The sequence below is a fragment of the Calditrichota bacterium genome, from assembly GCA_013112635.1.
GTDB lineage: Bacteria > Calditrichota > Calditrichia > Calditrichales > J004 > JABFGF01.
Genome location: JABFGF010000001.1, coordinates 980,413 through 1,038,083, shown reverse-complemented (window position 1 = coordinate 1,038,083; position 57,671 = coordinate 980,413). Strand labels below are relative to the sequence as shown.

The 57,671-nt window shown below is 35.1% G+C and carries 60 protein-coding genes (2 of these 60 only partly in view); 26 read left to right on the top strand and 34 right to left on the bottom strand.

Annotated features, from left to right (window positions below; all coding sequences use genetic code 11):
- The 5 genes from HND50_04295 to HND50_04275 all read left to right on the top strand — a co-directional run.
- Nucleotides 1-464: the end of a hypothetical protein gene (locus HND50_04295; protein ID NOG44424.1), read on the top strand. The gene continues 643 nt to the left of window position 1, outside the view; 464 of the gene's 1,107 nt are visible here — the last part of the coding sequence; the start codon falls outside the window, past its left edge; its stop codon occupies nt 462-464.
- A gap of 9 nt (nt 465-473) precedes the next feature.
- Complete coding sequence (locus tag HND50_04290; protein ID NOG44423.1) at nt 474-1,232, top strand: WecB/TagA/CpsF family glycosyltransferase; 759 nt, start codon at nt 474-476, stop codon at nt 1,230-1,232.
- A gap of 13 nt (nt 1,233-1,245) precedes the next feature.
- The gene (gene gmd / locus HND50_04285) at nt 1,246-2,328 is read left to right on the top strand and encodes a GDP-mannose 4,6-dehydratase (protein NOG44422.1); all 1,083 of its coding nucleotides are present in this window, start codon (nt 1,246-1,248) and stop codon (nt 2,326-2,328) included.
- 199 nt (nt 2,329-2,527) lie between these two features.
- The gene (locus tag HND50_04280) at nt 2,528-3,451 is read left to right on the top strand and encodes a GDP-L-fucose synthase (GenBank protein ID NOG44421.1); all 924 of its coding nucleotides are present in this window, start codon (nt 2,528-2,530) and stop codon (nt 3,449-3,451) included.
- Between the two features lie 73 nt (nt 3,452-3,524).
- On the top strand, nt 3,525-4,964 hold the full coding sequence (locus HND50_04275) for a sugar transferase (protein NOG44420.1): 1,440 nt from the start codon (nt 3,525-3,527) through the stop codon (nt 4,962-4,964).
- Between the two features lie 2 nt (nt 4,965-4,966).
- Here HND50_04275 and HND50_04270 read toward each other — a convergent pair whose 3' ends face one another.
- Nucleotides 4,967-5,620, bottom strand: coding sequence for a phosphatase PAP2 family protein (locus tag HND50_04270; GenBank protein ID NOG44419.1), 654 nt, complete (start codon nt 5,618-5,620; stop codon nt 4,967-4,969).
- Between the two features lie 91 nt (nt 5,621-5,711).
- Entirely contained in the window at nt 5,712-7,007 is a 1,296-nt protein-coding gene (locus HND50_04265) for an MATE family efflux transporter (protein ID NOG44418.1), read from the bottom strand.
- A 235-nt stretch (nt 7,008-7,242) separates the two neighbouring features.
- Between HND50_04265 and HND50_04260 the strand changes: the two genes are divergently transcribed.
- Both HND50_04260 and HND50_04255 read left to right on the top strand, forming a co-directional pair.
- Entirely contained in the window at nt 7,243-9,399 is a 2,157-nt protein-coding gene (locus HND50_04260) for a DUF255 domain-containing protein (GenBank protein ID NOG44417.1), read from the top strand.
- Between the two features lie 39 nt (nt 9,400-9,438).
- Nucleotides 9,439-10,050 (top strand): thioredoxin family protein, encoded by a 612-nt coding sequence (locus HND50_04255; GenBank protein ID NOG44416.1) that lies wholly within the window; start codon nt 9,439-9,441, stop codon nt 10,048-10,050.
- Nucleotides 10,051-10,142: 92 nt separating this feature from the next.
- Here the strand turns inward: HND50_04255 and HND50_04250 are convergent, their stop codons facing one another.
- Together HND50_04250 and HND50_04245 are read right to left on the bottom strand one after the other, a co-directional pair.
- Complete coding sequence (locus tag HND50_04250; GenBank protein NOG44415.1) at nt 10,143-10,691, bottom strand: outer membrane beta-barrel protein; 549 nt, start codon at nt 10,689-10,691, stop codon at nt 10,143-10,145.
- 229 nt (nt 10,692-10,920) lie between these two features.
- Nucleotides 10,921-12,423, bottom strand: a complete 1,503-nt coding sequence (locus tag HND50_04245; protein ID NOG44414.1) for an aldo/keto reductase — start codon at nt 12,421-12,423, stop codon at nt 10,921-10,923.
- Nucleotides 12,424-12,576: 153 nt separating this feature from the next.
- Between HND50_04245 and HND50_04240 the strand changes: the two genes are divergently transcribed.
- The 5 genes from HND50_04240 to HND50_04220 all read left to right on the top strand — a co-directional run bounded on the left by HND50_04240 (nt 12,577) and on the right by HND50_04220 (nt 16,810).
- On the top strand, nt 12,577-13,338 hold the full coding sequence (locus HND50_04240) for a DUF481 domain-containing protein (protein NOG44413.1): 762 nt from the start codon (nt 12,577-12,579) through the stop codon (nt 13,336-13,338).
- Nucleotides 13,339-13,344: 6 nt separating this feature from the next.
- Nucleotides 13,345-13,719: a DUF814 domain-containing protein gene (locus HND50_04235; GenBank protein ID NOG44412.1), complete on the top strand. Its 375-nt coding sequence runs from the start codon at nt 13,345-13,347 to the stop codon at nt 13,717-13,719.
- Between the two features lie 93 nt (nt 13,720-13,812).
- Nucleotides 13,813-15,657, top strand: coding sequence for a hypothetical protein (locus tag HND50_04230; protein ID NOG44411.1), 1,845 nt, complete (start codon nt 13,813-13,815; stop codon nt 15,655-15,657).
- Nucleotides 15,654-16,256, top strand: coding sequence for an HAD family phosphatase (locus tag HND50_04225; protein ID NOG44410.1), 603 nt, complete (start codon nt 15,654-15,656; stop codon nt 16,254-16,256). The genes HND50_04230 and HND50_04225 overlap by 4 nt, the downstream gene beginning before the upstream one ends.
- A 119-nt stretch (nt 16,257-16,375) precedes the next feature.
- Nucleotides 16,376-16,810 (top strand): CBS domain-containing protein, encoded by a 435-nt coding sequence (locus HND50_04220; protein NOG44409.1) that lies wholly within the window; start codon nt 16,376-16,378, stop codon nt 16,808-16,810.
- Nucleotides 16,811-16,889: 79 nt separating this feature from the next.
- Here the strand turns inward: HND50_04220 and HND50_04215 are convergent, their stop codons facing one another.
- Nucleotides 16,890-18,131 carry an arginine deiminase gene (locus tag HND50_04215; GenBank protein ID NOG44408.1) on the bottom strand — a complete coding sequence of 414 codons (1,242 nt, stop codon included), beginning with the start codon at nt 18,129-18,131 and terminating at the stop codon, nt 16,890-16,892.
- Between the two features lie 158 nt (nt 18,132-18,289).
- Between HND50_04215 and ccsA the strand changes: the two genes are divergently transcribed.
- From ccsA to HND50_04175, 8 genes are all read left to right on the top strand, one after another.
- The gene (gene ccsA / locus HND50_04210) at nt 18,290-19,102 is read left to right on the top strand and encodes a cytochrome c biogenesis protein CcsA (GenBank protein NOG44407.1); all 813 of its coding nucleotides are present in this window, start codon (nt 18,290-18,292) and stop codon (nt 19,100-19,102) included.
- 21 nt (nt 19,103-19,123) lie between these two features.
- Nucleotides 19,124-21,067: a sigma 54-interacting transcriptional regulator gene (locus tag HND50_04205; protein ID NOG44406.1), complete on the top strand. Its 1,944-nt coding sequence runs from the start codon at nt 19,124-19,126 to the stop codon at nt 21,065-21,067.
- Between the two features lie 304 nt (nt 21,068-21,371).
- The gene (locus tag HND50_04200; protein ID NOG44405.1) at nt 21,372-23,519 is read left to right on the top strand and encodes a TonB-dependent receptor; all 2,148 of its coding nucleotides are present in this window, start codon (nt 21,372-21,374) and stop codon (nt 23,517-23,519) included.
- A gap of 83 nt (nt 23,520-23,602) precedes the next feature.
- Nucleotides 23,603-24,568 carry a hypothetical protein gene (locus HND50_04195; GenBank protein NOG44404.1) on the top strand — a complete coding sequence of 322 codons (966 nt, stop codon included), beginning with the start codon at nt 23,603-23,605 and terminating at the stop codon, nt 24,566-24,568.
- Between the two features lie 79 nt (nt 24,569-24,647).
- Nucleotides 24,648-25,361 (top strand): hypothetical protein, encoded by a 714-nt coding sequence (locus tag HND50_04190; GenBank protein ID NOG44403.1) that lies wholly within the window; start codon nt 24,648-24,650, stop codon nt 25,359-25,361.
- A gap of 21 nt (nt 25,362-25,382) precedes the next feature.
- On the top strand, nt 25,383-25,574 hold the full coding sequence (locus HND50_04185) for a hypothetical protein (protein ID NOG44402.1): 192 nt from the start codon (nt 25,383-25,385) through the stop codon (nt 25,572-25,574).
- 70 nt (nt 25,575-25,644) lie between these two features.
- Nucleotides 25,645-27,222, top strand: a complete 1,578-nt coding sequence (locus HND50_04180) for a PepSY domain-containing protein (protein NOG44401.1) — start codon at nt 25,645-25,647, stop codon at nt 27,220-27,222.
- A gap of 10 nt (nt 27,223-27,232) precedes the next feature.
- A complete protein-coding gene (locus HND50_04175) occupies nt 27,233-28,039 on the top strand; it encodes a hypothetical protein (protein ID NOG44400.1) in 807 nt (268 codons plus the stop codon).
- Between the two features lie 123 nt (nt 28,040-28,162).
- On the opposite strand, the gene HND50_04170 is transcribed toward HND50_04175, so the two are convergent.
- From HND50_04170 to HND50_04125, 10 genes are read right to left on the bottom strand one after another with little or no spacing between them, the layout of a single operon-like run.
- A complete protein-coding gene (locus HND50_04170; protein NOG44399.1) occupies nt 28,163-28,849 on the bottom strand; it encodes a YIP1 family protein in 687 nt (228 codons plus the stop codon).
- Between the two features lie 24 nt (nt 28,850-28,873).
- Nucleotides 28,874-29,170 carry a hypothetical protein gene (locus HND50_04165; GenBank protein ID NOG44398.1) on the bottom strand — a complete coding sequence of 99 codons (297 nt, stop codon included), beginning with the start codon at nt 29,168-29,170 and terminating at the stop codon, nt 28,874-28,876.
- A gap of 18 nt (nt 29,171-29,188) precedes the next feature.
- The gene (locus HND50_04160) at nt 29,189-29,866 is read right to left on the bottom strand and encodes a hypothetical protein (protein NOG44397.1); all 678 of its coding nucleotides are present in this window, start codon (nt 29,864-29,866) and stop codon (nt 29,189-29,191) included.
- 7 nt (nt 29,867-29,873) lie between these two features.
- Nucleotides 29,874-30,560 (bottom strand): hypothetical protein, encoded by a 687-nt coding sequence (locus tag HND50_04155; GenBank protein ID NOG44396.1) that lies wholly within the window; start codon nt 30,558-30,560, stop codon nt 29,874-29,876.
- Nucleotides 30,561-30,565: 5 nt separating this feature from the next.
- Nucleotides 30,566-31,189, bottom strand: coding sequence for a hypothetical protein (locus tag HND50_04150; GenBank protein ID NOG44395.1), 624 nt, complete (start codon nt 31,187-31,189; stop codon nt 30,566-30,568).
- A 16-nt stretch (nt 31,190-31,205) separates the two neighbouring features.
- Nucleotides 31,206-31,877, bottom strand: coding sequence for a hypothetical protein (locus tag HND50_04145; GenBank protein ID NOG44394.1), 672 nt, complete (start codon nt 31,875-31,877; stop codon nt 31,206-31,208).
- A 9-nt stretch (nt 31,878-31,886) separates the two neighbouring features.
- Entirely contained in the window at nt 31,887-32,576 is a 690-nt protein-coding gene (locus tag HND50_04140; protein NOG44393.1) for a hypothetical protein, read from the bottom strand.
- The gene (locus HND50_04135) at nt 32,554-33,441 is read right to left on the bottom strand and encodes an ABC transporter ATP-binding protein (protein ID NOG44392.1); all 888 of its coding nucleotides are present in this window, start codon (nt 33,439-33,441) and stop codon (nt 32,554-32,556) included. The genes HND50_04140 and HND50_04135 overlap by 23 nt, the downstream gene beginning before the upstream one ends.
- A gap of 26 nt (nt 33,442-33,467) precedes the next feature.
- Nucleotides 33,468-33,659, bottom strand: coding sequence for a hypothetical protein (locus HND50_04130; protein ID NOG44391.1), 192 nt, complete (start codon nt 33,657-33,659; stop codon nt 33,468-33,470).
- Nucleotides 33,649-34,035, bottom strand: coding sequence for a GntR family transcriptional regulator (locus HND50_04125; protein ID NOG44390.1), 387 nt, complete (start codon nt 34,033-34,035; stop codon nt 33,649-33,651). Before HND50_04125 ends, HND50_04130 begins: the two co-directional genes overlap by 11 nt.
- 180 nt (nt 34,036-34,215) lie before the next feature.
- Between HND50_04125 and HND50_04120 the strand changes: the two genes are divergently transcribed.
- Complete coding sequence (locus HND50_04120) at nt 34,216-34,356, top strand: hypothetical protein (GenBank protein ID NOG44389.1); 141 nt, start codon at nt 34,216-34,218, stop codon at nt 34,354-34,356.
- 742 nt (nt 34,357-35,098) lie between these two features.
- Here HND50_04120 and HND50_04115 read toward each other — a convergent pair.
- The 7 genes from HND50_04115 to HND50_04085 form a co-directional block, all read right to left on the bottom strand.
- Nucleotides 35,099-35,254, bottom strand: coding sequence for a type II toxin-antitoxin system RelE/ParE family toxin (locus tag HND50_04115; protein NOG44388.1), 156 nt, complete (start codon nt 35,252-35,254; stop codon nt 35,099-35,101).
- Entirely contained in the window at nt 35,242-35,427 is a 186-nt protein-coding gene (locus tag HND50_04110; protein NOG44387.1) for a hypothetical protein, read from the bottom strand. The genes HND50_04115 and HND50_04110 overlap by 13 nt, the downstream gene beginning before the upstream one ends.
- A 222-nt stretch (nt 35,428-35,649) precedes the next feature.
- Nucleotides 35,650-36,042, bottom strand: coding sequence for a DNA-binding protein (locus HND50_04105; GenBank protein ID NOG44386.1), 393 nt, complete (start codon nt 36,040-36,042; stop codon nt 35,650-35,652).
- A 218-nt stretch (nt 36,043-36,260) separates the two neighbouring features.
- Nucleotides 36,261-38,768: a T9SS type A sorting domain-containing protein gene (locus HND50_04100; GenBank protein ID NOG44385.1), complete on the bottom strand. Its 2,508-nt coding sequence runs from the start codon at nt 38,766-38,768 to the stop codon at nt 36,261-36,263.
- Nucleotides 38,769-38,846: 78 nt separating this feature from the next.
- A complete protein-coding gene (locus HND50_04095; GenBank protein NOG44384.1) occupies nt 38,847-39,842 on the bottom strand; it encodes a hypothetical protein in 996 nt (331 codons plus the stop codon).
- 25 nt (nt 39,843-39,867) lie between these two features.
- The gene (locus tag HND50_04090) at nt 39,868-40,683 is read right to left on the bottom strand and encodes a hypothetical protein (protein NOG44383.1); all 816 of its coding nucleotides are present in this window, start codon (nt 40,681-40,683) and stop codon (nt 39,868-39,870) included.
- Between the two features lie 238 nt (nt 40,684-40,921).
- Nucleotides 40,922-41,746: a hypothetical protein gene (locus HND50_04085; GenBank protein ID NOG44382.1), complete on the bottom strand. Its 825-nt coding sequence runs from the start codon at nt 41,744-41,746 to the stop codon at nt 40,922-40,924.
- 176 nt (nt 41,747-41,922) lie between these two features.
- Between HND50_04085 and HND50_04080 the strand changes: the two genes are divergently transcribed.
- Nucleotides 41,923-43,086, top strand: coding sequence for a hypothetical protein (locus HND50_04080; protein ID NOG44381.1), 1,164 nt, complete (start codon nt 41,923-41,925; stop codon nt 43,084-43,086).
- A 118-nt stretch (nt 43,087-43,204) separates the two neighbouring features.
- Here the strand turns inward: HND50_04080 and HND50_04075 are convergent, their stop codons facing one another.
- The 6 genes from HND50_04075 to HND50_04050 form a co-directional block, all read right to left on the bottom strand.
- Nucleotides 43,205-43,810: a hypothetical protein gene (locus HND50_04075; GenBank protein NOG44380.1), complete on the bottom strand. Its 606-nt coding sequence runs from the start codon at nt 43,808-43,810 to the stop codon at nt 43,205-43,207.
- A 191-nt stretch (nt 43,811-44,001) separates the two neighbouring features.
- Entirely contained in the window at nt 44,002-44,217 is a 216-nt protein-coding gene (locus HND50_04070; GenBank protein NOG44379.1) for a hypothetical protein, read from the bottom strand.
- A 276-nt stretch (nt 44,218-44,493) separates the two neighbouring features.
- Nucleotides 44,494-45,210 carry a hypothetical protein gene (locus HND50_04065; protein ID NOG44378.1) on the bottom strand — a complete coding sequence of 239 codons (717 nt, stop codon included), beginning with the start codon at nt 45,208-45,210 and terminating at the stop codon, nt 44,494-44,496.
- 134 nt (nt 45,211-45,344) lie between these two features.
- On the bottom strand, nt 45,345-46,043 hold the full coding sequence (locus HND50_04060) for a hypothetical protein (protein ID NOG44377.1): 699 nt from the start codon (nt 46,041-46,043) through the stop codon (nt 45,345-45,347).
- Between the two features lie 694 nt (nt 46,044-46,737).
- The gene (locus HND50_04055; protein ID NOG44376.1) at nt 46,738-46,917 is read right to left on the bottom strand and encodes a hypothetical protein; all 180 of its coding nucleotides are present in this window, start codon (nt 46,915-46,917) and stop codon (nt 46,738-46,740) included.
- 99 nt (nt 46,918-47,016) lie between these two features.
- On the bottom strand, nt 47,017-48,366 hold the full coding sequence (locus HND50_04050; GenBank protein ID NOG44375.1) for a YihY family inner membrane protein: 1,350 nt from the start codon (nt 48,364-48,366) through the stop codon (nt 47,017-47,019).
- A gap of 155 nt (nt 48,367-48,521) precedes the next feature.
- On the opposite strand from HND50_04050, the gene HND50_04045 reads away from it, so the two are divergent.
- The 3 genes from HND50_04045 (at nt 48,522) to typA (ending at nt 51,226) form a co-directional block, all read left to right on the top strand.
- The gene (locus HND50_04045) at nt 48,522-48,749 is read left to right on the top strand and encodes a hypothetical protein (GenBank protein NOG44374.1); all 228 of its coding nucleotides are present in this window, start codon (nt 48,522-48,524) and stop codon (nt 48,747-48,749) included.
- Nucleotides 48,746-49,153: a PIN domain-containing protein gene (locus HND50_04040; protein ID NOG44373.1), complete on the top strand. Its 408-nt coding sequence runs from the start codon at nt 48,746-48,748 to the stop codon at nt 49,151-49,153. The genes HND50_04045 and HND50_04040 overlap by 4 nt, the downstream gene beginning before the upstream one ends.
- A gap of 258 nt (nt 49,154-49,411) precedes the next feature.
- Nucleotides 49,412-51,226, top strand: coding sequence for a translational GTPase TypA (gene typA / locus HND50_04035; protein NOG44372.1), 1,815 nt, complete (start codon nt 49,412-49,414; stop codon nt 51,224-51,226).
- A 54-nt stretch (nt 51,227-51,280) separates the two neighbouring features.
- On the opposite strand, the gene HND50_04030 is transcribed toward typA, so the two are convergent.
- From HND50_04030 to HND50_04005, 6 genes are all read right to left on the bottom strand, one after another.
- On the bottom strand, nt 51,281-51,988 hold the full coding sequence (locus HND50_04030) for a T9SS type A sorting domain-containing protein (protein ID NOG44371.1): 708 nt from the start codon (nt 51,986-51,988) through the stop codon (nt 51,281-51,283).
- A 39-nt stretch (nt 51,989-52,027) separates the two neighbouring features.
- The gene (locus HND50_04025; protein ID NOG44370.1) at nt 52,028-53,419 is read right to left on the bottom strand and encodes a T9SS type A sorting domain-containing protein; all 1,392 of its coding nucleotides are present in this window, start codon (nt 53,417-53,419) and stop codon (nt 52,028-52,030) included.
- Between the two features lie 245 nt (nt 53,420-53,664).
- On the bottom strand, nt 53,665-55,113 hold the full coding sequence (locus HND50_04020) for a TrkH family potassium uptake protein (protein ID NOG44369.1): 1,449 nt from the start codon (nt 55,111-55,113) through the stop codon (nt 53,665-53,667).
- A 155-nt stretch (nt 55,114-55,268) separates the two neighbouring features.
- Nucleotides 55,269-56,609 (bottom strand): Trk system potassium transporter TrkA, encoded by a 1,341-nt coding sequence (trkA, locus tag HND50_04015; GenBank protein NOG44368.1) that lies wholly within the window; start codon nt 56,607-56,609, stop codon nt 55,269-55,271.
- Between the two features lie 72 nt (nt 56,610-56,681).
- Complete coding sequence (locus HND50_04010; GenBank protein NOG44367.1) at nt 56,682-56,975, bottom strand: type II toxin-antitoxin system RelE/ParE family toxin; 294 nt, start codon at nt 56,973-56,975, stop codon at nt 56,682-56,684.
- On the bottom strand, nt 56,972-57,184 hold the full coding sequence (locus tag HND50_04005) for an addiction module protein (protein NOG44366.1): 213 nt from the start codon (nt 57,182-57,184) through the stop codon (nt 56,972-56,974). Before HND50_04005 ends, HND50_04010 begins: the two co-directional genes overlap by 4 nt.
- A 226-nt stretch (nt 57,185-57,410) precedes the next feature.
- Here HND50_04005 and HND50_04000 point away from each other — a divergent pair, with 226 nt between their 5' ends.
- On the top strand, nt 57,411-57,671 hold the start of the coding sequence (locus HND50_04000; protein ID NOG44365.1) for a hypothetical protein. Its footprint extends 1,440 nt past the window's final position; 261 of the gene's 1,701 nt are visible here — the first part of the coding sequence; the start codon lies at nt 57,411-57,413; its stop codon lies beyond the right edge, outside the window.

Sequence of the window (57,671 nt, the reverse complement as noted above, 5' to 3'; positions counted from 1 at the left end):
TAATTTCAAAAAAATGCGAAGAAAATAAAGAGCTTATTAACTATAAGACTTTAATACTTAGCGCATTTAATAAAACAAGTACATCGGCCGGACAAGCAGTTTGTCAGCATGGGGATTTTGTACCCTATAATTTAAAGATTGGTCAGGATGGTAAACTTTGTGCATTTGATTGGGAATATGGCAATGAGAACCTTTTTCCACTTTATGATATAATTCATTTTATTTTTCAGGGTGAAGCACAAATCAATAGTAAAAATCCAACTCAAATAATAAAAATGGCGTTTATGGAACTATGGCTTTCATGGCAAAATGAGTTATTGAGCCGTCTAAATTTGGATAAAGATATTTTGAGATCATTGTGGGTATTGTACATGTACAAATCATATTTAATTTATTCCGGCAGCCATTTTATAGATGGGCTCAAAGTACTTTCTGAAACCAAGCATATTATTAATAAAAAATAGATTAAAACATTGAAAACAAAAATACTTTCAACTAATCTCGAATCTACAAATTATGAGCAGGTTTTTTCAGATATTCTTACATTCCTAAATCAAAAAAATGATAGTGCTTATATAACCGTCAACAATGTCCATACCGTTGTTGAAGGGGTTGTTAATGCAAAATATGGTGAAATTTTAAATAATAGTTTTCAAACTCTGCCGGATGGACGGCCGCTTTCAATTGTTGCTTCCTGGAAAGGCGATAAACAAATGCAGCGGGTTTTTGGCCCAACCTTGATGGAAAAGATAATAGATTGGGGGCAGGGACATAACATAAAACATTTCTTTTGGGGAAGCACGGAGAGCACCTTAGATAAAATGGAAACAGTTATTAAGAAGAAATATCCCAAAGCAGTAATTGCAGGAACAAAATCACCTCCATTTCGGGAATTATCTGTTAAAGAAAATCAGGAATTTCTCGAAAAGATGAACACGTCTGGTGCTGATATTGTTTGGATTGGATTAGGCGCTCCCAAACAAGAACTATGGATGAGCGAACATTTTAAAAAACTGGAAAAGGGAATAATGATAGGTATTGGAGCTGGTTTTGATTATTTGGCCGGAAATACATCTCATGCACCTGATTGGATGAAGAAATATGCATTGGAATGGTTCTATCGTTTAATTCAGGAGCCGGGCCGTTTATGGAAGCGCTATTTGGTCACAAATACATTGTTTATTGTTTACTTAATATTAGAATTTTTACATATAAAAAAGTTTAATAATTAGCTTGGAGTAATAATTGAAAAAAGCACTAATAACCGGAATTACCGGACAAGATGGAAGTTATCTTACTGAATTACTTATTGAAAAGGGTTACCAGGTTCATGGTATAATTCGCCGGGCAAGTTCCTTTAATACCCAAAGGCTGGAACATATCTACCAGGATCCTCACAGCGAAAGCCGAAATATGATTCTGCACTATGGCGACTTAACAGATTCTTCCAATCTAAATCGTATACTTGAGAAAGTTCAACCCGATGAAATTTATAATTTAGCTGCCCAAAGTCATGTGGGTGTTTCTTTCCAGGTTCCCGAGTATACTGCCGAAGTTGATGCGACAGGTACCTTACGTTTTTTAGATGCAATTAAAGAAACAGGGATTAATACCCGCTTTTACCAGGCCTCAACCTCAGAGCTTTATGGCCAAGTTCAGGAAATACCTCAAACAGAAAAGACACCATTTTATCCACGTAGTCCTTATGCTGTTGCAAAACTGTATGCATTCTGGATTACAGTAAATTATCGCGAAGCGTATGATCTCTATGCCTGCAATGGCATTTTATTTAACCATGAATCTCCACGCCGGGGTGAAACATTTGTTACAAGGAAAATAAGCCGTGCTGTTACAAAAATTTATCTTGGATTACAAAAAAAACTGTTTCTTGGCAATATGGATGCAAAACGTGATTGGGGTTATGCGCCTGAATATGTAGAAGGCATGTGGCGAATGCTTCAACAAGATAAACCTGAAGATTTTGTTTTAGCAACCAATGAAACAAATTCGGTACGTGAGTTTGTTAACCATGCCTTTAATCGCCTTGGTGTGCAACTTGATTGGCAGGGTGGTGATGAAAATGAAAAAGGAGTTGTAAAGTCAGTTATAGCAAACTCTGAAACAAGTTTAAAAACAGGGGATGTTGTAGCCGAAGTAGATCCAAATTATTATCGCCCGACAGAAGTTGATCTTTTAATTGGTGATGCTTCAAAGGCTGAAAAGGAGTTAGGTTGGAAACCAAAAGTTACTTTTAAAGAGTTGGTTGAAATTATGGTTGATGCTGATTTAAAGCTTGCACAGCAGGAAAAACGGTTAAAAGAAATATGATCCACGAATTACACGGATTAACACGGAAAAAGAAATAAAATAAATAAAATCTTAAAAGAACATCAGTGAATATCAGTGAAATTAGTGGATAAGAGTGTGGTTACAATTTAGTGAAAAAAGTCCACAGATTACCCGGATTAACACAAAGGAATTAAAATAAATTCGTGCAATTCGTGAAATTATTGGAAAAGAAAAAATTATGAATAAAAACTCAAAAATATTTGTAGCAGGGCATAGAGGCCTTGTTGGATCAGCAATAGTTAGAAGATTAGAAAAAGAAGGTTTTACAAACTTAGTTTTAAAAACACGATCAGAAGTTGATCTCACAAGACAAGCAGAAGTTGAAACATTTTTTGAATCTGAAAGACCGGAATTTGTTTTTCTTTCAGCCGCAAAAGTGGGTGGTATTCATGCAAATAATACATATCCTGCTGAATTTATCTATCAAAACATGATGATCCAGAATAATGTTATCAATAGCGCTCATAAAATTACCGTAAAGAAACTATTATTCTTGGGAAGTTCATGTATTTATCCTAAGTTTGCGCCGCAACCGATGAAAGAAGATCACCTGCTTACTGGTGAACTGGAACCAACAAACGAAGCTTATGCCATAGCAAAAATATCCGGAATGAAAATGGCCGAGTTTTATAATAAACAATATGGTGCCAATTTTATATCAGCGATGCCAACTAACTTATACGGACCCGGAGATAACTACGATTTACAAAATTCCCATGTTTTGCCGGCGCTCATTCGTAAATTTCATGAAGCAAAAGAAGAAAACAAGCCTTTTGTAGAAATATGGGGTACTGGTAAGCCAAAACGTGAGTTTTTATTTGTTGATGACTTAGCCGAAGCATGCATATTTTTAATGCAAAACTACAATGATATTGGATTTGTAAATGTCGGCACCGGTGAGGATGTTAGCATAAAAGAATTGGTTTCAATAGTCCGGGAGATTGTTGGTTACCAGGGAGAATTGAAATACAACACAGACAAGCCGGATGGTACTCCCCGCAAATTAATGGATGTGTCAAAAATTAACAAATTGGGTTGGGTAGCAAAAACAAATCTTAGGGAAGGAATCGAAAAAACTTACCTAAACTATAAAAAATTATAGCTTTATAGTATTTTGTTGTTAATGTTTTCACTACTTTACCGATGATATAAAAAAAGTCATAAAAATTGTCCTCATGAAAAAACCATCATTTATCAAAAAAAATTGGGATAGCCTTGTAGTTACCTGGCTCTTTTTTGGTGATCTTATTGCCTTCAATGCCTCGTTTTTGCTGGCTCAATATATTCGTTTCAGTACAATAAAAATATTCGATCAATATTTTGAACTTGTTATCGTAATTAACATCCTCTTTTTTCTGATATCCAGTTTTACAGGACTTTACCGTGGTATAGCCAGAACTTCTCTTACAGAGCAAAAAGAGCATCTGCGCAAATTTGCCTTTTATACGGGCTTGGTTTTAATGTCCTATCTTTATCTGATTAAGGGAAGTGAGTATTCACGCGGTGTTATGATTATTTTTGTGATGCTTCAGTATATTGTTTTGGATGTTCTTCACACAATTACCTTTAAAGTTATTCAGAGCCTAAATAAAAGAAATATCGGTTCTAAAAGTACGCTGATTGTTGGAGCAGATGATAGCGCCATTGAATTTTATTATAATTTAAAAATGAATTTTGATTATGGCTATGATATAAAAGGATTTTTAAGAAATGGCCATCCAAGAGTTATATCTGAAAAAATAAAAGATAAAATTTTAGGTCACTACGAAGACATTAATGGTATTTTAGACCAAAATGGTATTGACCGTGTTTTTATTGTAAGTGATTCCATGTATGAACCAAAGTATGTCCCAATTCGTAAAGCGTGTGATGATAAAAACATCAAATTGAAAATGGTATCTCCTCAAACACTTTCACTGATTAATCAGTTCCATGTTAAAGATATTACAGGTGTTCCATTAACAACACAATCTTATAGAACACGTTATAACAAAAGTAAGATTACTTTAAAGCGGGTATTTGATTTGTTTGTTGCTATAACCGGAATGCTGCTGATATCTCCATTTTTCATGCTAATCAGTCTTCTGATTAAGCTTACTTCAAAAGGCCCGGTCTTTTTTAAACAAACAAGAAGTTTATCTGCATCAGGCGAAACATTTGAGTTTATTAAATTCCGCACAATGTATACGAATGCAGAAGAAATAAAAGAAAAACTAATGGACCAAAATGAGACAAACGGTGCATTGTTTAAAATGAAAGATGACCCTCGTGTTACAATGATGGGTAAATTCTTGCGCAAATACAGCCTGGATGAATTACCGCAGTTAATCAATGTTCTAAAAGGTGAGATGTCGTTAGTGGGGCCACGTCCTTTGCCAATAAAGGATTTTTCAAATATAGAAAATGGAAAAATTAATTATGATTGGTATGAAAAACGTTCGGAAACCAAACCAGGGATTACAGGTTTATGGCAAATCAGCGGACGAAGTAACTTAACTTTTGAAGAAATGGTTATGTTGGATTTATATTATATCGAGAATCAATCGCTGGTATTCGATTTAGAAATTCTTTTTGATACAATCCCCATTGTTCTGACAGGCAAAGGGGCATATTAAAATCAAAATTTAATCTGCATTGAAAGTACAACGTTTTCTTGAACTAAAGCCATTCCAAATACTGGGGTGGCTTTTTTGTTTTCATACATTTCTGAAGTCTTTAATGCAATAAAATGCCCAAGTGCCCCGCCAGTTAAAACATCCGATAACCAATGGTCATTCCTGTATATTCTTGCAGCAGCAACAGCAGTAGCGGAGCCATACCAAAATGTTTTCCACCAGGGGTTATCAATTTCATTGGCAAAAACGGTTGATATTGCGAAAGTTACAGCAGCATGCCCGGATGGAAAAGAGCGGCGTGATTCTTTAAATGCAAAAGGTTTAAAATGTAATGTTCCCTGGTTTCTGTATGGACGTGATCTGCCAAACAGTTCTTTTAAGCTAACCACAACCGCACCAGTTACAACAGTTGAGAGAATTGCCTTTTCGCTTAATCGTTTCATTTGGTCGCTATCTGCTAAATAGGAAATTCCATAAAGCCCAAGCAGGGAAGCACCTGTAACATATTTATCACCATAATAACGATCAATTTCAAAAATATTATCATTAAAAGTTGTTTTGTTTTTTAAGGCCATTTTTTGCACCGATCGGTCAACAAAAAAAGATACAACAATCAATGCAAACGGAAACTTATAATCGGGTGACCGTTCAAACATATTTTGACTGCTATTTTGAGCAAATACGTCTGACGTAAACAAACCAATTTGAGAAAGAATTAAAAATACTATGAAGCTATTTGTTTTATTATTATTCATTATAAATATGTTTTTTTGATACAAGTTGAAGAGATATCCAGCGTGCTATCATGAATAAGAGCATCGCCAGCCAAATTCCATGGTTTTCAAAAAGCGCCATGCCTATGTAAAACATTGGTAAAAAAAATAACAGAGTTGAAATAAGCATTGTGTTTCGCATTGCTTTTGTTGCAGTTGCGCCAATGTAAATCCCATCCCAGATATAGCAAAAGCTGTTTATTACAGGTGCAACAATTGTCCATGGATAATAAACTAAGCATAAAGCCAAAATCTGTGTTTTATCTGTAAAAATGTTTAATATCTGGTTTCCAAATAAAAAGTAAGATAAAGAGAAAAGCGCACCTAGGCTAATTCCCCAAAGAAAAATATAACGGATTGTTAATTTTAGTTTAACCTTATCGCCCGATCCAACATATTTTCCTACAATACTTTCTGCAGCAAAAGCGAATCCATCTATTCCAAAAGAAAAAACCATCCACAACTGTAAAAGAATAGTATTTACGGCCAGAATATCATCACCCATTTTTGCTGATTGTGCTGTAAAAAATGAAAAGCTAAAAATTAGTGTCATTGTTCGGATAAAAATATCGCCGTTGACTGAAAAGAATTTTCTTATTTGGTCAATCTCAAATATGGCAGATCTAATAATCTTATTTAAATGAGATTTGTAAGAATAAAGGAAAAGGATAATTGCTGAAAACAAACCCAAATATTGGGCAATTACTGTTCCAAGCGCGATGCCCTCAGAGTTCATGTTATAAACTTTTATAAATAACAGGTTTAACAATAAGTTTGCCACATTTGCTATAATTGTAAGATAAAGCGGATACCTGGCATTTTGCATTCCTAAAAACCAACCGTGAAAGGCGTATAAACCCAAAGTTGCCGGAGCAGCATATATCCTGATTTTAAAATAAACCGAAGCGTGCTTTGCAATATCTGGCGAAGTTGAAACAAGTAATAAACTTATCTTTAAAATAACTTGTTGGGCGATTATTAAGAATAAGGCCGAAACCAGTGCAACAATCAAAGCTCTTAGTAAGATATGTATGACATCACTTTTACTTTTTCTACCAAATGCCTGGGCTGTCAACCCTGTAGTGCCCATCCTAAGAAATCCAAAACTCCAATAAATAAAATTAAAAATCATTCCGCCAATAGCGATTGCACCAAGATGCGACAATCCTTCCATGTGGCCAACAAGTGCTGTATCTACTACACCAAGAATGGGAACAGCGAGGTTGCTGATAATATTAGGAATGGCTAGCTTTAAGATTTGTTTGTTCATTTATAAATTTGTTACTTTTTTTCAGCGATTTCATCTACAAAATCAATTTTAAGGAACTTTGATCTCTATAAAAAATTAGATCCATTGTCAAAGTGATATTCTAAACGAATTAATTCAAATTTACTGTTCAGTATAAATTGCGTAGATTTACCAATGTTCTTATTATAATTTTGTGACGAATTCAAGGTGTAATAATCGTAAGCTTGCAAAGCAAAAACAAAATGGAGTTTTAAAGATGTACCGAATTAACAAAATTGCTGTTTTACTTTTTTTTCTTATCTCATTTTCAACAACTGTGCTTTATTCTGCCGAATCGTCTATCAAACGATCTGAGAATGTAGAAGCGCAGCTTATTTCAGAAGTAAATTCCATTCAACCGGGAAAAAGTTTTACAATTGCCTTACGCATGAAAATGGATGATCATTGGCACACCTACTGGCGCAATGGAGGAGACTCCGGATTACCAACAGAAATAGAATGGACATTACCGGATGGATTTGAAGCCGGTGAAATGAAATACCCATTCCCGGAAAAAATAGATACACCACCTTTGGTAACTTATGGTTATCATGACCAAATATTTCTGCTAACTGAAATAACTGTTTCTGAAAATATTAAGCCGGGCGAGGTAGTTAATTTAATTGCCCGTGCAGATTGGTTGGAATGTGATGAAGTATGTATTCCCGGTGGTGTTGATCTTCAATTAAACCTTCAAATTTCGGAAGACCAAAGCACGATTGATGAAAAATGGGTACAAACCTTTTCTGATGCTCGTATTTTACTTCCATTAAAAGATAGCGGCTGGAAATTTGCTTTTAGTGAAAACGGGAATCAAATCCATATTCAAGGGAATAAACCGGATTGGTTTGATTCGGATTTGGGCAAAGTTTATTTCTTTCCTTATGAATACGGATTAATCGACTATGCAAAGCCCCAGCAAGCAACCTTTGCAAACGGACTTTTAACCTTAACTGCACCTCGCCCTGATGCGGCTGAAAAAATGGTTGTTGAAGGAATTCTTGTATCACAAAATGGTTGGCGCGGAGAAGGCTCTGAACGCTCACATTATATAAAAATTGAAGAACCATCAGAATTAATAAATGAGACAGAATCTAAATCCGGTGGATTTGGAACGATTTTTTATTATCTGTTGTTGGCATTCGGCGGTGGTATGATTTTGAATTTAATGCCTTGTGTTTTACCAGTCCTTTCCTTAAAAATTATGGGATTTGTTCAGCAAGCCAATGAAGACAAATCTCAGGCTTGGAAACACGGTGCAGTTTTTACTTTGGGTGTTTTGGTTTCATTTTGGGTTTTAGCCGGCAGCCTTCTTGTTCTCAGAGCCGGAGGTGAACAACTTGGATGGGGTTTTCAACTTCAGGAACCTGTTTTCTTAATCATATTGTCCGCTTTCCTTTTTCTTTTTGGGATTAGTATGTTTGGTGTTTTTGAGATTGGAACATCTTTAACAACTATTGAAGGTAAAACAGGGAACAAGTCGGGTTTTGTAGGATCATTTATTAGTGGAATCACAGCAACAGTTGTTGCAACACCATGTACGGCGCCTTTTATGGGTTCGGCACTAGGGTTTTCTCTTACCCAGCCTGAATGGATATCCATGTTGGTATTTACATTTCTTGCGCTCGGAATGGCCTTTCCATATGTGATTTTAGCATCGATGCCATCATTGCTAAAGTTTATTCCCAAGCCTGGCCGCTGGATGGAATCTATGAAAGAATTTATGGGATTTTTATTACTGGCAACGGTTTTATGGCTTCTTTGGGTTTTAGGTTTACAAGCCGGTTCAAATATGGTTATTGTTGTTTTAGGAGCCTTACTGCTTTTGGGTATCGCAGGATGGATTTATGGACGCTGGGGAAACTTGGCCATGTCCCTGAAATCAAGAAGAATATCAACCTCTGTGGCGATTGTTTTAACCATTGCCACGTTGTTTTTTACAATTGACAGTGTTGATACTTTTGCACAAACGCCGCAAAGTAATTTGGCGTCAAGTTCTGAAGGAATACAATGGCAAGACTATTCTGAGTCACTTGTAAATGATCTCAAAACCGCAGGGCAACCAATCTTTCTGGATTTTACTGCAGCCTGGTGTTTAAGCTGTCAGGTTAATGAACGTGTGGCATTCAGCTCCGAAGAAGTTCAAAATAAATTCACAGAGTTGGGCATTAATGCGATTAAGGCTGATTGGACATCACGGGATGACAAAATCACTAAAGCATTGGCAGAATTTGGGCGTAACAGTGTTCCTCTTTATGTTTACTTTCCGGCAGGTGAAAATAGTAAACCGGTTTTGCTTCCGGAATTAATTACACCCGGAATTGTGTTACAAACCCTTGAAGAAAATGGATCAGGTGGATTAACATCTAAGTAGACTTAAAATCATTGTACCACAAAAAATGGGAAATGGAGTATGCGAATCACTTATCGTTTAATAGTTTTATTTTTGTTCATTGGCTTTTCTACTTTAACTGCGAGCGATAAAATCGCCCTTGGCCAAAAGGCTCCTGGTTTTGAGTTGATCAGTTCAGACAATGAAAAGCATAGTTTGGAGCAATACAAAGGTAAAATTGTTGTTTTGGAATGGATAAACTTTGGTTGTCCTTTTGTAAAGAAGCATTATAAAAGTTCTAATATGCAAAATCTGCAGAAGAAATACGTTGAACAGGAAGTTGTTTGGCTGGCAATTTGCTCATCAGCGACTGGTAAACAAGGGCATATGGAGCAATTAAAAATACCTGCTAAACTCAAAGATAAAGGATTTAATGCAACAGCTTATCTGATTGATGAATCAGGTGATGTGGGTAAGTTGTATGAAGCAAAGACCACTCCTCATATGTTTGTGATAAATAAAGAAGGTACCTTAATTTATGATGGAGCTATTGATGACAAAAAATCCACAAAGATAGCCGATATTAAAACGGCAGATAATTATGTTGTGAATATTCTTGATTCACTGCTAGATGGAAAAAAACCGGAACCATTAAAGACTTCTCCTTATGGCTGTTCTGTAAAGTATAAATAACTTTGTTCTATTTTTTAAACAAGATAAGCCCTTTCTGATGCAATCAAAAAGGGCTTTTTTTATTAAACATATTGTGTCAATTATTTTGCAAATTAATTTATTGCGTAAGAAACTCCTACATTTAAGCTGTACCATGCAATGGCAAGACTATAACTATCGGTTTTAAAACTTGCAAAACGATATCTTCCTTCACCGTATGCAGCAAGTTTATCACTAAAGTGATAACGCCCACCGGCACCTACACCAAAACCAAATGAAGAAGATGTCTCCTCTTTCGCAATACCGCTTTCTACTCCAAATGAAACGATTGTAACGCCACCCATATAATACGCATCAACTTTATCGCTATTACCAAACCAACTGCTTATTGATTTAGAATGATAAGTACCCCATATATCAAAAGCATTAAATGACCAAGATTGTATACCACTCTCATAACTATGTGTGATAAAAGCAGGAAACACGCCAATATTATCTGTAATTCCATATTCAAACCCCACGCCATATCCTAATCCTAAACCAGACAAGCCAACGCCGGCTGTTGCTACCATCTTGCCAGAATTAAAATATTTGTTTTCCTGGGCGATGGTTGCAAAAGGTAAAATAAAAATTAATAATAGTAAAAGTAATCCCTTCTTCATGATACGCTCCTTAAAAGATAAAAAATGTTAGTTTAGATTGATCCATCCTGGCCGTGGAGGATCAGAAAACAGTTTACTTATGTCAAAGAATGTGCCAGAGATTTATTAAAGTGGGTAAGTTTAATAAAAACAATGGATTGAGGGGTAATTGTAGTAAGTGGAAGGTTTTGTCTGGTCGTAAATATGCGACTTTTTAAATTGATTCTGTGTCGTATGAATGCGACTGCGATTATTGTTTATTTGTATTTATCCAGAAATCCTTTGGGAGATTTATTTTGGATTGTTTCAGAATATTTAACACATCCTGCACATATTCTTTGCGGCGCATACCAACTAAGGTTGTGGTGACACCATCGCTATTCAATAAGGCGCTAAGTGCCAATTCTTGAAGACTTTCACATTTATTTAAGACTTTGTTAATATCTTTTATTTTATCAAAATGTATTTTGTTTTCTTTAGAGATTTTTTCACCAAGGTATAAAGTTAAATACCCCAACAAAGTGTTAAATAATTCAACATAGTCATCCAGCCATTTAATGGTCTCTTTGCTTTTATCCGGAAGATCATTTACTTGCTGAACTGCATGACTAATTTGATCTGTTAAAAAAAGAGCCTGGCTTTCAATCCATTGCCAATACGGGCCTAGTTTTTGCCAGTTTGTACTTAAATAGCTCCCGCTCGAAAAATAACCGGAAAACTTTTTTTGTGTGTCTTCATCTGCATTTAAAACGGGTAATATATTAGAGACAAAATCAGATTCCATATTGACAATTTGAGAGAACTTCTCTTGCAACGCATCCTGATCAAACTCAACACTTGTTTCCAGGGTTACCAATCGTTTCATATGGTTTCCAGAAAAAGCATTGAGCGGTCTGTTTACTAAAACTGCAATCTTTTTTATTTCCGCAAATTTAAGAGGAGACTGATTGTCGGATAGATTTGGTTCTGTAGCCGCGCCAGTTTCAAATAAATTCATTGGCATTTGAACAACCCGGAATTTATGGTTTTTAGAAATACTTTCAGCAATATCCCAAACCTTTTCCAGGCTGGTAAAATCATAATGTTTGGATGGTATTGGAAAAGTATTTGAACTAATTCCGTAAAACTGAATGCGCCCATTTTGCACTTCAATTTCCAGCTGCATAAATGCCTGCTCAATTCGCCGATAATATTCTGTGCGGGCTTCCTCTAAATCCATGCCTTGCTTGTGTGCCCACAAAAGATAGTACTCAGGATTATGTAAAAGGTAGACATCGATTGTTTTCATTTGCAAACGATTTAAACTTCTTGTTAATTGATCCGCAAGAAAATCGGGATGGATGCAGTGTTCAAGGCCACTGCCATATTCTACCAGATCCGGAAATGGTTTTCCTTGTTGTTTCAGTTGTTGGCTCAGTTGAAAATTTTGTCCCTGCAAATAGCCCACTTTACTGACAATTACAATCTCATCGCGTTTTAGTTTTTTTTCTTCGGATAGGTTTTTGAATGCTGCACCAATCAGCTCTTCAGAACCACCATTAGCATAGTTACTGCTTGTATCGATAAGGTTAATGCCATGTGTCAGCGCGTATTCCAGCGCCTGTCTGTGTTCATCTACAGAAATATGGACGCGGTAACCTCCAAACCCTGCCTGGCTAACGGAGAGATTTGTCTGCCCAAGGTGTTCATAGTTTAAAGTTTCATATTTTTTAGAGTAAAGTTTTGTTGCTTCTGGCGTGGCAGATTTGAGCATATTTTATCCCGGTTTTTTAAAAAGGTGAAATTTACAAGTAACCCTGAATTTTACAAAACAATATTCAGGAAGTTAAACAAATAATTTCAATTTCATAAAAATCCAATACTGCTTATATTTGTTAATTCATAAATAAAAATGAAAAGTGATAAAATGAAAATCATATTATTTATAACATTATTTGCTCTTTCTTTTTCAAACCTGTTTGCCCAGGTCAATACAGAAAAATATCGTTCATCCCATGATAGCCTTGGTCTGTCACTTCAATCGGAAATTGGTGCAACTGTCCAAAAAGGAAATGTGGACTTTCAGGAATTTTCCATTGAATCAGTTTTATCATATAAATTGCAGAGCAGTACTTATCTGTTTGTCGTTTCAGGGGATTTCGGCTGGGAAGACAGAAAAAGCTTTTCCAATTCTTTATTATTTCATCTACGCAATATCCACGATTTGTCGGCGCGGTTTAAACTGGAGTTGTTCGTACAGCTTGATTATGACAAAGAGCATCTTCTTATTTCTAGAAAACTGACTGGTGCAGGCCTGCGATCTCATTTATTTAGCCTGGGTTCGGATAAGCTTTGGATAGGCAATTCAATATTTTTTGAACAAGAGAAATATGATTTACCAAAGACCGCCAAACATGATTCGGAACTAAATAATTTGCGAATTAGCACATACCTGACTTTTAAGAAAAAAATAAAGGAATATATCAACTGGGATTCCGTGGTTTACTACCAGCCCATGTTAGATCAATTGGGTGATTATAAAATAATTGGTGAAACGGGTTTGACTTTTGAAATTGAGGACCAAATATCTTTGGCCATTGGTTTCAATTATCGCTTTGACAGTATTCCTGCCGATGGAATTAAGAAAAATGATTATAAAACCGAAATGGGACTTGTATTAAGTTTGTAGTGATTGATGAAAATTAAAAAATTTACAAGCAGTTCAGGATTAGAAATATTGGTTGGGCAGGATGATGCATCCAATGATTATTTGAGTTTGAAATTGGCAAACGCAAATGATTTATGGTTCCATGTGGCCGGGTTTCCTGGCAGCCACGTTGTTCTGTGTTGTGCTGATTATGAAGAAGATAAAGATAGCATAAAAGAAGCTGCGGCATTGGCAGCCTGGTTTTCCAAGATGCGCAATGGTAAAAATGTTTCAGTTCATTACTGCAAAGCGCAAAATGTAAGCAAACCGCGAAAATCCAAACCCGGTACAGTAAATATCAAACAAATAAAAAAGATAAAAGTAACTCCGCGTTTACTTGATGATGGAGAGTGGATTGAATAAATGTGTTCTGTAAACGGCTGGTTCGTAAACGTTAAAATCACTAAATTGTGTTTGGCGTATTCAGAATAAAAATTAAATAATTTTGGAGTAAAAATGAGTGACCTTTTAAAACAAAAAATTGATTTTGCTACGGAGATTAAGAAAGAGATTCTGGCAATCAACGAAATCCCGAAAAATACAATCGAGCAAATAAATGCTAATCTTTCTTCGGATGAAGGCAAAGAACCAAATTTATGGGAAGCAGCACTTTTACTCGGTGCTTTTTATAACACAGTACCTGTTTCAAATGAAGTCCGCGATCAGGCAAGAGCAGTGATTTCAAAAATCCGCAATCATCAGGGCGAGCGTGCCATGGTCAAAACAGATCCTACAACTATTGTGTTGGGAACTTCGGGTTGGCGCGGTGTAATCGGTGAAGATTTTACATTGATAAATATCCACAAAGTTTTACGTGCAATTACAGAATTGATCCAAAGTGAACACTATTTGAAATACAATAAGTTTTCCTCTTTTTCCGATGTTCAGAAACGCGGAATGCTGGTTATGCGCGATAATCGTTTTATGGGTGATGTGTGGATTGAAGCAGCTAAAAAAGAACTAACATTGGTTGGAGTAAAAGTATATGATGCCGGAATGTGTCCTACTGGTGTCGGTTCAGCTTTTGTTAAAGATCAGGGACTGGCCGGATTGGTGAATTTCACGCCATCGCATAACCCAATGGAATATGCCGGAATAAAATTTAATCCCGCAGATGGCGGCGGTGCCGAATCGGATCTCACTTCTGTAATTGAAGTTGCTGCGAACAAATTAATGAAGGTAAGTGATTTTGAGCCGGCAAAAAATATTGATCAAACTTTAGTTGAAAAGGTGAATGCAGCATCATTTTTTAAAAAATATATTGAAGAGAAAAGTGTAGTGTTTGATCTGGATGCAATCCGCACCTGGCTGAGAGAGAATAAAAATGATTTTTTAATGATTGTGGATTTTATGCACGGTGCTTCCAGAGGTTATGTTCAAGAATTGCTTGGCCAGGATGTTTGGAACGAATTAATTCAGGCCGGGGCTTTGATAACAAGGCATGAAGATGAGGATTTTTCTTTTCACGGTATGAAACCTGAACCGAGCGCCCCGAATCAAAAACCGCTTTTAGATATTTTAAAAAAGGAAAATCGAAAATTTAGCCTTGGTATGGCCATGGATCCAGATGCAGACCGAATTCGATACGCCGATCACAAGCTGGATATTGATATGAACCTCTTCTCGGTTATCGCTTATTCCGGATTGTTGGAACGCGGTATTAATGGCAAGATAGTCCACTCGGTACCATCATCGGGATTTGCCGGAAAGATTGCAAGGGAAAATGGTCAGGATAGTACTGAAACAATGGTTGGTTTTAAAAATTTCCGAAGCCAGTTTTTAAGTGGTGATTATGTGATGGGTTTTGAGGAATCGGATGGAATTTCATTTATTGGCCATACACTGGAAAAATGTGCCTTATCCGGATTCATGGCTGCTTTGACAGCAATTTCTACTTCAAATAAAAACCTGTCTGAACTCTATGAAGAACTACGATTGAAATATGGTTATTTTTATCCGGGACGTGCGGGTGTTGATGTTAAAGGCGTGTCTGTTGAAGCCTGGCAGGCTTATAAAGCTCAAGTTGTGGACATCCTGCAAAATAAATTATATAAAGTTGGTGATAAAATAACCATTGGGGGAATCGAAAAAACTATCAAAAACATTTTAACAATTGACGGGTTAAAAGTTTTTATGGAAGATGACAGCTGGATTTTAATGCGTCCATCCGGGACTGAGCCAAAATTCCGTTATTATTATGAAGTGGTTTCAGACAAACCCCTTGCCAATCCGGATAGAGAATTGGAAAATTACAATGATGCCGCAGCAACAATCCTGCAAAAAACGAGGGATATGGTTTGAAAATTGAGGCAATAATTTTTGACCTGGGAAGGGTCTTGGTAGATGTTGATTTCTCAGGTCTTTTTAATAAATACACAAATCCGGGCAATAACCCGGATTTTTCTTTTACGCTGGAGCAAGTAATGACCGAGGAATGGTTTATTGAGCATTCCAGCGGTAAATGCAATGATGAACAGTTTTTTCAGAAAGTTAGAGAAAACTATAATATCGATGTGAGCCTGGACGAGTTTAAAAGGGAATGGGCTTCCATTTTTAAACCGATGCCTGAGATGGAGACATTTCTTAAACAGACTGCAAAAAAATATCCTGTTGGACTTCTTTCCGATACAGATGCAATTCATTGGAATTTCTTGTTAAAAGAATATCCCTTTTTAAAGATGTTCACAAATCCAATTCTGAGTTTTGAGATTGGAGCTATGAAACCGGCAGAAATATGCTACCTCAAAGCAGCAGATTCTGTAAATACTGTTATCGAGAATTGTCTTTTTATTGATGACCGCCAAGTAAATGTTGATGGGGCAGTTAAGGCAGGTATGCAGGCTGTTCAATTTGAATCAAATGAAAAACTAAAAGACTTTTTTAAAATGAATAATTTGTAAAATTGAATATCGGTTTGCTGCAATTTATCTCACCGCAAAACTAAATACTTTTTTCACACTTGACTTATTCGGTTTTAGGACGTTTATTTAGGCTACGTACAAAAAACTAAGGAGACGTCATGCCAAAAATTCCACAAATATCAGAGTTTATGGATAAAACTTTCGTAACACTCAGCCCGGACATGGATGTATACAAGGCAATAGATGTCTTATTGGATCGGGGGGTGACAAGTGCTGTTGTAGTTGATCCGTATGACCGGATAGTTGGTATTTTATCCGAAAAAGACTGCCTGACTGTTTTAACAAAAGGGGTTTATCACGTTCTGCCGAGCGCAAAAGTATCTGATATTATGACAACTAAAGTAGTTACTACCAGCGCGGATACCGATGTTTTTCAGGTGGCAGATATTTTCTTGAAACACTTTTTTAGAAGATTAGTGATTGCCGATGAAGATAACAAAATGATCGGACAAATTACACGGCGAGATTTGCTGCGGGTAATAAGGCAATGGAAAAAAGAATCTAAGGATACTAAGAAAGCCCCAATTATGTAAAAGAAATGAAGAGCGAAGAGCGTTATGCGTAGAGCAGGTTGACATGTGTTGGTCGCTCTGCGCTACGCCTTTCGGTTTCTTACTCTTCTCTCAAAATTGGCATTGTCATGCACCGGCAACCGCCTCCACCACGTGTTAGCTCATTACCTTTCATAGCAATAGCATATTTGTCCAATGTTGATAAATCGATCAGACCTTCAATAACATCTCTTGCTTCAATTCTTGGGATACCAGCTTTCTCCAACTCATCGAAGGTGTAATAATTCATACCATAGCCAATTACTTTACCGGGGGCTATTGTAAAAAAATTAGCGCCGGATTGCCATTGTTCACGTTGTTGATAAAGAGAATCTTGACCACCACAATAAATAGGGTGCAGGTTAATGCCTACTTTTTTTAGTGCATCTAAAAGATAATCATGACGGCTAAAATGTGGCTTCTCCGGATTGCTGATATTAACATGGATTACGTCAACAGCGTTACTTTCATTTATTAAATCAGGGAAAACTACAGCCTTATCTTTATCTACCATAGTAAATACCATATCAAGGTGAATCCAGGCCCTGTGTTTTGGCAGCATAACCACAAAAATATTCTTTACTTTTCCTATTCTTTTGAAATGTTCAATTAAATAATCAATTCCGCCCGGACTTGTCCGTTCACTCATCCCAATCAAAATTGTATCTTCACGAACAATGAGGACATCGCCTCCTTCAAAAGTCACTTGTGATTTGTTGAGTGCAGTGGTGTCTACAAGGTGGTCAACTTCGCAATCCAACTCTGGATGATAATGAAAGATATAACGCATTACCAGGGTTTCCATTGTTCGTACCGCGGTTGCCATATTGCCAATCAAAGCATGTTTGTTTACAACCATTGCTGCATCACGCGTAAAAAACAGGTTTGGTAAAGGAGGAATAGCAAAATGATGTCTGGATAGATAGTTTTCCAACGTATCCTTTTTTAATTCTGTCCCGACAATTATCTGATTGGCCAAATCCTTTGCCGAAAGATTCATCAGTTCATCTTTGTATTCCTTAACATTAAGGTTCGTACAAATTGTATTTATAAATTCATTGTGAATTTTAGAGTCTTTCAAAATATCAAGAAGCAAATCTTTAACCTGAAAGGGTTGAGCAACCTTTTCAAGTACACCACTAAGTTGGCTGTGCTGATTGCGGGCATTTTGTAGATTTAAAATGTCGTCATACAAAACTTCTTCTGCTGTTTCAGGAGTCATTAACTCCAGTTCCCGGCCCGGTGTATGAATTATAACTTTTTTAAGTGTATTAATTTCAGATGTAACAGATACTTTACTCACAAGTTGCTCCTAAAATATTGAATGCGCAAAATTATGACTCTGTCCAATTTGTTCCAAATAGAATAATTGTAATAAATATATTTTTTAGCATCGCAAAAAATATGTAATTTTCCAACAATATTTGTTTTTCCATATCCGAGATAAATTTTGGAGGCGGTTTGTTTACAATACTTCAATGGCTGGTTTTTCTGGTATATACAGTTGCAACTTATTTTTACTGGCAAGATTTTATTAACACCAAAAGTAAACAAAATCAGAGAGCACAAAATTGGTTTTTTGCTGCAGTAAGCTTGCACCTGGCCCTAATTATCTATTTCGCATTTGAAAATGGCAGAGTTCCAATAGCTACCGTAAGTGAGGCAGTTAGTACTTTTGTATGGATTACTGCTACACTTTATTTAGTTATAGAGTTTAAATTAAAAGAGCGTTCTCAGGGAGCTCTAATTTTGTCAGTAGTATTAATTCTTTTGTTACAGTCTTTTTTAACTTTTGATTCGACTGCAGAAATAAATCCGGTTTTATATGATATTAGATTTGAAACGCATGTATTGTTTATGCTTTTAGGCTATAGTGGATTTACGCTTTCTGTAATAGCAAGTATCCTTTTCTTGTTGCTATACCGGGAAATACAAAAAAAAGAGCTGGGTCTTTTCTTTCGCAAACTTCCGTCTTTAGCATATTTTGAACGCATAAGCGAAACAGCTATTAATGTAGGTCTTATTTTTGTTTCGATTGGTTTTATCCTGGGATTCTATTTTGCCACTTTAGTCTGGACGGAATCATTTTATCTGGATCCAAAAATTATTGTGGTTCTGCTAACTTTAATAGTGTACATAGTACATTTAGTAGGCAGGAAAACTGGCAAAATTCAGGGCAAACATGCAGCCTTAATATCGGTTATTGGATTTGTTTTAATTTTATTTTCTTTCTTCATTGTTTCAAAAGTAATACCTGGTGCTCATCAATTCTAAACATTAATCAAAACTAATTACATGGCATTTAAAGCTTATAAATTCCTATATCCAAAAATTGAAAACACAGATAATGGTGCTCAACTAAATGTTGGTTCTATTAAAAGGGTTTATAATGCATTAAATGTAGAAGAGATGCTTTTTGTCCGTGGCAGTAAATGCCTTACAGTTTTTGCATTTTCGGACAATGTTTTACCCGAAGATTATTTGTTTTTTGAAACGATAAAATCCACTTTTAAAAATATCTCCATTCTTGAAAATGAGAGACAAATATTTGTTGAAAATAATGCGATTAAACATTTCTTTTTAATCGCCAATGGAATGGATAACAGTTCCAATCAAAAAGATTTTGTTAAGTCTTTTGTAAATGATTATAACCTGGCTAAGCAAGAAACATTTGTGGGCGCTGTTTTCCAAAGGCTTTTCCAAAGAAGTATTTGGCTTCATGAAAAAGTACGATTGAGTACAAATTATTTTAATATTGCCATTAGTAATTCAGATATCTTTAGCGACCTAGCCTGCAAAATTTTTGAAAACCTATCCACAGTTGTTGTACAAATCGACAACATATCAGAGAATACTTATTTAACTATAAATGCTTTATATCGATTGGGCTGCCGAAGGTTTTTATTTAGTGGCAATGCAAAAGACAGCAATTATTTAGGAGAAAAGTCTTTACCTGAGATAACTTTAACTGCTCATGATAATAATCTTTCAAATGATGCTGACATTTTAATTATTAATCAGATAGAATCTTCATTGTTGGATTCTGAGAGAATTAGCACTAGAATGGCAATTAAAAATAATGCCCCTTTACTTATCCTGAATAGTGCTGAAGAAACAGAAAAGAAAAAGCTGCATAAAAAGTTTACATCAATTTATTCCTATAATTATACAGATCTTGAACGGGCGATTGAAAAGAATAAACTGGAACGGAAGAGAATACTCACTGATGTAAATCCATGGATTGAGCTTGAAGTAAATGATTTTTACAACTGGCTTTCCAGTGATTCCCGCTACAAATTTATGGGCATTATTGGCAGTGCTCCAAAAATGCAGCATTTGTTTGAAATGATATCCCGGATTTCCCAGACGGATATTAGCGTTTTAATCCAGGGCGATAGTGGAACGGGTAAGGAACTTGTAGCAAAGGCTGTTCACAACTTAAGCTCCCGATCTGAAAAACCATTTATAGTTGTAAATTGTGGGGCAATTCCGGAAAATCTTTTAGAAAGTGAATTATTTGGCCATATACGTGGTTCATTTACAGGTGCTGTTGCGGATAAAAATGGCTTGTTTTTTGAAGCCAATAAAGGTACGATTTTCCTGGATGAAATTGGTGAACTTCCTCAACAGTTACAAGTAAAGCTTTTGCGCTTTTTGCAAGAAGGTGACATTAAACCTGTTGGCAGTAATAATACCATAAAAGTGGATGTACGAGTTGTTGCAGCCACAAACAAAAACTTGTTTGAAATGGTAAAAAAAGGAATTTTCCGAAGTGATTTGTTTTATCGTTTAAATGTAATGCTGCTGGATTTACCCACATTAAAAGAGCGTAAAGAAGATATTACTATATTGGCTGGACACTTTTTAAGAAAATATTCTACAAAATTTAAAAAAGAAGTAACAGAATTTTCTAATAAAACTTTACAATACTTTCAATATTATGACTGGCCTGGCAATATTCGTGAATTAGAAAATGCTGTGGAGCATGCCGTTGCACTTTCCCTGGGAAAGCAAGTTAACGAATTTGACTTACCCCAAACCATTCGTGGTGTAAAAGTTGACTTTTCATCAAATGGAAACCCAAAAAATGCAACTTTAAAGGATGTTGAAAAATCTCATATTTTGAATACTTTAAATTCGACAAAATGGGATTATGACAAAGCCTGCAAAATTTTAGGAATTGGCCGAACAACATTGTGGCGAAAACTAAAAGAATATGATGTAAAAGAACTCCCCTGATTTTTCAATCTGAAAACATATAATTTTCAAAGTGAAAAAATTGAATCAGTCTTTTAAAATTTATAATTAAAACCCCTTCCCTTTAAATCGTGTATCCCCTTTAAAAATAATGACTTACTTTGGAGTAAGTGTTTAATATTATTCCCCAATATTCTTGGCATACAATTTGTCTATACAGATGATAGTCATAGACAATAGAAGTATAAACCAACCTCCTGGGCCCAACTTGAACTATCTCAATCAAGTTGGGCAACTTCTATATTAATCCATTTGAGAAAAAATTATAGATTTTTGAAAGTTAAAAATGAAACGACTATTTAATATTACACTTCTACTAAACATCCTATTATTTGCAACTCACAGCATTGCTGGTAATACAAAGATATTAGGATTGGTTACAGATGCTGAACACTCTGAACCGCTTGTTGCAGCAAATATTTATATCGAAGGAACGCAGTTTGGTTCTACTTCCAGTACAACCGGAGAGTTTGAATTAAACCTGGATCAGTTAGAACCAGGTAATTACACTCTTATTTGCTCATATATTGGCTATTATGAATATCAAGCTTCAATTCAGTTAATAAAAAATCAAACCCTGAAACATAATATTGTTTTAAAAGAGTCGGCATTAACTCTTGATCAAATTGTTGTAACCGGCACAAGAAGTGAACGCCTTTTAAAACACAGTCCTGTTTCAACACAACTTATTAAAAAAGAAACCATCATTAAAAGCGGTGCTTCCGATTTAGCTGAACTTCTTTCTTCAACAACAGGCGTCAATGTTACTTCAAATGGGATCGGAACCGGCACAAGTACTGTTGAACTTCAGGGGTTTGGCAGTGAACATGTAATGATCCTTGTAGATGGTATGAAAATGATTGGCCGCGTGGATGGAAAACTTGATGTCTCACAAATTCCATCATCTTTAATTGAAAGGATTGAAATTGTAAAAGGCGCAACATCGACACTTTACGGTAGTGAGGCCATGGGTGGTGTAATAAATGTCATTACAAAGCAGCCAAAAGATGAGTTGAGTTTCGATTCAAATATTAAGTATGGATCTTATGGAAAGCTAGACACAGATTTTTCAGTTGGAAGTGATTTCTTAGGTTTTCAGCCACTATTAAATGTCAGTTACCGCAAACATGATGGATATGATCTTGACAAAAAAACAACTCGGACAGACGCGACATCTTATGATAAATACCAAACACAGTTGAAAGTAAGAAAACAGTTTTCTGAATACTTTGATGTGATTTTACAAACGCATTTTCATGATGAAGTGCAAACAATAACGGCAAACGATATTTTTAAAAACCGCATCTCAAATGATTATTTTACTGCTAATACTAAAATTGAACATAACTGGATAAAGAATGCTAAAATAACCACCATAAGCGAATTCTCTACATATAATCACCACTTCGATCAAATTGTTATTTCATCCGGGTTTTTAAAAAAAGGGGAAGCGCCGACAACAGAAAACCTTTTTAAAAATGAAATATTGTTTAGTCATGAATCACATGATTATAAAATTAATGGCGGTGTGGGGTTTGAAACCGAAAGTCTAAAGTCAGATCGCATCAAAAACACTGAAGCAGATAGATATGTGTTTAATAGTTTTTTCCAGAATGAACTTATTCTCTCTTCATGGACAACAATTGTTTTAGGTGGACGTTTTGATAAACATTCTATCTTTGGAGAGCAATTTACTCCGAAAGCTTCACTTATGTTTTCCCCAAGCTATAACAATCGGATTCGCCTTTCTTATGCTCAAGGATTTAGAGTCCCTACTTTTAAAGACAGACTTCTCGATTACTATAACTCTTCTGTTAATTATTTAATTAAAGGAAATTTGGATCTCAGGCCAGAGCACTCAAATGCTTATAATCTTGGATTTGAGTTTTGGTCAGAAAAACAATATCACTCCCGTTTAAATTTTTTCTATAACAGAATTTCAAATCTTATTGATTATCAGGTGATTGGAAAAGTTGACGGGGCGCTGCACATAACATATATGAATGTAGAAAATGCACAAACGTGGGGAGCCGAGTGGGATATGGAGTATTATCCAACATCATGGTTGGAAACATCGATTGGTTACAATTATTTTGATTCTTACAGTAAAAAGACAAAGACGCCTCTGCAGTTTAAACCAAAACATAGAGTAAATCTTAGATTTTCACTCTCCTTTCCTAACAATATTGTTCTTAATATTTTGGGCCAGGTTACAAGTAAAAAATTTAGTTTTATTGGGGAGGATTTTATTCCTATTGATGGAAATAAAATTTGGATTGACGGCTATTACCTTGTTAACGCGAATATTAATTTTCCGGTTTGGAACCAAGTAAGCGGACAAGTTGGTGTAAACAATTTGAATGACTATGTAGACAAGGTATGGGGACCGATGCCTGGGCGTGAATTTTTTTCAAGTATAAAAATTAACTTATAAATAAAAACAAATAAATCGCGTTTCTAAGAATGAAAAATTAAAGATTATTCTTGAACGCTTAAATAATTATTCGTGGAGGAATCATGAAAATATTTACACTATTTATTATAACTTTAATCTTTGTCTCTTGTAGTGAGAATTCAACTAGTCCTGATGAAAAAAATTCGGATGCACAGACTTTTACATCTGTAAATGTTAAAACTGATGGGACACAATACTTTACATTTAATAATAATACTGGCAGTATGGATGTTCCCGCTACCTGGGATATTGCCTTTTCAACAGTTCCATTGGTAGTTGAAACAGCGCCATGCCAATACTTTACTATGCCTAACGATCCTGTTATTCTCACCGGGACAGATGTTACTATGGCAATAGTAGATGCAGTAAGTTTAGATGATGTAAATGAAATCCCCTCTGCAGGCGAATTTTCAGCAGATGTAACTGAAAGCGTTGCTTTTATTGGTCAAAACTGGTTTAATAGTCAAACATTTCAAATTACAAATGATGTTTATGCTGTTAAAACTTGTGCCGGCAAAATGGCCTTATTGCAAATTATCGAGTATAAATATAGCGGACCACCAACTCACACACTTTCTGACATTAAATGGCGTTACAAATATCTTGAAGATGGGACATCAGATTTTTCATCTGTCGGGGTAGATTCATTTGTTTCTGAAGATGCTAATACAAACATGCAATATTTTGCATTCAATAGTGGGGCTGTTTCTGCTAGTGAATCATTTGACTTAAAGTTAGATGGATCTTTTTTCTGGCTTGGTGAAAATGTAAAAGCTAAAAAGCTTGCAACTACTGATATAAATTCAATTACAACGGTTACAGACGACAGTTTTGCAAGTGATACAATGCCAAGCTATATAACACTTGGGTGGTATGATTATGGTGATGGTCATTTACTTACAGCCAAAGATTATATTTATGTTGTAAAAGCAAACAATGGCCAACATGCAGCTTTCGAAATTGTAAATTACTATAACTCTGAGGGGGAATCGGGTACATTTACCATAAATTGGAAATATCTCGACTAATCCCGTAAATGTCCCCGCATGGCGTAGTTCCCGGGTATCATTGGGTATCCGGTGACTGTGTTTTAAAATGAGAATAATAATGCCTAATTTTGTTTATTATATCCCCGTAGCAACAACACTTTTTTCAATATATTTTGCATGGCATATCTTTAGAAGGTATAACACCAAAGGTGGCGGTATGCATTTACTTTGGTGGGGCGCAGGTGTTGTAATGTATGGTGTTGGCACGTTTACAGAATCATATGTATCCATCTTTGGTTGGAATGAGTTTATTTTTAGAAGCTGGTATATTGCAGGCGCCTTGCTGGGAGGTGCGCCTTTAGCTCAAGGTACTGTATATTTATTATTAAAACCTAAAACGGCAAATCGATTAACATGGGCACTTATTCCGGCAATAATAATAGCGGCATTTTTTGTTTTAATAACACCTTTGGATTATTCACAGGTTGAGCCATTTCGTCTATCCGGAGGCGTTATTCATTGGCAGTGGGTTCGCTTATTTAGCCCTTTTATTAATCTTTATGCATTTGTTTTTTTGGTGGGAGGGGCAATTTTATCAGCAGTTCGCTTTAAAAGGAATAATAAAACCTACTATCGGTTTATAGGAAATGTGTTAATTGCTTTTGGCGCATTACTTCCTGGGATAGGAGGCACATTTACTCGTTTTGGATATATAGAAATTTTGTATATTACTGAATTCCTTGGATTATCACTGATCTTTGCAGGCTATTTATTTAACATAAATAACAAAAAGCTGATAGATTTAAGGGATAAAAAAATTATTTTAAGTTAAACTTTTTTTTGGAGATATAGTATGGAAACTGAAATTAAAAAAGCGTGCCTGTTTTGTGATCGGGATGAACATGAAATTCCACTTATTTCATTAGTATACCAGGGAAACAGCATGTGGATTTGTCCACAACACATGCCAAATTTAATTCACAATCCTTCATCACTGGAAGGTAAATTGCCTGGTGCGGAAAACATGGATGCAGCAGAGCATTAAAGTTAGAAAGTCTTTTTACATAACACCCGTTATAGTTTTATAGCGGGTGTTTTTTTAATTTTGGAATGGAATGAGAAATATTTATAAAATATCGAAATGGCTTCATAAATATATTGGTTTGCTTCTGGTTTTGTTTTTAATGTGGATGAGTTTATCAGGTGTTTTGTTAAATCATCCGGAATTAATTGCAGATTTGACAGTACCACAATTTTTAACTCCAAAACAGTATAAAGTAAAAAATTGGAACCGTAGCTCCTTAACCGAGCTGCAGTTTTTAGAAAGCGATTCCAATATTGCAATTGGTTGTGGTAAACTTGGCGTATGGAAAACAACAGATGGAGGGTTTTCGTTTGTTTCCATGTCCGATGGTTTACCTGCTGAGGCGTTGTATAGAAAAACCAGGGACATTTTTGTTTGGGAAGGTGATTCAACTCTTATTTTTGCGGGGACTCATCATGGGTTATATGTATGCAATTTTGAAAATGAAAAATGGCGAAATCTAAAACTTGACGGGCTTAACCCTGAAATAAAGAAAATCGTTTCTGCGAAAAATGAACTTTTGGTTTTCACTGAATCTGAAGCTTATAAAGCAAGCTTTCCAGCCAGAGAACTTCAGTTTCAAAAAGTTAAGTTGAAACGTGACAAAGAAGCTGAAAACACAGTCTCGCTGATCAGGCTTTTTTTTCATCTACATTCTGGTGAAATTTGGGGATTACCAGGGAAACTACTTTTCGATATTGTTGGAATAATATTGTTCTTTTTATCAATTTCCGCCTTTTACAGTTGGTACTATCCCTGGAAAAGAAAACGAGATAAAAAGGGAGTGATTGTTAATGTACCAATTGTAAAAAAGGCATTTAAATGGTTTTTTAAATATCATCTAAAATTAGGGATTTGGAGTGCTGTCATTCTTTTTATAATGGGCGTTACAGGTTTTTTTATGCGTCCTCCAATGCTGGCTGTAATTGCAGAAGGAAGCATTCCAATAAGCTGGTATCCCGGAACAATTTCTGATAATCCGTGGGACGAGAAAATCAAAAATGCTTTATACGATTCTGACAAAGATCAATTGATTGTTGAGGCCACCGATGGGTTTTGGGTTGGGGCAGCAGACCTTAACTCAACATTTGAAAACAAAGAAATGAATGTGCCGGTTTTTGTTATGGGTACAACTGTTTTTGAACCGATTGACAGTACCGGTATTTTAACAGGTTCTTTTAATGGATTATTTCGCTGGGACAAAGAAACGGATAAATCTGTAGATTTGATTGAAGGAAAAGATCCAAAGACAATTTCTTCAATAAAGCCGGCAGAACTTATGGTAACCGGTTTTTTCTCTACACCACAGTTGGAAAAATTTATAACAACCCATGAGCAAGGGTTATTACCCCTTAACCAGGCAGAAGGTGATGGCAGGTTTAAAATGTCTGCAACGATACGTGAAAATTACTCAATGCCTTTGTGGAACTGGCTTTTTGAAATTCATAATGGACGCTTTTTTAAAGACACAATTGGAGCTTTTTATATTTTACTTGTTCCACTTGGGTCATTCTTTTTTGTCTTGATAACATTATCGGGTGTTATCGATTGGATTTATATTAAAATTGGGCGTAACCCTATAATGAAAAAATTACAAAAAAATAAATAAGGGCAGTTAAATGAAGATTACTAAATATTTTATTTTTTCTTTGGCACTTGTGCTGTTAACATCTGTTTATCAGCGAATGACCGGGCCTACTTATGCAAAAAAAGTAACAACAACAATCGCAGATAAAAGTTACGATTTTAAACTGACACGCAGCCATGAAATAGGTGAACCTTTTCTTGTTGAATTTGAAATCCCCGATACTTCAGTAAGCGCGGAAGTTGTCTTTCGCAGATTTCCAACAAATGATGAGTATCAGAAAAAAGAACTAACACGTAATGGCAATCTCTTGCAGGCAGAACTACCGACTCAACCGGCAGCAGGAAAATTGCAATATTATTTAGAATTTTATGAGGGTGAAAACTACGTTCCCTTACAGAAAGAAGAACCTGTAATAATTAGATTTAAAGGTGCTGTTCCTTCAGTTGTGCTAATCATTCATATAGTTTTTATGTTTGCCGGGATGTGGTTTTCCAACTTAACCGGATTACTGGCAATCGTAAAAAATAATAAGCAAAAATTTTATGGTATTTTGACGCTTGCGTTCTTAATAATTGGCGGAATGATTATGGGGCCAATTGTACAAAAATTTGCCTTTAATGAATATTGGGCCGGAATTCCTTTTGGTTGGGACCTTACCGATAACAAAACTTTGATAGCCGTTGTTGCCTGGGTTATTGCAGTTATTGGAAACTGGAAAAAAGAGAGGCGATTTTTATTTATTGCTGCCGCACTTATAACTATAGCAATCTTTATTATTCCACACAGTATGATGGGATCAGAGTTTGATTATGTAAAAGGAGAGGTTACCACAGGATAGGTCAAAAGAATATAAACGGCAGGATTTTTTATCCAGCCAAAAACACAATGTTTTTGACCTGGTTTATAATGGGATTCTTAAAAGCGGCTGCCTTTCGTAATAAGAAAGACAGCCGTTTAAAAATTACATCAAGCCCATATTGCTAAGAAAACTGCCAAAAGTAACACTAATTAAAACCCACAATCCCCATATAATAGCCACAGGAATTATACCTTTTTTAAGATCAACTTTACCCATTACACTTAATCCAAGGGCCCATAAAAACATTTGCCACAAAATAAATGGATCAATCTTACTAAGGAAAAAATATAAGACTGATTTTGGCTCACCAATGGGCGGGGTTTCCACTAAAGCCGATAAATCTAAAGCAACTCCATGCGGTGTACCTTTTGAATAAATTAAAAACGTTATTAAAATCAGGCTGATTAGTGTAACCAGCGAACTCCATGCAACAATGGAGAAAGACTTTTTAAAGTCTATCCCTTCAGATATTGTTATTTTTGAAAAAAGCCACAAAACCAGGGCTAAAATAATCCAAATAATCGGTGCTAAGATTGGTGTAACAATTATCCCAATATACTTCATTCCTCCGGACATTTGTTCTTTTACAATCTCGAATTGTTCATCAGTCATATCTGGGCGTGCTTCTGTTGTTTTTAACTGATATTCTAAACTTATATCGACCAAGATATATTGAGATCCAACGGCAAATACTATTACAATTAGCAGTGGAACAAGCCAGGTTGGTTTCTCATTTAGGCTCTCAAACGCTTTGGCAGGCGTCGTAAAAATATTAATTAGGTTGTCCATATGGCCTCCTTTAATGATGATAAATTAATTAACAAGAAAAAAAGTTAGTATACCAATCAGCAAAATAATTACACCAACTAAAATCATAATATTCATTTTCTTCTTTTCATTTTCACTTACATCAAAAATTGCTATTTCATTAATAAATTCTTCTAAAGACATATAATTGCCATCCGGTTTTTTTACACGGATTTCATGATTTGTGGAAAGCTGTTTGATTTTTTCTCCAACTTCCTTTTGACCGGATTTTTTTCCGATGGCAATTCCTGCTCCAATCCCAATACTCATTCCAATTGGAATGCCTGCTGCTAAATCGCTCATTATGGCTTCCTTTCAAAATTATTCTTTAAATGCTTTCTTATAATTGTAACTGATTGTGGTAAACAAAGATATAACACCCGCTAAAATTAAAGTGATATATACGCTTTCCTGGTAAAAAAAAGGGTTATGGTTTTCAATCCATTGAAAAAAAGATCCTATCCCAAATGGAGCTGCTCCTTCGGTTGTTGTTTTAATAAATACATAAACTGTAATCAGGTTTAAGCTAATTCCTGCTATTGTAAGGCTAACTATAAGCTTTTGCTGGGTAATCCCTTTTTTTCTAAAAAAGTTAAGAAGTGTATCACGTAAAATAAAGTAAAAAGAGAATCCAAGCAGACTTATAGCTATGGGCATTAATATTGAGAATGTGAAATCGGGTCTTATTTGAATACTTATAATATAGATAAAACTAAAAATTAAAGTAACTGCTATCGTATAAATAAAAACTATTAGCAATCGCGACCAGCCAATTTTTTGGCGAGAAATGGGTAAACAATTAATTAAATAATCTCTTTTATCTTTATGCCGGAGTGAAATCCAGTTTTGAACCAGCATAAATGTAAGCCAAATTGCCCAAAAACTACTGACGCCATTATAACGATAATTCAGGAAAATTATAAAGGGCAGAGCAAGAGATAAAATTAATATAATTTTACTATTTTGATATTGTATTTCAGATTTTATTATGGACCACATATATAACCTATTCTAAATAAAATTTTCGTTTTTGGTATAACAACAAGCCTAAGAGTGATAGCAGAATTGAAATACTGACAAATGTTAACGTTCCAAATGGGGTTGGGCTTAGCTGATGAATATGCCCGGAAAAAATCTCGAGTTCCGGTATGGAAAAGTATCTTGAAAAAGCACGGGTTCCAATGAATAAAAAATAAACTGTAAAGAAAAGCAGTAGATAAGCAAATGTTATAAGCCATTTTGCATATTTCCCGGTAAAAATGGAAGTAAGATCTTTATGAAAAAATGGTGCCTGATTAAAAATGAATATAAGGCTGCTAAGAGACAAGAAATACCAAAATAAATATAAACGTATTTCACCGGCATGAAAAATTAAGAGTATTATTACAAAACTGCTAAACATAATTCCCCAAAAACCATTAATGAACAGCAATCGGGCTAAACCCAATTTCCAACGGCTTAATGGTAATAGCGAAAAAAACCTTTCATTCTTTTCTTTTGCTGATTTTACCGAACGTATTGAGATAATAAGAATTGAAACACCAATCATTACCGATGAAACGCCAGGTATTTCTTTTTCTGCGCTTTCCCACCCAAAGCCAAGAATCACAATGAATAGTATTGAAACAAGAGCAAGTGTGAAATTTATAATCAACTTATAGTATTCATATTCAGATTTTAAGAATTTCCACATTTAATTTACTCCAGGTATAAAGAACGTGATTCGAAAATGCTCATTGTTTTATAAAGCAATATGAGAGAAGTTGCGACCAATAATCCGGTTACTATATAGCCGGCAATGAGATTGCCATTAAACACATTTACACAAATGGCTGAGATCATAATAATCATGACCACAGCTAAAATTGATATCAGGATATTGAGAATTAATTTTTCATCTTGTTTAAAGTCTGATAATATGTCGTTCATTATAAATACTATACTTGCGCCAATAAGCGATAACCCAAACAGGAACAGTAATTCAGCATAACTTTTTTCCCAGGTTTGCACATCTACTGGGATTGAAATTGTGAGAGATAGAAATATGTAAAGTATTGTTAATGGAATTAGGATAACTAAGATGCGCATTTTTGCAACGTCAGATTTGGGTAAAGGTAGAAGGGCTAATTTCCTGACGCGTTTTTCAATTTTCCAGGGACCATAAAAGGACATAAGAAGAATAAAAAACAAAATGGCAATTATTGCATTTGTTCGTTCCTGGCCAACAAATATTAAATAATAAGCAATTAATCCGCCAACCGGGCCAATGGCCACTTTTAAATACCTGAAATATAAAAATTCTGATTTTAATAAATTTATCATATTAAATTCTCTCAAATTACTCAAAATAAGCCTGGCGCTTTGGATAGCTGACAAGCGTTAATAGGGCTAAAAGGATAGATGTAATAATAAAGTTTAAGGCTCCGTATTGGCCGCTAAACGGATTGAATTGTATAAGTGTGTCAATTATCGAACCTATCATTCCTACAGAATCACTTTGTCTTGATTGAATTAACATGTATATCCCCAGCATATTAATTGCCACCATTGCAATAACCAAAGCAGTAATTATTCTTTGGGCAGTAAGCCCAATTCGGCGGAATGAATAGAGAAACAGATCACGCATAATAAAGTAAATTGAAAACCCGAAAATAATAATTGCAAAAAGGATTAACGATGGGATTTTATAAGAAAGCGTTTGTACCGAAAAAAGACGATTGAGTAATTCATATTCTGACAAAATAATTATTCCATAAGTAAATAGTATTATCAGGCGGGCAATACCGATTTTTACAACTGAAAGAGGGAGCAAATAAAACCTGAACTCGCGGCGTTCTTTAGTACGCATTGCTCCCCAGTTTTGGATTAGAATAAACATTACGGCCAAAACCGGCATATTCCCAATGTCATCAAAAGCAGATCCTAAATAAATTATAATTGGGACAAGCCCCATTAAAACAAACAATAACGTTTTGAGATAACTAATTTCTGATTTTATTAGAGACCACATTTTTTAACCTTAGTCAAGATAAGTTTTACGTTTTTGAAAAATGACCATACTTAAATAGAGCAGGGCCGATCCTGCTGATAAAATAAGCAAAGGGCCAACTCCAGCCGATGTCATAATATGGGCTATTCTTCTAAATTGAACAAAGCCATTAAGTGCTTCTGTTGAGTCTGAAACAATGAAAAACAGCATTAAAAAAATATATCCCAATACAATTATTAGCCCATATATAGAGCCGATTATCAGTTTTTGATTCTTTCCTTGAAAAGTAATATTTAAATCCCGGTGAAGCAGTGGGATAGAAATTGCTGCGAACACTATGCCGCTTAGTGAGATTAAATCCCAAAAAAGAAAACCGATCAAATAATTAAATGAAAATATTAAATTGTTAATCCAAAAAAGAGAAAAAAGTATTATCCAGAAAACAGTCAAAAACATAATCCGTAAAAGTGAAATACGATTTAAACTGATTGGCAAAATCATATAAAATCGGTCTGTTTTTTCCTGCTGGATTTTAATTTGGCGCATCAACAATAAACCAAACATTATAAGAACCATCGCAGCCCTTATTCCAGGATAGCTTTTTTCTATCACATCAGATCCCCAGCCAATAAAAGCAAAATCTACTATCAGGAATACAGCAAGGTAAAAGATGCTGCTTGATTTGTAATATTGAAACTCAGCTTTTAGGAGCTGTAGCATCTTTGGCCCCTTTTAATATTTCAACAGCTATTTCATCAATACTTAAACGGTTTTCGATTATGTTTTCTACACCCAGCTTTGCCAGGTGAGCCAGAGTTTCTTTATAATCACTGCTTATTACCTGGTGGTTTTTTCCCTCTGCCTGATGAGACTTTACTCCATTGATTTTTCCATTTGTATGTTCAAAACGAAAAGATATTTTGCGCCAATTTTCTGTTAAATCTTCTTTTGCTGTTCTTTGCATAATCTTGCCATCGTGTAAAAAGGCGAGTTCATCGGCGAGGCGGCTTATATCTGTTAGTATGTGTGTGGAATAAAAAATGGATCGTTCGCCATCTTCTAAAACTTCAAATAATGTATCCAGAACTTCGGTGCGAACAACAGGATCAAGACCAGCTGTAGGCTCATCTAAAAGCAGTAGTTTGGGTTGATGGGCCAAAGCTGATACAAGGGATAATTTTACCCTGTTTCCACTGGAAAGCTCTTTTGCCTTTTTGTCCAATGGAAGTTCAAATCTTTTTACCAGATCCTCTACCAGTTTATCTGACCAGGCGGGATAAAACTGTTTTAAGAATTTTAGATTTTTGGCTGCACTCCAGTTTTCATAAAAGACATGCACATCGCCCACATAGCCGATATCAAATTTCCAGGCGGGTTTGTTGGGGTTGTTTGGACGGCCAAATATTTTTATATCACCACTTTCGTGTTTAACAAGCCCAACCATGCAATGCAAAGTGGTTGATTTACCCGATCCATTAGGGCCTATATAACCCAGAACTGTACCGGGTTCAAGATCAAGGTTTAACGGGCCTAATTCAAAATCGGGATAGTTTTTTTGAAGATTTGATATTTCAAAAGCTTTCATTTTATTGTCCTTTCAAGTTTATCATTTTAATTTTGTTGATCCCTTAAGGATTTCATGGTCATAATCCATAAATACCAACCATATATGAATCCAGCACCAAGAGTAAGGTAACCCATTTTATTTATGCTTGTGTTGTCAATTAAAAGCATTGTCATCCCCAGGGCAGCTAAACAAAAGATGAATAAAATATGAATTGCACATTGTTTATTATTTTTCATTTTTTATACCCTCTAGTATTTTTAATATAGTAGTTTTAATTTCACTTTTTTCAAGACCTTCATTCAGAGCTGCTTCCAAAGGCCGTTGCAGATTCTCTTCCAAATGTTTAAAGGCCATATTTTTCTTTTTGTTGTTAGCCAGGTTTGTCACAAAATATCCTTTCCCCCGTCTTGAATGGATTAAGTTTTGCTGAATCAGGTTTTCATAAGCCCTTTGCACGGTAATAACACTAATTTTATGTTCTCGTGCCAACTGGCGTATTGAAGGGAGTCCGTCTCCTGTCATAAGTTCTCCGGCTAAAATCATTGCCCTAATTTGACTTATTATTTGGCTTTGCAGAGATTCGTTTGATAAATCGCTTAAGTTCAAAATCATAAAATAATAGATTTTCTTTGTTGTTTATACTGTCTATACGCAATATATACAGATGAGTTGCAGTTTGTCAATAATTTTTTTATTAATTCTAAACAACCATCAGGAGAATAACAGAGGAATTACTGATTAAAAAAAGGCGTTTACAGTGCGCAAGTTACTTGCTAAGGTAAAAATATTGCTATGAATATTACTTTTCATTTTGTAAATAAAACAGATATTCCTTTATTGGAAAAGTGGTTTAATAAGCCGCATATAAAAAAATGGTTTGGTGAGACGGAAGAATGGTTAACCGAAATTGAAAAGCTTAGTGCAAATTTGTGAAATTGGTGGACCAAATCTATAAAAACCTATTATAAACCATAATCTCAGATTACACGGATTGACACGAAAAAAGGGAAGGGTTTAAAAAAGCTCAGTGCAAATTAGTGAAATCCGTGGAAAAATCTTTAGCAACTTATTAAAAAAAGGAAAGCCACAGATTCACAGATTAACACAAAAAAGAGAAATATTTAAAAAGCTTAGTGCAAATCTGTGAAATTCGTGGAAAAATTCTTTTAGCAACTTATTAAAAAAGGGAAGGCCACAGATTACAGATTGACACAAAAAAAGGAAAAGGTTTTAAAAAGCTTAGTGCAAATAAGCGAAATTCGTGGACTAAATCTATAAAGACCTATTAAAAAACGTAATCCACAGATTACACGGATTGACACGAAAAAAGGGAAAGGTTTTTAAAAAGTTAGTGCAAATCTGTGAAATCCGTGGACCAAATCTATAAAGACCTATTAAAAAACATAATCCACAGATTACACAAATTAACACGAAAAAGAGAAATATTTTATAAAGCTTAGTGCAAATTAGTGATATCTGTGTACAAAATTTTAAAAACCTATTGAAAAACAAAGCCACAGATTACACGGATTGACACGAAATAAAGAAAGGTTTTAAAGAGCTTAGTGCAAATTAGTGAAATTGGTGGATAGAATCTTTGAAGACAGGGAGTTAGGAAGAGCACACTTGAGTTAAGAGTCAGCCGGAGCCGCTCACATGAATATATAAGGTTTATTTAATGGCCTACTTTGGGAAACTCTCGTAGAACCTGGGCTTTATTATAAATGCCATTTACAACTTTGTGAGCTGCATTTGGATTTTCCTGAGAAATATAATTATAAATTTCGTTAAGCCAATTTACAGCTTCATTTGTCCATCTTATTTTTGCCATGAATTAATTTTGTTTTTCATTTCTTCATTTGAGATAGTGTTCCCATTTCTTGCACCGTCCATGCCGCGATTTACCATTAACTCAAAAGCAAGTTCTTTCATGATCTCTTCATAGGAAGCATCATCTGGTTGTGACTGAATAATTTTGGACATCTTTTCTTTTGTGTTTGGCATACTTTTTTCACTCGATTTTCATTGATTGATATTTACAGGCAAGATATAAAAAAAAGATTGAATACAAAAATTATTTGAATAATATAACGGCCTGTGCTAATAACGCGATGGATCTACAGGTTTAAGCAAGTTCTTCCGGGGATAATATTTAACAACTTTCATTTTTAACAAAAAAAAATACCCTGTAAAACAGGGCATTTTAAGGGGAAGTAACCATGGCTTTTAATTGCTGCTAATTTTCATTACCGGGGTTTCAGTAAGTATGTTAGACATTCCGGAACGTGTTTTTACATTTACTTTTTTTGATGTGATTTGTGAAACGGCATTAAATGTGTCTGCCGTATCTGCCGAAGCGCTTTTTAACGACGGGTAAAATGTACACAGTTCACCCAGGTCTACCGCATGGCCTTCCTGCAAATAACCTACAATTTCATCGGTTAAAGCTAATAAAACAGCATGTACATCTGTTTTGCTGGCCAATGTGGATTTAGCAATGCGTGTAGCCAAATCGTTTAAACTTTTCTTTTCACCAATAACGGCTTGTGCGTAATAGCGTGGTGGATCTGCCGGTTTAAGCGGGTTCTTCCGTGGAACCACTTTATACTTTATGGACATACGTATCCTCCTATAGTTGGTTAATATCTGTTTTAGAGAAATATTGCAGGCGTTAACGCATTTAACAATAACGGTTAGCTGTAGTATATAGATAAATAGTTATTTATTTGTGGACAGAAACTGTTCAGTAAGTACTGTAGAAATTATAAATCGAAATTTTTTACTTAAAGTAGTTATTACTATAAACTAAATTTATTCTTCAAAAAATAAAGAGGCTTTTATTTAACCAGCAACATTTTTTTGGTAGCAGTAAAATTTCCTGCCTGGATACGGTAGTAGTAAACGCCTGTACTTAAATTTGAACCATCAAATGAAACTGAATGCAAACCTGATTGTTTTTTTTCTTCAAGTAAAGTAGCAACTTTTTTGCCCAAAAGGTTATATACTTCCAAATTTACAAATGATGCCTTTTTTAAACCAAAGGATATCTCCGTAGAAGGATTAAAAGGGTTGGGGTAGTTTTGAGCCAGAAAGTAAGATGCTGGGTATTTATTTTTAGATTCAATCCCTGTAGCTATTTCAAATTCCGCAAAAATGGAGTGATCTTTATTAACATTGACAAACTTATACTCATTTAAAGGACCGATAGAATCATCATCAACCCATACATTTTTAATAACTGACCCAGTGTCGGGGATAATCTTAAATTTAATTGAATCGCCATGACTAATTTTGACGGTGTCATACGGACTAATAAAACCATAACCCGAACTACTGCTAATAATGTCATAGAAATAATTGTAATTATCTGATGTTAATGTATCATCAATAGAACCGTTTCCATCGAAATCAATATTTAATATTGTGCTTTCATTTATTGAATCAAGAACCATTGTAGTTCTTGTCTTGCTATTAAATTGCAATGAATCAAACCCTATTGATTTGGAGTTTTTATCTCTTATGTCGTTTACACCAATATTAATATTTCCTTCAAAGTTATTTGAATTCATTTCAAAATTATATACCTGATCATATGATGACCGTGGCAGATTAATTAGATATCTCTCGTTATAATTACCAAGCGTATCCACAAATGTAATCACTTCACTCTCGGGTATTTCAGTAACAACTGTTGTATCATTTATAATACCAGTTACTCTGCCTAAATTATCCAAAATTGAAAATAGTATTCTTTTTTCATTGTCCTTTTTTAATGCATTATTATTAGTTAATGGAATTGTTGGTGAACTGAATATAGAAATGTTGTACTTTTCAATTGATTCAAATGAAACATCATCTATAGCCACCTTTACATAATCTTCTGATTCACCATCAAGTTCAAATACCAATTTTCGAGTCTTACCAATACTACTATTTAAAGGAATACTCATTGTTGTAAAATTGTCTTCATAATTAAGGGAGTATATTTTTGATTCAAATGTGTTATTTGATTCATCTTTTAATTCTACTTGAAGTTTATAAGCAGGGTTTGGTTTTATGATTTTTAATTTAAAAAATATTTTACTTTGGTTCTCTGGTATATAAAAAAAGTTATGAACTATTCTTTTATTATTATTGTCAAGAATTAAATGATAGTCAGAACTAAAAATATCTGAACTCACGTATCCTTCTGAACTTTCTTCACCTAAATGATAACGCCATCCGGGGATATATTTTTGTTGATCCCATAATAAAGAATTGATTACAAGGACTAAGCCAGCAAACTGAGGTAAAATAATATAATTATCTCGGCCATATTTCGTTGATTTTTCAAACGAACCATTAAAAATATCCCAGGGATTTAAAGTTTTGTCATCATACCAAGAATACTCTGTGTCAGATATTATTTCATTTGCATTATTAATACTTTTGGAAAAATTGTAGCCCAAGTTGTCACGTTCTGAGTTTGGATACCAAATTTCTGGAATATTTATTTGTTCATTATTACCCGTTCCGTCAGTAGTATCATTTTTATTTATTGTACCATGATACCAGGCATGTATACCACCATGATTCATATTTTCATATCCTTCACTATGAGATAAATTCTTATTAAACATATTTCCAGGAATTGAAGGTAATCCATTTAGATCTATATCAATTCCAGTGTTTTGATGGAAATAATTATCAGAGAACCTGATATTTTTCCAAACTATTACCCCATCTTGCGAAATATTCATTTCATTTACATGTTTATCATGTGCGGTTAATGGATCACCTATATAATCAAAAAAATCATTGTCCCACGGATGCGCGTCCAGCATTGTAAATTGAATATTAGGATCAATATGTAAGTTATTAGTTTCAGGTAGTTCCGAATACATATGAAGTCTTTGAATCACTTCACTTGATACAATTGATCCCCTGCTATGTCCTATAAAATGCAAATTATCCAATGACCATAAATTGTTTTGTGATCCTTCAAAAAGTTTACTAACTATCACATCTGAAGCCGCTTCAGAAAAGCCATGAATATCTTTATTTGACGCTTCTATCCAATTCATAAGAACAATTTTTTCTTTTTCAGTGCCCAATCTTTTTTCTCCAACAACCTGTCCATTCCTAATACGGTATATTACGGCTCCACCTAACCTGTTGGCTATTGCATCAGCCATAGTCAGAACCCATTTTTGTTCTTCAAGTAAATCCGTTCCAAAACCGCCTGTTAATTCCAAGCCATGTATTATTACAATAGTTGTTGGTGTTTTAGAGTTCAAAGTGCCAACATCCGAAACACCTTCACCTGTATCAGCAAAAAGAGAAGTTGAGAAAAATAAAGAGATCATTATAGTATGCATATATTTTATAAGGGACACCATAAAAGAATTTTCCTCCTATATCTTTAAATTGAATTGAATACAAGATCAATCTTTAACACAACGAATACTGAAACCAAAGTACTTATGGAGCCAATTACGCCTGATGTCTGAACGAAAGTAAAGAAGGCTGCGATACCAAGCGTTGCTACTGTCACTGGCAATAGAAGACCACCAATAACCGATTTTACCTATGTGAAAGAAGGGTCTATAAGCACCTGGAAGTGCAGTAAATTCGCTCTCGTTTGTAGCGCCGGTATTAGGACTGAACCAATGGCTGGTACCCGTTTCTTTTAGTTTACCGCCTACACTTGCTCCTCGCCAATCTATTTCATTTGCTTCACTTTTGCTCATACCCAGATGTATTTCCAACTTCTTCCACTCTTCATCGGTCGGTATATGCCAGCCTTCCGGGGCTATGTTGCGGCTGTCATCCACGGCATACCAGTTGTACAGCAAGCCGTATGTTTCAATATTGCCATTATCATTGTTATAGGCACAATTTGCACCTGTTGTAAGGTTTGTCCATTCTGTATTATCGGTTACATTGGGTATAGCATCACCGTTTCGGTAATGGGTGACTTTCAAGTTCTCTGCCATCCACCACTGATCACCTATTTTTACTGTTTTATATACATTACCGTCAATGTCGGTTACAGTTTCTGTTTTTGGTCCTTCAAAATTATCAACTGCAATGATTTTTATTTGTATCTGGTCACTGTATGTTTGCGGGTGCTCGTCGCCAAAATCCCAGACAATGTGTTTGCCAGTACCAGATGGTATATTTTCTCCAATATCCCCGCTTATCTGTTCAGCGATAAAATTGAAAGTAGATCCGGCGTCATCTGAAACCTGCATGGTTACGGTCATCTCATCTCCATCAGCATCGTTTAGATCGAAATAAACATCAACCATAAAACTGCCATCGGTGCGCTGGGTAAAAGTAACGTTGGTTACTTCTGGCGCTGTATTTTGGGCAAATAAATTGATGGATAGGCTAAAAAGGTAAATTGATATTTGAAATAGTCTCACTAATGTTTCCATATATTTTAAAACAAATGTGAATTAACTAATCCCTGACACAACGAACACTAAAGCCGCTTCGCACATCGTTGCCGCCGCGGTGGACGTCTGAATGATTGTAATGCAGATCGCGGCTCCAGACATAGTAACTATAGAACTCTGTACTAGACCACCAGAGCCCGTCGTTACTTAGGAAGCTGAATGAACCACTGCTGTAGTTGCGGTAACCGCCCGGAAGGGCTGAAAAGCCACTTAAGTTGGTGCTGTTACCATTATTGTACCAGCCACTCTCTGATTTTAACTTACTACCTTCATCCGTACCACGCCAAAATGTATCATCCGCCTCACTTTGGCTCATGCCCAGATGCATTTCCAATTCTTTCCATTCTTCATCGGTAGGTATATGCCAGCCTGCGGGCGCTATATTGCGGGCGTCGAGCACCGCATACCAGTTGTATAACAGGCCATAAATAGAAATATTGCTATCTGCATTCTCATAAGCGCAATAAGCACCTGTGCTTAAATTTGACCATTCGGAATTATCTGTAACATTTGGGATAGCTTCGCCATTGCTGTAGCGGGTTACTTTCAGGTTCTCGGCCATCCACCACTGATCACCTATTTTTACTGTTTTGTAAACATTTCCATCAATGTCGGTTACTGTTCCTGTTTCTGGTTCATCAAAGTTGTCATTTGCAATTATTTTGACTTGTATTTGATCATTATATATTTGCGGGTGTTCTGCACCAAAATCCCAAACAATATGTTTACCTATTCCGCTTAGGATATCTGCACCTATATCTTCGCTTGTACTATCGGCACTTAAGTTATAAGTTACTCCGGCATCATCAGAAGCTAGCATCGTAACAACCATGGTGTCGCAATCGGCATCGTTTAGATCGTAATAAACATCTACCATAAAACTACCATCATTACGTTGGCTAAAGCTTACATTGGTAACCTCTGGAGCAGTATTTTGTGCATTGAGTAAAGTAATACTTAGTATTGAAAATAAGATTAGACAACTGTAAATATACGTCTTCATAAAAATTTCACTTGATATCAGACTCCATTAAATATTGGGTTTTAGCATTAATTTGTTACAACTTTGAAAGATAATTTAACGCCATTTTTAACGATTCATCATTGGGCCAATATTTAAGACCTTTTTTTACAATCATAATTCCATTTTCTTTATCTTTAGTCATTCTATAAACATTACTTAATAATAGATAATAACTATATTTTGATGGATCTAAACTTATTGCTTTTTCCATATAAACACTTGCTATTCTAAACTCTTTCTTCAAAGATGCATTCATTTTCCGTTTGTACTTATATTCATCTAATGCCTGCTCATAAATAGTATAGCCATACTTCCAACATGATGCAGCATCATTACAACCAAAGTTAGTATTGTTATTTAAATGATTAATTTGAGATGAATTAGAAGTATCTTTGAACTTTATTTTACGAATATTTAATCTATTGTTTAATAAAAATTCGACAGTTTGCTTTTTAATTTCTCCAGTTAATTCATCCACTAATAATATTGTTATTGACTTTAATTCATATTTTGTTAGAGTCGAGATACTTGTTGATGTCTTAATATTTACAGTACCTCTTAATTTCTTTACATATCTACCACCAAGTACACGAGTTTCATATAATTGAAAAGTATTTACTTCAAATAGTTCAAGCTTATTATAAGGTACTTCTCTAATTGAATTATTGTAATGGACAGGTATTCCTTTTTTAGTAGCAGAATAATACTTATTTCCATCATTGATATAAATTGAAATATATTCAATATCTTGAAATTCTTGAGTTTTACCATTTTCAAATATTAAAGTACCCTGTATTTGAGAATAGACATTCAGTGTAAATGTGAATAAAAATAGTAAACCGAAATTAACTTTTTTCATATCATTTTCCCTTATTGTATCTAATATGTATTTTTAGCACAAAATTAAAAGTGTTAGTTAATTTAAACTGGCTTGAATAAAGTCGTCTTTACTAAGGGTTACACTTTGTTATTTTTAATCATTTTTTAATGACAAACAAGTGCAAAAAAGTGCAAAAACGTGTATTTTAAACCGTCATGAAAAAAAACACGATTAGAATAAAACAACCCGCATTCAGTAATTGGCTTAAAACAAAGCGCCGGGAATTAAACTTATCTAACGCAGACCTCATAAGGTTAGCACACGGCAAATTAAGCGCAAGAACGATAAAAACACTTGAGGGCGGAAAGATAACTCAGTTTCGTGAAAGTACTTTTATTGAGTTGGCCAAAGTATTAGAAACTCCTTTTGAACAATTTTTGAAAGAAGTGGAAAGTATAAATAATAATAGATTTTCTAATAGTCATTTATCAATATCTTTTATAATTATTGTGCTATTTGTTTTTGGCTTCTTTCTTATAGAAAATTATGACAGCTACTGCGAGCCTTTTGAATTTGATATAAAAGAGCAGGGTTTCCATGTGCTTGATGTTGAGGGAAGTCTATTATTTAGCAGGCCATTTTATTTGAAGAAGAAATCTGCTTTGATAATTGATCTTAATAATGATGGGAAAAAAGAGATAGTCTTAGGAGTTCATGGGTATAAAACACTTAGACCGGCAGAATCCGGTAACACCATTGCATATTCATATAAAGGAGAGGAGCTTTGGCGGTTTTATCCATTTAAAGAAATATTTTACAATGATGGAGGTAACTCAAGTCGTTACCGCACATCAGAATTAACAGCAGGCGATTTTTTAAAACATAACAATAAACAGTTATTGCTTTCTTATCAGGAAATCGGCTGGTTTCCCAGTGGCTTAATAATGGTAAACCATAATGGGGAAGAACAAATGCGCTACCAACATCCCGGGCATATCCTTAAAACTGTTTATGAACCGAAAAATAACCTGATTGCCTTTTCTGCAGTGAATAATCATTTAAAAGAAAAAAAACTTTCTAATATTTACCCAAATACTTTTGCTCTTTTCAAAGCAGATAGTATTTCAGGCCAGGCACCGCCATACAATGGACCTGGTCCAAAACAGGGTTCTCAGTTATGGTATATGGAAGTTAAACCATTGGGTTCAAAAATTAAAAGTATTAATTTTACAGATTACCAGGCTGATGGTAAGATTGATATCGAAATTGGAGTAGATGAACAGATTTACTATATCTTTGATATCAAGGGAAAGCTACTTGCGAAATTACCATGGGACACATACAAAGGAAAAGCTCATACTTTTGTAACTCATAAATAAAACCCAAAAACGAATAACGGCTTGCGATAAGAGGCGTGAACGATTGATACGCTTGGGTTTGCCGATTCACCGTCAGCGTGAAGCATCCTACTTAATGCCCGTGGCATGTGGTTTATTGTTATATTTTTGTGATTGCTATTTTTAATAAATCTCTAAAATTTTCCAATTTTCCAATACTATTAAGTTCGTAATAATATTTTAGAAACCCTTCTCCCAATATTACAATACCAAGAGGACCCTTAGAATTGTTTTGATAATTAAATTTAAGGGTTGGATACCATGTGACAACATTATCGCTTTGTTGAATTATTTCTTGTTCAGGAGCAACCAAATACTCAATATTTATACCATTAAGTTGTGGAATGTTTTTAGACCAATTATTAATTGAATATTCCAGACTTTTTAATAATTCTTGGGCTTGTTTTTTCAATAGGGTTATTGACCGATCTAAACGAACGTTATTCATATCCCTTATAGAGCTATTTTGATTTCCTGGAGCAATTAGAATGTATTTAGTTTTATTATTGTCAGTTGCACAAATAATCCCAAATTTTAGATAATCACTTGATTTTTTCTCCTTGATAATTAATTCAAAATTTGTGAGAGTAGTTTTTGAATAATACGGTAATTCTGCTTCAGAATGATATAGTAAAGGTTTTACAACACAACTATTAAATAAAATAATAGCTGATATTAACACATATACTTGTAAATATTTAGTCATAATTCCTCCACAGTATAATAGACCACATAATAACGTTGAGTATTTAGGCGATTTGCGATAAGCTGATTTGCCACTTGTAAAACTCCCAAACCGAAATCATGCTACGTGTGGCAAATTAACTTTAATCCGTGTTAGCATTAACTTTGTTACTAACCACTGAAATTGTAGCCTAAGATGAGCTTTTCGTTGTTCTATTCTCGATTCTTACGAGAACGTCCAATGGCTGTCGGTAATTCTTCAGCAGCATCCTGTGCTAAATTCTTCAAAGAACCTTCTACTGGGTCCCCACCCCCAAGCAATCCAAAAGATAAGGCTTTAATTGCTTTTCTTGTCCCTCTTCGTATTGAACGGCCAACTATATCATCATAAGTTGTATAAGCCTTTTCATCATCTTCTTTTGCTCCCATAATATTTCCTCCTTATATGATGTTAGATTATTTATTACCAAAACTCATTCTTAATATTGGTTCTATTGGTCACAATTAAAACCGGACCTGGTTCTCTTCAATTTCATAATTAAAGAATGCATTTAAGCTCTTATTAAAGCAGACTTTCAAGAATTATTAGCTCTAACAAAAGCTGTTATATTCCCACCTACTACAGAGCATTTATTTAAAGACCTGAAATTATTAATAACTACTTTATCGATATCCATATTAAATCTTCTGAACAATCATAATTTGTTAGCTTTTCTTATCATATCTCTTGTCTTGTCCTGCTTCTGTACCAAAAACCTCTGTAGTAACTTCCTTTCCACGGATAGTAGAAATAATGATTGGTAAAACAATTACGAACATAATTATAAGATATATTAGATGAAAAATAACCAATAATTTCCCATAGATTCCCATTGGGCTTGAAACAGAACCAGCGATTGTTGTGAATGTCCCAAAAACTTGATAAAGCGCATCGATACGTGAAGATATTTCTGGGGTGAATAAAAATCCAAAAGTTAGATAAACAACACTAAAACAAAGCGTTATATCGATGAGGTTTATCAATAAAAGCAAAAACCATCTGACTGAATGGCGAACAAGGATGTAATGACCATTTTCATCTTTTCGTTTCCTTTGCATTTCAAAAATCAAAATAGAAAAGTGTCCATGGAGTAAATCAAATAATCGATAAATAGCAATACCAGCTGCCATATAAAGTAAATACGATAGACAATAGCAATTTGATAATAGGAATAAAAGGAAAAGTATAGTAGGATATGATATAACATATGTTTCGACAAAAGCAAATCTTATTAATTCATCATCTGGCCATTTTCCGTTTTTTCTTTTCCATTTCACAATGATATGATACACAGAGAGATGAGATAAAGTTCTTATAAAAGATTCTACAAATGGCACTAACCAACTATTTCCAACAATGTTATTTTTTTTATTAGACGTCATAATTACATTACCTTTTAGTATCCATGTCTGCAAAGCTAACGACTGAGGTTAAGGCGAGTTGTTTGAAACCCTCCAAACCGAAATCATGCTCCCACGAGCAAATTCGCCTTGAACCTTTTGTTATGGCACCACCTTTACTGCATGAGTGATGTTTTTAATACACTTTCTCTTATAATATTGTTGAAAGAAGTGATCCACATTTTTGATATATCATCTATAGGATCCTTAATAATGAATTTACCATAATCTATTAGTTTATTATCATTTATATCCCATAGTGAGAAGATACCTCCAGATATTAAGTAGGGAACCATAGAATTTGTTAGAATTGGTTGCATCCCGTAACCTTCTACATATGTTGAAAAAGAACTCCTCTCATTAATATCACTGACAATAATTGTTATTTCTTGAAAAATCAAAACGATGTTCATATTATCAGATATTTGTTTTATTCCTTTCATATCAGGAAAATAGATATCTATTTTTTTATTTTGCTCAATATTAAAAGCTTTATAATTATTGAAAGAAAAATTTTCAACAACTTTTATATCCACAGAATCAATCCCCGTTGAATTCCGTATTAATTCGGGTGTACAAGAACGGAATTTATCAAAATACCCTTTTGAAAGATTTTTATTTTTCAAGCTTCTAAGAATTATGTCATTATCTTTTACTTTAGGTGTACAGGTAAAAAGTACCAAAAGATTAATCCGGTCAGACAACTTCTTTTTTAAATGATCATTAATAGAATAGGATGGGACACAATTAATAAATAAAGTTGTTGAAACTATTAAAATCCAGCCGGTGGTTTTTAGTAATTTTTGATTATTCATTATTATTTTTTCTAAAGCCATAACATAGTATTAGTGTGTTTAATCCTCGTTTGGATATTGTATCTTTACACCAATCCAGGTAGAAATCAATTGTTTTATTCAAATTTCTCAAAAAAACATACCGCGTTTAACACGCGCTTTTATTTATTTCATTTAACGTCTAACTCAAAACTCTTAGAGTTTGTATCTAAAACTCATAGAGTTTGCTGGGGAAACTCTTAGTGTTTGCTCATGAAACTCTTACTGTTTGGAAAAGCGCTATCGTCTTTTGATGGTGTGGCTTTGGCAAGGTGTTAAAAAAAGAGTTATATACCTTGCACCAAAACCCCAACCAATCGGTTATAAATTATACTAAATAGGAACCGCAAAGGCAATGAAAAAACAGGCTTATTTTAGAGTGGCAGGTAGTTCCAGAAGGTGAGTGGAGTTCACAAACTGAAGGTATATTTAGGATAGATTTTTTTATTGCAGAGCTGATTTTACAGGAAAAAGTTTTGGAACAATGTTAATCAAATCATTTGTTGATTTAAGAATTACCAGGTAAACCCCATAAAAATAATTGCAGATCCAGATCCGGAGAATAAAAAATCTATTAGGATTTTGGAGAATAATGGGTTTGAATTTGAAGAAGAATCAGGGCTTTGGAAAAAGGGTTTTATTTAGCAGAATGATTAGATTGTGTCCGGTATGAAAATTAGAGAGCAAATTCTTCAAAAGAAACCTTTTGCCTCACGGCAGATTCCAATCGATCCAATTCAAGTTTTAAAGAATTGAGTTCATATTCTGAAATAGTTGACTCATCGAGGACAAGATAATTGTATTCATGCCTTTTAATCTCATTTCTGATTTTTTCAATCTGGTCTTGAATTTCCATTTTCCATCCATTAAAAAATTAGTTTATCATAAATAATAGACGGATATATCGACACTTAAATTAAATTGGCATCAAGATTGAGAGATATTTGACCGTTAGTTAGCCTGCTTTTTCCGGATTAATATCTTTTAGAAGCACATTGTGAGAATCTGTTTTTAACAAAGCATCAAATTTTTGTAGCCTTATAGCCAGCTCTGTCCGCAAATCCGAGCCTGAAAATTGAGTGTTATCACCACCCTGGTTTTCAAGGGCCAGCAAAACATCCTGGATTGTTAACTGGCTTATGTCACTCGCCGGCTGAAAAGCAAACCCCCGCTTGCCCTTAGTAACTTTAGAAAATATCCCGGCATCTTTCAAGTCAGTAATTATTTCGCGGGTTATGTTTTCCGGGATTTCCGACTCTTTTGATACTTGTTTGGTTGTTAGCGGTTTATCACCATTCTCAAAATTTTTTATTATCACATGGGCGATATTTAAAGCCAGCACTTTTTTATAAAAACCGCTTATCTTGCCGGACTCTTTTTCAAATATATACGCAGGTACATTTTGGAATGCATAACTTAGTTCTGCGCCAAACAAAACTATAAACCAACTAAGCTGAACCCAGATTAAGAAGAGTGGCAATGCTGCAAAACTGCCATATATAGCGCTGTATTTTGCTGCTCCAATCTGAAAACCAATGTACAGCACTTGCACAAACTGATAAAGTGTTCCCGCCACCACCGCACCATAAACTGCGGCTTTAAATTTAACCCTCGTGTTTGGGATAATCATGTAAGTAAGTGTAAAGAGCAACCAGATTAAAGTGTAGGGAATAAGCCTGAGCAGAAAAATTATTACAGGGTCCATTACATTTAAAACATCCACCTGCTGCGCCAGATCGGTTACCTGGGTGCGAATAAAAACAGCAACACTGCTGGATACAAGAAATATAATCGGGCCGATTATCATAATAGAAAGATAGTCCGAAAACTTGCGGATAAATGAGCGCCCGCGTTTTACCGACCAGATATTATTGAGAGACTCTTCAATGTTTCCTAAAACCCGGATTGCCGCCCAGATAAGTAAAACAATCCCGATGCCTGCGATGAGTCCGCTACGGCTTACCTGCAATAAGGAATCTGCAAAAGTGACAATCCATTCCACAACATCTTTATGTTCCGGCAGTTCTTCCAATAGTTTTTGTTTTAGTGTTTCCTGCATGCCAAAGCCTTTAGAAATACCAAAGGCCAAAGCTGCAACGGGTACTAATGAAAGCATGGAGTAATATGTCAATGCCGATGCATGAAGCGGGCATTTATCACTCATAAATCCGCGGATGGCTAAAACCAATATGCGAAGTTGTTTGAACAGGAAGCGCCTGAAGCGGCTCATTTCATCAATATTGGTGGTCCATAAATTGCGCTTAAAAAACTGGTAGATCAGTAGTGCAAGTTCGTTTAAATTCACTATTATTCTCATAAAATTCTTTAGACATTTGTAACTTAGCTAAAAGAGAGAAACTTTCAAAACGACATATAGGATTGCCAAAACTCTTTAAAAAAAAGTTGTGTTTTCGATGATTATGCGTATATTAAAATATGTATACGTATGGGAGTATAATAATGAAACAAAAAATTAACCTGACTATTAACGATCAACTTATTCACCGGACAAAAAAATTTACCCGCAAGCAGGGTATTTCAGTTTCACAATTCATTGAAAACCTGTTATATAAGGCCATCGACGAGAAGGAAGAATCTTTCACAGACAAATGGCAAGGTAAACTAAAGAGTGCTATCAAGGATGAGAATGATCCACGGTTCAAAAAGCTAAAAGAACGCTATTTATGAATACAATTCTTATTGATACGGATATTTTACTCGATGTGGGGCTGGGGCGAGAACCTTTTGTTGAAAGTTCATCGACTGTTTTAGAATACGCTGAAAATGGACAAGTTAAAGCATTTATTGCCTGGCATAGTATAGCAAATTTTTATTACATCACTGAGAAAGGTAATCCAAACAAAACTAATATTGGGTTTATTCAAGATTTATTACAGTTTGTAAAAATTTCACCTACAAAAACACAAGATGCATTGTTTGCAATTAGTTTAGGTTTGCCAGATTTTGAAGATGCCTTACAGGTTGCAGCAGCTAATGCAATAAATGCAAGCTATATTTTGACTCGAAATATTAAGCATTATAAAAAAAGTCCAATTCCGGCTATGACACCTGCTGAATTTATTCAAATATAAAACCGGGCTTTTTGAGAAATATGTCTAATGAAAAATAGAAATTTTCCATTTGCTTACAGGTAGCCCTTTTCTTAAATTCGCACCTTCCAGAAAGAACAATGAAGAAACTAAAAATTCAACGGAGCTGGTTATTTTATCAGCTCCGTTTTTATTTGGGTTAAAAAGCAACCTGCAAAGTTGTTAAAGAACCTTGGAGGTTATTTGAAACTGAAAATTAAAATCAAGATTTTTAAAAAGTAGAGAAAAATTATAATGGATATAAATAAGATTCGAAATATTGCCATCATTGCACACGTGGATCATGGCAAAACAACCTTGGTGGATGAAGTTTTAAAACAAGAAAATTTCTTCAGGGAAAATGAACAGTTCCAGGAACGCTTTATGGATTCCAATGATCTTGAGCGGGAGCGCGGTATTACAATCCTGGCCAAAAATATTTCAATCCGTCATGGCGATTATAAAATTAATATTATCGATACGCCGGGCCATGCCGACTTTGGCGGCGAGGTGGAACGTGTTTTAAAAATGGCAAACGGTGTTTTGCTTTTGGTGGATGCTTTTGAAGGAACCATGCCACAAACACGGTTTGTACTGCAAAAAGCTTTGGCGCTCCATTTAAAACCAATCGTGGTTATCAATAAAATGGATCGTCCGCAAGCAAGACCATTGGAAGTTTTGGATGAGATTTATGATTTGTTTATCGATCTTGGTGCAGATGATGACCAGTTGGAGTTTCCGGTGATTTATTCATCGGCAAAAGCAGGCTGGGCCAGCACCGATCCGGAAGTTGTAACAGATAACATGACTGCTTTGATTGAGAAAATTATCTCTGATATCCCTCCTCCACAATTTAAAGAGGGTACAACACAAATGCAGATAACTTCCCTGGATTATTCACCTTATGTTGGAAGAATAGGGGTCGGCCGGGTTTATCGTGGCGAAATTTCTGCAAGCAATAAATATAAGTTGGTTAACCGCAATGGTGATATCGTTGATGCCAGTATCAAACAGTTGTTTTCTTTTGAAGGTCTTAGCAGGGTTGAACAACAATTGATTCCTGCCGGTGATATTTGTGCTGTAGTTGGGATTGAGGATATAAATATTGGCGATACAATCGCAGATTTTGAAAACCCTGAACCAATGCCTATTATCGCTATTGATGAACCAACAATCAGCCTGACCTTTACCATCAACAATTCTCCATTTTTTGGTAAGGAAGGCAAGTATGTAACCAGTCGCCATTTGCGTGACCGCTTGATGAAAGAATTAGAGCTTGATGTTGCTTTGCGGGTGGAACCCACAAGTTCACCAGATAGCTATAAAGTTTCCGGGCGCGGGATTTTACACATCTCAATTTTGATGGAAAATATGCGTCGTGAAGGTTATGAATTTGCTGTTGGAATGCCGCGCGTAATATATAAAGAAATTGATGGACATAAAGCAGAACCGGTGGAAGAATTGGTTGTTGATGTACCGGGCGAGTTTTCTGGCAAAGTGATAGAACTGGTTTCTCCGCGTAAAGGGAATCTGGTAAGTATTGAAGACAAAGGCACTTTTAAAAACCTTGTATTTCATATTCCATCGCGGGGGTTAATGGGCCTGCGAAACCGCCTGTTAACAGCAACAACCGGTGAAGCAGTAATGAACCATCGTTTCTATCAATATGAATTTTTTAAAGGTTCTATCCCGCAGCGCCAAAACGGTGTTATGATTTCCATGGGGCAGGGCCAGGTTATTCCTTATGCCGTAGATGCTCTTCAGGACCGTGGCCAGTTTTTTGTTGATCCGGGTGTGGATGTTTATATGGGGCAAATTATCGGTTCTTATAACAAGGAAAGCGATATTGTTGTAAATGTGCAGAAGGCCAAGAAGCTAACCAACATGCGCGCCTCCGGGAGTGATAAATCGATGAAGATTGCACCGGCAATTAAAATGAGCCTGGAAGAATATCTTGAGTTTATCGATGATGATGAATTGGTGGAAGTAACGCCAAAAAACATCCGAATCCGTAAAATGATATTGGATGAAAATGGCCGTAAAAGGGCAGAATCTGCCAAAAAGAAAATAGCTTAGTTTTTTTGTTTTAGACCTTCCAGGTTTTCGAAACCTGGAAGGTCTTCTTAATTCCTATCGTAATAGAACCATCTTTTTAGTTTGAACAAAATCCCCAGCCTTAATCCTGTAATAATAAACCCCGGAAGCAAGATTTTGAGCATTGAAAGCGACTGAATGAATTCCTGATGTTTGGCTTTTGTTAACCAATGTTTCTATTTCCCGTCCCGCAATATCATAAACAGTGATTTTTACATCACTCCTAATTCTTAATTCATAATTTATAATTGTAGTTGGATTAAACGGGTTGGGGTAGTTCTCAAAAAGAACAAACGACGGTAAACTATTAAAATCATTGTTTTTTAAATCAGAAAAACCGTATCCAGATGTAAAAATAGATAAAGCTTTATTGTTATTAGAGTTGTTATAAAAAATAAGGGAATCAGTGAAATTGCTGGAAACTTTGCAAATTGTGCAAAGATCCACCCAGATAAAATCTAAAATAGCAGTATCATGTTTTGCAATACTAAATGCTGTTTCGTTTTCATAGTTACTTATGTATCTACCAAAACTTGAATCGGCTGTGGTAATTTCAAGGTTATATCCAAAATCATCATATTTTGAAATGATGCTATCAATTCTTAAAAGTGTATCACCTGAATTATAAATAAGCAAAGAATCAGTATTGAGCCCTCCTAAAAATACAGAATCTTTGTTTACGCTTATTGTTTGGCCAAATAAAACCATAACACAAAATAGAATTAGCCATATAGTTTTTTTCATCACTACTCCTATAAATAAGTATTTGTCTTTCAGTATTTCTTATCGAAGCAAAAGCATCTTTTTCGTTTCAATAAAATCCCCAGCCTTAATCCTGTAATAATAAACCCCGGAAGCAAGATTTTGAGCGTTGAAAGTGACTGAATGAATTCCTGATGTTTGGCTTTTGTTAACCAATGTTTTTATTTCCCGGCCTGTATTATCATAAACAGTGATTTTTACATCACTCCTAATTCTTAATTCATAATTTATAATTGTAGTTGGATTAAACGGGTTGGGATAGTTGGAAAATAATGCAAACTTGACTGGCTTTTGAGTATTAGATTCAATAGCCGTAGAAGGATCAAAATGATCTTTTGCCCACCAGATATCTGTTTTGTCATTCTCTGTGTGTTCCCAAAAAACAACCACATCAAGACTATCCCAGTAATTTTCACCACGAGAGATAATTCCTGTAGTAGGATGCTCATCATTTTCCAGAGATTGAGAAATCTTCAGATTTCCTTCATACCACAAACCATAGATATAAACATCCTGTTGTCCTTGGTTTTCACTATTGTATACAACAAACTCCGAAGACTTGTATTTTGATGAAGGGTATTCATCTGTTATCACCGGATAAACATAAGGTGCAGGATTTTCAAGGTCTTGACCTTCAATAGAAATTATGTCCCCTCCACCAAATTGTATTCCCCATCTATCTTTTTCTTTTATTTGAAAAGCGTGGATAAAACTATTATAGATAGGGTTAATATTTTGTGTTGCATATGAAATTTTGTGAGTCGAAAGTGAATCGGTTCGATACTTATTATATTCTAAATGATAAATTTGTTTTTGGCTATCCGGCCCTGCTTCGTAAAGAATGGAAAAGTGCTTTCTATCACTGTAAGGCTGAATGTCAAAATTAGAAATCAACTCGGATTCAATCTCATAACTATTAAACGGACTTGAAAGAGACTTTACAATAATTTTTGAACCTGTTAACCAAGCAATATGGTTAATACTCAGCTTCGGTTGCTCACCATTAAATACGGTGTCGGACATAAACTGGATTGGTCCAAAATTTTCACCATTAAAAGTGCAATAAGCAATTTGCCAATGATCTTCTTTGTAAGTTTGCCAACAAATTCGAATGGTATCATTGTCAAAATAAGAGGCAGAACTAATATCCGGGTTTATTAAGGGGAGTGTGTCAGAAACCACTGTAATAATTTCACCAAACTCTGGTGATATTTTTTGAATGAAAATTGAGTAATTTTTTTTATTTATGTTTTGCCAGCATAAATATAAAGGAGCAGGACCTGGGTGTTCTTCCTCCAATAAAACACAATTTGTATTATTGCCGGGGATTGTAATAAATGGTTCTGGTGCAAAATTTTGCGCAAGAGAAATATTTAAAAATATAAGCAATAGAAAAATGAGAGAAATACGCATGACACCCTCCGCTTAAAATTTGGTCGATTTTAATTGGGTGTGGGAAGCGATCCTAACTTAAGTAGTTTGTGGTGAGATGTAAAGAGGAAAATTAAAAAATGAAAGAATTACTTTGAGCTTAAAGTTATAGTATATGCGTCATCCTGAATTCATTTCAGGATCCAGTAGTTTTAAATAATTGGGATTCCGAATCAAGTTCGGAATGACAGAAACTACTTTGTGTTTTTATAAACCTTTATTAAGAATTACTTCTTCCAAAACATAGGCGTGAATATTATTAAAACCGTATAAATCTCCAGACGGCCAACCAGCATTAAAAAGGAGAGAAACCATTTACCCAAATCAGGAATAAAACTGTAATTATCTGTGGGGCCTAAATCAGCTAAAGCAGGGCCAACATTGCCAATTGTTGCAGCAACGCCGCCAAGTGAGGTCTCGAAATTCAATCCAAGCATATTCATAAACAAAACACCAAAAACGAAAATCGATACATAAAAAAGATAAAACCCGGAGACATTGGCCATAATATCGCGGCTAACAACAACCTTGCCTACGCGTACCGGCAAAACTGCCTGGGGATGAATTAAACGCTTTATTTCATTCAGGCTAAATTTAATCAAAATAAGTGAGCGAATAATTTTTAATCCGCCACCAGTCGATCCTGCACAACCACCAAAAAACATTAGGACAAGCAACACCATTCTTGAACTTGTAGTCCATTGCTCATAATCGGCAGTACCGTATCCGGTAGTTGTTATAATACTAACTACCTGAAAAAATCCCTGACGAAAACTTAATTCAACATCCTGTGCTGTTTGGTTCCAAACGCTAAATGTTATAAACAATGTTGCGGCGCCTATTATTGCAAAGAAAAAAAGTGATTCGGGGTCTTTAAAATATATTTTGGGCTTACCTCTTAAAGCGCGGTAGTGCAGTGAAAAATTTAATCCGGCAAGTAGCATAAAAACTGTAATAACATAATCCACATAGGCACTGTTATAATGCCCGATACTTGCGTTTTTGGTTGAAAATCCACCCGTTGCCAATGTGCCAAAACTGTGACAAACAGAATCAAACCAATCCATACCACCAAACATAAGCAAAGCAATTTCAGCGGCTGTTAAAAGTACATAAACACCCCAAAGAAGCTCGGCAGTATGTTTTATACGTGGCGTCAATTTATCTGGCGAAGGCCCGGGAACTTCTGCCTTAAAAAGCTGCATCCCGCCAACACCAAGCAAGGGCAATATAGCCAAAGAAAGTAGGATAATTCCCATCCCACCAAGCCAATGCGTGAGCGATCGCCAAAATAATAAACCATGAGGTAAAGCTTCAATATCAGTTAAAATGGTTGCCCCGGTTGTGGAAAAACCGGACATAGTTTCGAAAAAAGCATCGGTGTAAGATGGAATGAATCCTGAGATAAAAAAGGGTAATGCGCCAAGTAGGGAAAATATAGTCCAGCCAAAAGTAACGATTATAAACCCATCTTTTGCGCGTAGTTCCTGGTTATGGTTCCGGGAAAGAAAATATGAACTGAACCCAACTATCAGGCTGATGGCGATGGTGATTATAAATGATGCAAAATCCCCTTCATCATAAATCCAGGCGATGATTGCCGGTGGAATTAATGAAAGCGCCAGAAAAAGAACAAGGGCACTAAGAGTATTTATTATAACTTTTAAATGAATCATGTTAACAATTGAAAGATTGAAATATTGAAAGATTGCAAAATTTGTTTTTAGTCCTACATTTATTTTTGATTTTATTTACAAGTTGTGAAAGGTCAATATACTTTTAATTATTTTTTTTACTAATATTACAATCTTAAAATCTTTCATTCTTACCATTAATTAAAAATCTTTTCAACATCATGGATTGCAGAAGGGAGTGCAAAAAGTACGACTTTATCACCGGCTTTTATTTGCGTATCGCCCATGGGGATTAAAACTTCGTCGTCTCTTTGGACAGCGCCTAAAATAACATTTTTTGGAATTTTTGCTTCACTTAGCTTTTTACGTGTAATTTTCGATCCTTCTTTTGGGATAAGCTCGATGGCTTCAACAGGAGTTCCCGGAATAGAGGCGACCGATACAATTTGGCCACGCCGGATATATTTTAAAATACTGTTCACTGTCAGCATCTGTTTAGACAGATAAGCGTCAATCCCGATGGTTGGGATAATGGGCGAATATTCAGTTTTATTAATTAATGATATTATTTTGGGAACACGCAGGTGCTTGGCCATTAAACTGGCAACAATATTTGTTTCGTCTTCACCAGTCACTGCAATAAATGCATCCATATCGATAATACCTTCCAGCGCCAAAAGGTTGATATCCAGGCCATCACCTTTTATTACAAGAGATTTTCGTAATCGTTCTGCAAGATCAATTGACGCATCTTCGTTGGATTCGATTATCTTTACATTGAAGTCTTTTTCCAGTTCACGTGCAATTAAATAGCCGGTTTGTCCACCACCCAAAATCATAATATTTTCTATTGATTGGTTTTCTTTGCCAAACATTTTTATAGCTTTATCAACTTTGCTTTTGGGCACCACCAAAAAAATGCGGTCATTGGGTAGAAACATATCAGAACCACCAGGGATTTTTGTTGTCTCTTTCCTCTGGATAGCAACAGTTCTAAACTCTACCTCAGAGAATTCCATACCAAGTTCAATCAGCGGCTTACGGAGTATTTCCAGGTCGCGGTCCAGATGGATGCCTAGTAAAACAATTTCACCTTCTGCAAATTCAATTAGCTGATTGGCAGCACTTTGTTTAAGCAGCCTAACAGCACCCATTGCCGTTTCAGATTCGGGATGGATTATCATATCGATATCCATTTTTTCCGCATTTAAAGGGCAGTTTTGATGAAGAAATTCGTGGTTCTTTACACGTGCGATGGTTTTGCCAACATTGTACTTTTTTGCAAGTAACGCTGAAAGAAGGTTAACCTCGTCATTGCTCGTTACAGCAACAAGAAGATCAGCATTTTTGATTCCGGCTTGTTCCAGTAATTTATAGCTTGTACCGTTTCCCTGAATTGCGTGTGCATCCAACGCTTCAGCGGCACGTGCAAACCGCTCGTTATCTTTTTCGATAATCACAACATCATGTTTTTCGTAAGAAAGCAGCTTTGTAAGGTTAAACCCAACATGACCGGCACCAATAACAATAATATGCAATTTCTATTTTTCCCTTTTTCAATAGTCTTTATATAATTTCAAAATAAGATTTAACTCTAATAAGATGATAGATCATTGCATTCTCGACCTTATCCAAGCAGGATCCCTGCGACAATCTAAAGCTGCGTATATCCGGATTTCATTTTCTTCAATGCGGTAATAAATTGCAAAAGGGAATCTTTTTGATAAAAGTCGATAGTAATTATTGAAGTGGATACTATGAATCCCTGCAAATAATTGTAATGATTCTATATCCGAATAAAGAGAGTCTAAAAAATATTTCCCAATACCTTGCTTTTGTGATTCATAAAAATGAAATCCTTCAATTAAGTCCTCTTTTGCGGAATTAAGAATCTTAATTTTCATTCAATAGAGTTCCGAATATCCTTTTTAGCACGATCCCAATCCACAAAATTATCTTTTCCTTCTCTAAGGTTTTTCTCTCTAGCTTTCAGGACATTTTCATGCCACTGAGGTGAAGAAAAGTCTGGTGTATTTCGGCAGATATCGTCCCACAATACTTCCATAGTTTTCAATTTCTCAGAGATACTCATTTTGTTTATATTTAAATCCATATTTCTCCCTTTTTGCTTATAAGGGGCACCAAATCTTTTTTTTGATTGAAACATTCAAGATCAGAATTGTCATTAAGTTTGTAACGCGAACTTAAATAATTAGATCATGTTGTGCAAAAATTATGATCTTCAATGAATGTGCTTGAAATTGGCTTGTTTCAATCAATGATTGTTTTTACTTTCCGGGCGCGTATAAACAAATTTCCTTACACGAATGACTCAATCCATGAAATATAAAATCATTACTTTTCTTGTTATCTTTCTAATTTTCTTAAAACCGGGTTTTGCCCAAAACCCAGCTTCCGTACCGGTTAATCACCCTGTTTACAATTATTTTGACAGGATGGAAACTCTGGGTCATCTTACCAGATTATTAGATGGAGTTCGTCCGTACAGCCGTTCTAAAGTTGCCAATGCACTAAAAGAGCTTAGTAAAAAAAGAACCGACCTAACAGCGATTGATGTACGAAAACTGGATGAGTTTCTT

Excerpts from the sequence above, each read along its gene's own strand:
- HND50_04230 (NOG44411.1), top strand. The coding sequence starts at position 13,813 with ATGAGTGACCTTTTAAAACAAAAAATTGATTTTGCTACGGAGATTAAG.
- HND50_04095 (NOG44384.1), bottom strand. The coding sequence starts at position 39,842 with ATGGAAACATTAGTGAGACTATTTCAAATATCAATTTACCTTTTTAGC.
- HND50_04130 (NOG44391.1), bottom strand. The coding sequence starts at position 33,659 with ATGAAAAATAATAAACAATGTGCAATTCATATTTTATTCATCTTTTGT.
- HND50_04205 (NOG44406.1), top strand. The coding sequence starts at position 19,124 with ATGGCATTTAAAGCTTATAAATTCCTATATCCAAAAATTGAAAACACA.
- HND50_04190 (NOG44403.1), top strand. The coding sequence starts at position 24,648 with ATGCCTAATTTTGTTTATTATATCCCCGTAGCAACAACACTTTTTTCA.
- HND50_04115 (NOG44388.1), bottom strand. The coding sequence starts at position 35,254 with ATGGCAAAAATAAGATGGACAAATGAAGCTGTAAATTGGCTTAACGAA.
- HND50_04060 (NOG44377.1), bottom strand. The coding sequence starts at position 46,043 with ATGAATAATCAAAAATTACTAAAAACCACCGGCTGGATTTTAATAGTT.
- HND50_04135 (NOG44392.1), bottom strand. The coding sequence starts at position 33,441 with ATGAAAGCTTTTGAAATATCAAATCTTCAAAAAAACTATCCCGATTTT.
- HND50_04145 (NOG44394.1), bottom strand. The coding sequence starts at position 31,877 with ATGTGGTCTCTAATAAAATCAGAAATTAGTTATCTCAAAACGTTATTG.
- HND50_04250 (NOG44415.1), bottom strand. The coding sequence starts at position 10,691 with ATGAAGAAGGGATTACTTTTACTATTATTAATTTTTATTTTACCTTTT.
- HND50_04020 (NOG44369.1), bottom strand. The coding sequence starts at position 55,113 with ATGATTCATTTAAAAGTTATAATAAATACTCTTAGTGCCCTTGTTCTT.
- HND50_04155 (NOG44396.1), bottom strand. The coding sequence starts at position 30,560 with ATGTGGAAATTCTTAAAATCTGAATATGAATACTATAAGTTGATTATA.
- HND50_04160 (NOG44397.1), bottom strand. The coding sequence starts at position 29,866 with ATGTGGTCCATAATAAAATCTGAAATACAATATCAAAATAGTAAAATT.
- HND50_04235 (NOG44412.1), top strand. The coding sequence starts at position 13,345 with ATGAAAATTAAAAAATTTACAAGCAGTTCAGGATTAGAAATATTGGTT.
- HND50_04245 (NOG44414.1), bottom strand. The coding sequence starts at position 12,423 with ATGCTCAAATCTGCCACGCCAGAAGCAACAAAACTTTACTCTAAAAAA.
- HND50_04140 (NOG44393.1), bottom strand. The coding sequence starts at position 32,576 with ATGCTACAGCTCCTAAAAGCTGAGTTTCAATATTACAAATCAAGCAGC.
- HND50_04045 (NOG44374.1), top strand. The coding sequence starts at position 48,522 with ATGAAACAAAAAATTAACCTGACTATTAACGATCAACTTATTCACCGG.
- HND50_04120 (NOG44389.1), top strand. The coding sequence starts at position 34,216 with ATGAATATTACTTTTCATTTTGTAAATAAAACAGATATTCCTTTATTG.
- HND50_04175 (NOG44400.1), top strand. The coding sequence starts at position 27,233 with ATGAAGATTACTAAATATTTTATTTTTTCTTTGGCACTTGTGCTGTTA.
- HND50_04255 (NOG44416.1), top strand. The coding sequence starts at position 9,439 with ATGCGAATCACTTATCGTTTAATAGTTTTATTTTTGTTCATTGGCTTT.
- HND50_04065 (NOG44378.1), bottom strand. The coding sequence starts at position 45,210 with ATGACGTCTAATAAAAAAAATAACATTGTTGGAAATAGTTGGTTAGTG.
- HND50_04165 (NOG44398.1), bottom strand. The coding sequence starts at position 29,170 with ATGAGCGATTTAGCAGCAGGCATTCCAATTGGAATGAGTATTGGGATT.
- HND50_04080 (NOG44381.1), top strand. The coding sequence starts at position 41,923 with ATGAAAAAAAACACGATTAGAATAAAACAACCCGCATTCAGTAATTGG.
- HND50_04005 (NOG44366.1), bottom strand. The coding sequence starts at position 57,184 with ATGGATTTAAATATAAACAAAATGAGTATCTCTGAGAAATTGAAAACT.
- HND50_04075 (NOG44380.1), bottom strand. The coding sequence starts at position 43,810 with ATGACTAAATATTTACAAGTATATGTGTTAATATCAGCTATTATTTTA.
- HND50_04275 (NOG44420.1), top strand. The coding sequence starts at position 3,525 with ATGAAAAAACCATCATTTATCAAAAAAAATTGGGATAGCCTTGTAGTT.
- HND50_04280 (NOG44421.1), top strand. The coding sequence starts at position 2,528 with ATGAATAAAAACTCAAAAATATTTGTAGCAGGGCATAGAGGCCTTGTT.
- HND50_04090 (NOG44383.1), bottom strand. The coding sequence starts at position 40,683 with ATGCTAGCTTCTGATGATGCCGGAGTAACTTATAACTTAAGTGCCGAT.
- HND50_04270 (NOG44419.1), bottom strand. The coding sequence starts at position 5,620 with ATGTTTGAACGGTCACCCGATTATAAGTTTCCGTTTGCATTGATTGTT.
- HND50_04185 (NOG44402.1), top strand. The coding sequence starts at position 25,383 with ATGGAAACTGAAATTAAAAAAGCGTGCCTGTTTTGTGATCGGGATGAA.
- HND50_04110 (NOG44387.1), bottom strand. The coding sequence starts at position 35,427 with ATGCCAAACACAAAAGAAAAGATGTCCAAAATTATTCAGTCACAACCA.
- HND50_04070 (NOG44379.1), bottom strand. The coding sequence starts at position 44,217 with ATGGGAGCAAAAGAAGATGATGAAAAGGCTTATACAACTTATGATGAT.
- HND50_04150 (NOG44395.1), bottom strand. The coding sequence starts at position 31,189 with ATGATAAATTTATTAAAATCAGAATTTTTATATTTCAGGTATTTAAAA.
- HND50_04260 (NOG44417.1), top strand. The coding sequence starts at position 7,243 with ATGTACCGAATTAACAAAATTGCTGTTTTACTTTTTTTTCTTATCTCA.
- HND50_04025 (NOG44370.1), bottom strand. The coding sequence starts at position 53,419 with ATGCGTATTTCTCTCATTTTTCTATTGCTTATATTTTTAAATATTTCT.
- HND50_04265 (NOG44418.1), bottom strand. The coding sequence starts at position 7,007 with ATGAACAAACAAATCTTAAAGCTAGCCATTCCTAATATTATCAGCAAC.
- HND50_04100 (NOG44385.1), bottom strand. The coding sequence starts at position 38,768 with ATGATCTCTTTATTTTTCTCAACTTCTCTTTTTGCTGATACAGGTGAA.
- HND50_04180 (NOG44401.1), top strand. The coding sequence starts at position 25,645 with ATGAGAAATATTTATAAAATATCGAAATGGCTTCATAAATATATTGGT.
- HND50_04105 (NOG44386.1), bottom strand. The coding sequence starts at position 36,042 with ATGTCCATAAAGTATAAAGTGGTTCCACGGAAGAACCCGCTTAAACCG.
- HND50_04010 (NOG44367.1), bottom strand. The coding sequence starts at position 56,975 with ATGAAAATTAAGATTCTTAATTCCGCAAAAGAGGACTTAATTGAAGGA.
- HND50_04240 (NOG44413.1), top strand. The coding sequence starts at position 12,577 with ATGAAAATCATATTATTTATAACATTATTTGCTCTTTCTTTTTCAAAC.
- HND50_04125 (NOG44390.1), bottom strand. The coding sequence starts at position 34,035 with ATGATTTTGAACTTAAGCGATTTATCAAACGAATCTCTGCAAAGCCAA.
- HND50_04040 (NOG44373.1), top strand. The coding sequence starts at position 48,746 with ATGAATACAATTCTTATTGATACGGATATTTTACTCGATGTGGGGCTG.
- HND50_04200 (NOG44405.1), top strand. The coding sequence starts at position 21,372 with ATGAAACGACTATTTAATATTACACTTCTACTAAACATCCTATTATTT.
- HND50_04030 (NOG44371.1), bottom strand. The coding sequence starts at position 51,988 with ATGAAAAAAACTATATGGCTAATTCTATTTTGTGTTATGGTTTTATTT.
- HND50_04055 (NOG44376.1), bottom strand. The coding sequence starts at position 46,917 with ATGGAAATTCAAGACCAGATTGAAAAAATCAGAAATGAGATTAAAAGG.
- HND50_04170 (NOG44399.1), bottom strand. The coding sequence starts at position 28,849 with ATGGACAACCTAATTAATATTTTTACGACGCCTGCCAAAGCGTTTGAG.
- HND50_04220 (NOG44409.1), top strand. The coding sequence starts at position 16,376 with ATGCCAAAAATTCCACAAATATCAGAGTTTATGGATAAAACTTTCGTA.
- HND50_04195 (NOG44404.1), top strand. The coding sequence starts at position 23,603 with ATGAAAATATTTACACTATTTATTATAACTTTAATCTTTGTCTCTTGT.
- HND50_04085 (NOG44382.1), bottom strand. The coding sequence starts at position 41,746 with ATGAAAAAAGTTAATTTCGGTTTACTATTTTTATTCACATTTACACTG.